At 42.3% G+C, this 53752-nt stretch carries 76 protein-coding genes (1 of these 76 only partly in view); 62 read left to right on the forward strand and 14 right to left on the reverse strand.

The window, feature by feature from the left end; translation table 11 throughout:
* Window positions 1–46 precede the first annotated feature (46 nt).
* Window positions 47–760, reverse strand: coding sequence for a tRNA1(Val) (adenine(37)-N6)-methyltransferase (locus tag L5B71_RS08450; protein ID WP_265757952.1), 714 nt, complete (start codon window positions 758–760; stop codon window positions 47–49).
* 80 nt (window positions 761–840) lie between these two features.
* Between L5B71_RS08450 and srmB the strand changes: the two genes are divergently transcribed.
* A complete protein-coding gene (gene srmB / locus L5B71_RS08455; protein ID WP_265757953.1) occupies window positions 841–2175 on the forward strand; it encodes an ATP-dependent RNA helicase SrmB in 1335 nt (444 codons plus the stop codon).
* Between the two features lie 42 nt (window positions 2176–2217).
* Here the strand turns inward: srmB and L5B71_RS08460 are convergent, their stop codons facing one another.
* Window positions 2218–2904, reverse strand: a complete 687-nt coding sequence (locus L5B71_RS08460) for a YtjB family periplasmic protein (protein WP_265757954.1) — start codon at window positions 2902–2904, stop codon at window positions 2218–2220.
* A gap of 113 nt (window positions 2905–3017) precedes the next feature.
* Here L5B71_RS08460 and serB point away from each other — a divergent pair, with 113 nt between their 5' ends.
* A complete protein-coding gene (gene serB, locus L5B71_RS08465) occupies window positions 3018–3977 on the forward strand; it encodes a phosphoserine phosphatase (RefSeq protein WP_265757956.1) in 960 nt (319 codons plus the stop codon).
* A gap of 2 nt (window positions 3978–3979) precedes the next feature.
* A complete protein-coding gene (locus L5B71_RS08470; protein WP_265757957.1) occupies window positions 3980–4471 on the forward strand; it encodes a YajQ family cyclic di-GMP-binding protein in 492 nt (163 codons plus the stop codon).
* A gap of 48 nt (window positions 4472–4519) precedes the next feature.
* On the opposite strand, the gene lptD is transcribed toward L5B71_RS08470, so the two are convergent.
* The gene (gene lptD, locus L5B71_RS08475) at window positions 4520–6862 is read right to left on the reverse strand and encodes an LPS assembly protein LptD (protein ID WP_265757958.1); all 2343 of its coding nucleotides are present in this window, start codon (window positions 6860–6862) and stop codon (window positions 4520–4522) included.
* A 69-nt stretch (window positions 6863–6931) separates the two neighbouring features.
* The gene (locus L5B71_RS08480) at window positions 6932–7489 is read right to left on the reverse strand and encodes a DNA-3-methyladenine glycosylase I (protein ID WP_265757959.1); all 558 of its coding nucleotides are present in this window, start codon (window positions 7487–7489) and stop codon (window positions 6932–6934) included.
* A gap of 175 nt (window positions 7490–7664) precedes the next feature.
* On the opposite strand from L5B71_RS08480, the gene tal reads away from it, so the two are divergent.
* Window positions 7665–8618: a transaldolase gene (gene tal, locus L5B71_RS08485; protein ID WP_265757960.1), complete on the forward strand. Its 954-nt coding sequence runs from the start codon at window positions 7665–7667 to the stop codon at window positions 8616–8618.
* 427 nt (window positions 8619–9045) lie between these two features.
* Complete coding sequence (gene luxS, locus L5B71_RS08490) at window positions 9046–9552, forward strand: S-ribosylhomocysteine lyase (protein ID WP_265757961.1); 507 nt, start codon at window positions 9046–9048, stop codon at window positions 9550–9552.
* A 68-nt stretch (window positions 9553–9620) separates the two neighbouring features.
* Here the strand turns inward: luxS and cpdB are convergent, their stop codons facing one another.
* A complete protein-coding gene (gene cpdB, locus L5B71_RS08495; protein WP_265757962.1) occupies window positions 9621–11594 on the reverse strand; it encodes a 2',3'-cyclic-nucleotide 2'-phosphodiesterase in 1974 nt (657 codons plus the stop codon).
* 135 nt (window positions 11595–11729) lie between these two features.
* Complete coding sequence (locus tag L5B71_RS08500) at window positions 11730–12335, reverse strand: YagU family protein (RefSeq protein WP_265757963.1); 606 nt, start codon at window positions 12333–12335, stop codon at window positions 11730–11732.
* A gap of 237 nt (window positions 12336–12572) precedes the next feature.
* Between L5B71_RS08500 and L5B71_RS08505 the strand changes: the two genes are divergently transcribed.
* From L5B71_RS08505 to L5B71_RS08525, 5 genes are all read left to right on the forward strand, one after another.
* Window positions 12573–12821, forward strand: coding sequence for an FAD assembly factor SdhE (locus tag L5B71_RS08505; protein ID WP_265757964.1), 249 nt, complete (start codon window positions 12573–12575; stop codon window positions 12819–12821).
* 101 nt (window positions 12822–12922) lie between these two features.
* Entirely contained in the window at window positions 12923–13498 is a 576-nt protein-coding gene (gene rpoE / locus L5B71_RS08510; protein WP_115248848.1) for an RNA polymerase sigma factor RpoE, read from the forward strand.
* A 47-nt stretch (window positions 13499–13545) separates the two neighbouring features.
* Window positions 13546–14121 (forward strand): sigma-E factor negative regulatory protein, encoded by a 576-nt coding sequence (locus L5B71_RS08515; protein ID WP_265757965.1) that lies wholly within the window; start codon window positions 13546–13548, stop codon window positions 14119–14121.
* Window positions 14122–14194: 73 nt separating this feature from the next.
* Complete coding sequence (rseB, locus tag L5B71_RS08520; RefSeq protein ID WP_265757966.1) at window positions 14195–15154, forward strand: sigma-E factor regulatory protein RseB; 960 nt, start codon at window positions 14195–14197, stop codon at window positions 15152–15154.
* On the forward strand, window positions 15155–15589 hold the full coding sequence (locus tag L5B71_RS08525) for a SoxR reducing system RseC family protein (RefSeq protein ID WP_265757967.1): 435 nt from the start codon (window positions 15155–15157) through the stop codon (window positions 15587–15589).
* A gap of 79 nt (window positions 15590–15668) precedes the next feature.
* On the opposite strand, the gene trmL is transcribed toward L5B71_RS08525, so the two are convergent.
* Window positions 15669–16151 carry a tRNA (uridine(34)/cytosine(34)/5-carboxymethylaminomethyluridine(34)-2'-O)-methyltransferase TrmL gene (gene trmL / locus L5B71_RS08530; protein WP_265757968.1) on the reverse strand — a complete coding sequence of 161 codons (483 nt, stop codon included), beginning with the start codon at window positions 16149–16151 and terminating at the stop codon, window positions 15669–15671.
* A gap of 443 nt (window positions 16152–16594) precedes the next feature.
* A complete protein-coding gene (locus L5B71_RS08535) occupies window positions 16595–17083 on the reverse strand; it encodes a DNA-binding protein (protein WP_265757969.1) in 489 nt (162 codons plus the stop codon).
* 242 nt (window positions 17084–17325) lie between these two features.
* Between L5B71_RS08535 and L5B71_RS08540 the strand changes: the two genes are divergently transcribed.
* The 27 genes from L5B71_RS08540 to L5B71_RS08670 all read left to right on the forward strand — a co-directional run bounded on the left by L5B71_RS08540 (window position 17326) and on the right by L5B71_RS08670 (window position 31615).
* Entirely contained in the window at window positions 17326–17559 is a 234-nt protein-coding gene (locus tag L5B71_RS08540) for a helix-turn-helix domain-containing protein (RefSeq protein WP_130238942.1), read from the forward strand.
* Entirely contained in the window at window positions 17544–19511 is a 1968-nt protein-coding gene (locus L5B71_RS08545) for a transposase domain-containing protein (protein WP_265757970.1), read from the forward strand. The genes L5B71_RS08540 and L5B71_RS08545 overlap by 16 nt, the downstream gene beginning before the upstream one ends.
* Window positions 19512–19547: 36 nt before the next feature.
* A complete protein-coding gene (locus tag L5B71_RS08550) occupies window positions 19548–19853 on the forward strand; it encodes a hypothetical protein (protein WP_013746386.1) in 306 nt (101 codons plus the stop codon).
* A gap of 324 nt (window positions 19854–20177) precedes the next feature.
* Entirely contained in the window at window positions 20178–21098 is a 921-nt protein-coding gene (locus L5B71_RS08555) for an AAA family ATPase (protein ID WP_265757971.1), read from the forward strand.
* Window positions 21095–21400, forward strand: a complete 306-nt coding sequence (locus tag L5B71_RS08560) for a hypothetical protein (RefSeq protein WP_265757972.1) — start codon at window positions 21095–21097, stop codon at window positions 21398–21400. The genes L5B71_RS08555 and L5B71_RS08560 overlap by 4 nt, the downstream gene beginning before the upstream one ends.
* Window positions 21390–21623 (forward strand): hypothetical protein, encoded by a 234-nt coding sequence (locus L5B71_RS08565; protein ID WP_265757973.1) that lies wholly within the window; start codon window positions 21390–21392, stop codon window positions 21621–21623. Before L5B71_RS08560 ends, L5B71_RS08565 begins: the two co-directional genes overlap by 11 nt.
* A 17-nt stretch (window positions 21624–21640) precedes the next feature.
* Window positions 21641–21868, forward strand: a complete 228-nt coding sequence (locus L5B71_RS08570) for a hypothetical protein (RefSeq protein WP_265757974.1) — start codon at window positions 21641–21643, stop codon at window positions 21866–21868.
* A gap of 10 nt (window positions 21869–21878) precedes the next feature.
* Window positions 21879–22502, forward strand: a complete 624-nt coding sequence (locus L5B71_RS08575; RefSeq protein WP_265757975.1) for a DUF3164 family protein — start codon at window positions 21879–21881, stop codon at window positions 22500–22502.
* Between the two features lie 158 nt (window positions 22503–22660).
* A complete protein-coding gene (locus tag L5B71_RS08580; protein WP_265757976.1) occupies window positions 22661–22840 on the forward strand; it encodes a hypothetical protein in 180 nt (59 codons plus the stop codon).
* Window positions 22830–22997 (forward strand): hypothetical protein, encoded by a 168-nt coding sequence (locus L5B71_RS08585; RefSeq protein WP_265757977.1) that lies wholly within the window; start codon window positions 22830–22832, stop codon window positions 22995–22997. Before L5B71_RS08580 ends, L5B71_RS08585 begins: the two co-directional genes overlap by 11 nt.
* A complete protein-coding gene (locus tag L5B71_RS08590) occupies window positions 22994–23164 on the forward strand; it encodes a hypothetical protein (RefSeq protein ID WP_265757978.1) in 171 nt (56 codons plus the stop codon). Before L5B71_RS08585 ends, L5B71_RS08590 begins: the two co-directional genes overlap by 4 nt.
* Before the next feature lie 2 nt (window positions 23165–23166).
* Window positions 23167–23442, forward strand: coding sequence for a hypothetical protein (locus L5B71_RS08595; protein ID WP_265757979.1), 276 nt, complete (start codon window positions 23167–23169; stop codon window positions 23440–23442).
* Window positions 23414–23593, forward strand: coding sequence for a hypothetical protein (locus tag L5B71_RS08600; RefSeq protein WP_265757980.1), 180 nt, complete (start codon window positions 23414–23416; stop codon window positions 23591–23593). The genes L5B71_RS08595 and L5B71_RS08600 overlap by 29 nt, the downstream gene beginning before the upstream one ends.
* Window positions 23590–23886 carry a hypothetical protein gene (locus L5B71_RS08605; protein WP_265757981.1) on the forward strand — a complete coding sequence of 99 codons (297 nt, stop codon included), beginning with the start codon at window positions 23590–23592 and terminating at the stop codon, window positions 23884–23886. Before L5B71_RS08600 ends, L5B71_RS08605 begins: the two co-directional genes overlap by 4 nt.
* A 68-nt stretch (window positions 23887–23954) precedes the next feature.
* Window positions 23955–24428, forward strand: coding sequence for a gp16 family protein (locus L5B71_RS08610; protein WP_265757982.1), 474 nt, complete (start codon window positions 23955–23957; stop codon window positions 24426–24428).
* The gene (locus tag L5B71_RS08615; RefSeq protein ID WP_265757983.1) at window positions 24421–24783 is read left to right on the forward strand and encodes a Mor transcription activator family protein; all 363 of its coding nucleotides are present in this window, start codon (window positions 24421–24423) and stop codon (window positions 24781–24783) included. Before L5B71_RS08610 ends, L5B71_RS08615 begins: the two co-directional genes overlap by 8 nt.
* A gap of 84 nt (window positions 24784–24867) precedes the next feature.
* Complete coding sequence (locus tag L5B71_RS08620; RefSeq protein WP_265757984.1) at window positions 24868–25413, forward strand: N-acetylmuramoyl-L-alanine amidase; 546 nt, start codon at window positions 24868–24870, stop codon at window positions 25411–25413.
* Between the two features lie 3 nt (window positions 25414–25416).
* Window positions 25417–25638: a hypothetical protein gene (locus tag L5B71_RS08625; protein ID WP_265757985.1), complete on the forward strand. Its 222-nt coding sequence runs from the start codon at window positions 25417–25419 to the stop codon at window positions 25636–25638.
* The gene (locus L5B71_RS08630) at window positions 25635–25859 is read left to right on the forward strand and encodes a DUF2644 domain-containing protein (protein WP_265757986.1); all 225 of its coding nucleotides are present in this window, start codon (window positions 25635–25637) and stop codon (window positions 25857–25859) included. The genes L5B71_RS08625 and L5B71_RS08630 overlap by 4 nt, the downstream gene beginning before the upstream one ends.
* The gene (locus L5B71_RS08635; RefSeq protein ID WP_265757987.1) at window positions 25856–26116 is read left to right on the forward strand and encodes a DUF2681 domain-containing protein; all 261 of its coding nucleotides are present in this window, start codon (window positions 25856–25858) and stop codon (window positions 26114–26116) included. Before L5B71_RS08630 ends, L5B71_RS08635 begins: the two co-directional genes overlap by 4 nt.
* Window positions 26109–26237 carry a hypothetical protein gene (locus L5B71_RS08640; protein ID WP_265757988.1) on the forward strand — a complete coding sequence of 43 codons (129 nt, stop codon included), beginning with the start codon at window positions 26109–26111 and terminating at the stop codon, window positions 26235–26237. The genes L5B71_RS08635 and L5B71_RS08640 overlap by 8 nt, the downstream gene beginning before the upstream one ends.
* A complete protein-coding gene (locus L5B71_RS08645) occupies window positions 26234–26563 on the forward strand; it encodes a DUF2730 family protein (RefSeq protein ID WP_265757989.1) in 330 nt (109 codons plus the stop codon). Before L5B71_RS08640 ends, L5B71_RS08645 begins: the two co-directional genes overlap by 4 nt.
* Before the next feature lie 2 nt (window positions 26564–26565).
* A complete protein-coding gene (locus L5B71_RS08650; RefSeq protein ID WP_130238541.1) occupies window positions 26566–26856 on the forward strand; it encodes a VpaChn25_0724 family phage protein in 291 nt (96 codons plus the stop codon).
* A gap of 19 nt (window positions 26857–26875) precedes the next feature.
* Window positions 26876–27445, forward strand: a complete 570-nt coding sequence (locus tag L5B71_RS08655) for a DUF3486 family protein (RefSeq protein ID WP_265757991.1) — start codon at window positions 26876–26878, stop codon at window positions 27443–27445.
* A complete protein-coding gene (locus tag L5B71_RS08660; RefSeq protein WP_265757992.1) occupies window positions 27432–28745 on the forward strand; it encodes a terminase large subunit domain-containing protein in 1314 nt (437 codons plus the stop codon). Before L5B71_RS08655 ends, L5B71_RS08660 begins: the two co-directional genes overlap by 14 nt.
* A gap of 119 nt (window positions 28746–28864) precedes the next feature.
* Window positions 28865–30334 (forward strand): DUF935 domain-containing protein, encoded by a 1470-nt coding sequence (locus tag L5B71_RS08665; RefSeq protein WP_265757993.1) that lies wholly within the window; start codon window positions 28865–28867, stop codon window positions 30332–30334.
* Window positions 30335–31615 carry a phage minor head protein gene (locus L5B71_RS08670; RefSeq protein ID WP_265757994.1) on the forward strand — a complete coding sequence of 427 codons (1281 nt, stop codon included), beginning with the start codon at window positions 30335–30337 and terminating at the stop codon, window positions 31613–31615.
* 258 nt (window positions 31616–31873) lie between these two features.
* On the opposite strand, the gene L5B71_RS08675 is transcribed toward L5B71_RS08670, so the two are convergent.
* Window positions 31874–32077 (reverse strand): hypothetical protein, encoded by a 204-nt coding sequence (locus L5B71_RS08675; protein WP_222593674.1) that lies wholly within the window; start codon window positions 32075–32077, stop codon window positions 31874–31876.
* A gap of 71 nt (window positions 32078–32148) precedes the next feature.
* Between L5B71_RS08675 and L5B71_RS08680 the strand changes: the two genes are divergently transcribed.
* The 10 genes from L5B71_RS08680 (at window position 32149) to L5B71_RS08725 (ending at window position 38669) form a co-directional block, all read left to right on the forward strand.
* Window positions 32149–32640, forward strand: a complete 492-nt coding sequence (locus L5B71_RS08680) for a phage virion morphogenesis protein (protein WP_265757995.1) — start codon at window positions 32149–32151, stop codon at window positions 32638–32640.
* Window positions 32641–32876: 236 nt separating this feature from the next.
* On the forward strand, window positions 32877–33983 hold the full coding sequence (locus L5B71_RS08685) for a peptidase (protein ID WP_265757996.1): 1107 nt from the start codon (window positions 32877–32879) through the stop codon (window positions 33981–33983).
* A 21-nt stretch (window positions 33984–34004) separates the two neighbouring features.
* On the forward strand, window positions 34005–34928 hold the full coding sequence (locus L5B71_RS08690; RefSeq protein WP_265757997.1) for a major capsid protein: 924 nt from the start codon (window positions 34005–34007) through the stop codon (window positions 34926–34928).
* Window positions 34929–34994: 66 nt separating this feature from the next.
* Complete coding sequence (locus L5B71_RS08695) at window positions 34995–35321, forward strand: DUF7210 family protein (RefSeq protein WP_265757998.1); 327 nt, start codon at window positions 34995–34997, stop codon at window positions 35319–35321.
* An 8-nt stretch (window positions 35322–35329) separates the two neighbouring features.
* Window positions 35330–35761, forward strand: coding sequence for a gp436 family protein (locus L5B71_RS08700; protein ID WP_130238545.1), 432 nt, complete (start codon window positions 35330–35332; stop codon window positions 35759–35761).
* Window positions 35697–36233 carry a Gp37 family protein gene (locus L5B71_RS08705; protein ID WP_442780745.1) on the forward strand — a complete coding sequence of 179 codons (537 nt, stop codon included), beginning with the start codon at window positions 35697–35699 and terminating at the stop codon, window positions 36231–36233. The genes L5B71_RS08700 and L5B71_RS08705 overlap by 65 nt, the downstream gene beginning before the upstream one ends.
* A 12-nt stretch (window positions 36234–36245) precedes the next feature.
* On the forward strand, window positions 36246–37631 hold the full coding sequence (locus L5B71_RS08710) for a phage tail sheath family protein (protein WP_265757999.1): 1386 nt from the start codon (window positions 36246–36248) through the stop codon (window positions 37629–37631).
* Between the two features lie 13 nt (window positions 37632–37644).
* Window positions 37645–38163, forward strand: coding sequence for a phage major tail tube protein (locus tag L5B71_RS08715; protein WP_265758000.1), 519 nt, complete (start codon window positions 37645–37647; stop codon window positions 38161–38163).
* Window positions 38164–38251: 88 nt separating this feature from the next.
* Window positions 38252–38521 (forward strand): phage tail assembly protein, encoded by a 270-nt coding sequence (locus L5B71_RS08720; RefSeq protein WP_265758001.1) that lies wholly within the window; start codon window positions 38252–38254, stop codon window positions 38519–38521.
* Complete coding sequence (locus tag L5B71_RS08725; protein ID WP_265758003.1) at window positions 38478–38669, forward strand: GpE family phage tail protein; 192 nt, start codon at window positions 38478–38480, stop codon at window positions 38667–38669. Before L5B71_RS08720 ends, L5B71_RS08725 begins: the two co-directional genes overlap by 44 nt.
* On the opposite strand, the gene L5B71_RS08730 is transcribed toward L5B71_RS08725, so the two are convergent.
* Complete coding sequence (locus L5B71_RS08730; RefSeq protein ID WP_265758004.1) at window positions 38654–38932, reverse strand: hypothetical protein; 279 nt, start codon at window positions 38930–38932, stop codon at window positions 38654–38656. The genes L5B71_RS08725 and L5B71_RS08730 overlap by 16 nt on opposite strands.
* 46 nt (window positions 38933–38978) lie before the next feature.
* Between L5B71_RS08730 and L5B71_RS08735 the strand changes: the two genes are divergently transcribed.
* The 14 genes from L5B71_RS08735 to L5B71_RS08800 all read left to right on the forward strand — a co-directional run bounded on the left by L5B71_RS08735 (window position 38979) and on the right by L5B71_RS08800 (window position 51824).
* Window positions 38979–41834 carry a phage tail tape measure protein gene (locus L5B71_RS08735; RefSeq protein ID WP_265758005.1) on the forward strand — a complete coding sequence of 952 codons (2856 nt, stop codon included), beginning with the start codon at window positions 38979–38981 and terminating at the stop codon, window positions 41832–41834.
* Window positions 41835–41842: 8 nt separating this feature from the next.
* Window positions 41843–42769 (forward strand): phage tail protein, encoded by a 927-nt coding sequence (locus L5B71_RS08740; RefSeq protein WP_265758006.1) that lies wholly within the window; start codon window positions 41843–41845, stop codon window positions 42767–42769.
* The gene (locus L5B71_RS08745; RefSeq protein WP_265758007.1) at window positions 42750–42980 is read left to right on the forward strand and encodes a tail protein X; all 231 of its coding nucleotides are present in this window, start codon (window positions 42750–42752) and stop codon (window positions 42978–42980) included. Before L5B71_RS08740 ends, L5B71_RS08745 begins: the two co-directional genes overlap by 20 nt.
* Complete coding sequence (locus L5B71_RS08750; RefSeq protein ID WP_265758008.1) at window positions 42973–44037, forward strand: phage late control D family protein; 1065 nt, start codon at window positions 42973–42975, stop codon at window positions 44035–44037. Before L5B71_RS08745 ends, L5B71_RS08750 begins: the two co-directional genes overlap by 8 nt.
* On the forward strand, window positions 44024–44635 hold the full coding sequence (locus L5B71_RS08755) for a phage baseplate assembly protein V (protein WP_265758009.1): 612 nt from the start codon (window positions 44024–44026) through the stop codon (window positions 44633–44635). The genes L5B71_RS08750 and L5B71_RS08755 overlap by 14 nt, the downstream gene beginning before the upstream one ends.
* 55 nt (window positions 44636–44690) lie before the next feature.
* On the forward strand, window positions 44691–45050 hold the full coding sequence (locus tag L5B71_RS08760) for a GPW/gp25 family protein (RefSeq protein ID WP_265758010.1): 360 nt from the start codon (window positions 44691–44693) through the stop codon (window positions 45048–45050).
* Window positions 45047–46159: a baseplate assembly protein gene (locus L5B71_RS08765; RefSeq protein WP_265758011.1), complete on the forward strand. Its 1113-nt coding sequence runs from the start codon at window positions 45047–45049 to the stop codon at window positions 46157–46159. Before L5B71_RS08760 ends, L5B71_RS08765 begins: the two co-directional genes overlap by 4 nt.
* Window positions 46152–46721, forward strand: a complete 570-nt coding sequence (locus L5B71_RS08770; protein WP_265758012.1) for a phage tail protein — start codon at window positions 46152–46154, stop codon at window positions 46719–46721. Before L5B71_RS08765 ends, L5B71_RS08770 begins: the two co-directional genes overlap by 8 nt.
* A 36-nt stretch (window positions 46722–46757) precedes the next feature.
* Complete coding sequence (locus L5B71_RS08775; protein ID WP_265758013.1) at window positions 46758–48968, forward strand: pyocin knob domain-containing protein; 2211 nt, start codon at window positions 46758–46760, stop codon at window positions 48966–48968.
* 10 nt (window positions 48969–48978) lie between these two features.
* On the forward strand, window positions 48979–49584 hold the full coding sequence (locus L5B71_RS08780) for a DUF4376 domain-containing protein (RefSeq protein WP_265758014.1): 606 nt from the start codon (window positions 48979–48981) through the stop codon (window positions 49582–49584).
* Window positions 49574–50068 carry an enoyl-CoA hydratase gene (locus tag L5B71_RS08785; protein ID WP_265758015.1) on the forward strand — a complete coding sequence of 165 codons (495 nt, stop codon included), beginning with the start codon at window positions 49574–49576 and terminating at the stop codon, window positions 50066–50068. The genes L5B71_RS08780 and L5B71_RS08785 overlap by 11 nt, the downstream gene beginning before the upstream one ends.
* A gap of 1 nt (window position 50069) precedes the next feature.
* Window positions 50070–50630, forward strand: a complete 561-nt coding sequence (locus L5B71_RS08790; RefSeq protein WP_265758016.1) for a Gp49 family protein — start codon at window positions 50070–50072, stop codon at window positions 50628–50630.
* Between the two features lie 168 nt (window positions 50631–50798).
* Window positions 50799–50909, forward strand: a complete 111-nt coding sequence (locus L5B71_RS10620; RefSeq protein ID WP_265758349.1) for a Com family DNA-binding transcriptional regulator — start codon at window positions 50799–50801, stop codon at window positions 50907–50909.
* A gap of 60 nt (window positions 50910–50969) precedes the next feature.
* Window positions 50970–51824 carry a hypothetical protein gene (locus tag L5B71_RS08800; protein WP_265758017.1) on the forward strand — a complete coding sequence of 285 codons (855 nt, stop codon included), beginning with the start codon at window positions 50970–50972 and terminating at the stop codon, window positions 51822–51824.
* Between the two features lie 19 nt (window positions 51825–51843).
* Here L5B71_RS08800 and L5B71_RS08805 read toward each other — a convergent pair whose 3' ends face one another.
* Window positions 51844–52032 carry a DUF6900 domain-containing protein gene (locus L5B71_RS08805; RefSeq protein ID WP_130230444.1) on the reverse strand — a complete coding sequence of 63 codons (189 nt, stop codon included), beginning with the start codon at window positions 52030–52032 and terminating at the stop codon, window positions 51844–51846.
* Window positions 52033–52271: 239 nt separating this feature from the next.
* Complete coding sequence (locus tag L5B71_RS08810) at window positions 52272–52544, reverse strand: helix-turn-helix domain-containing protein (protein ID WP_265758018.1); 273 nt, start codon at window positions 52542–52544, stop codon at window positions 52272–52274.
* A 76-nt stretch (window positions 52545–52620) separates the two neighbouring features.
* Here L5B71_RS08810 and L5B71_RS08815 point away from each other — a divergent pair, with 76 nt between their 5' ends.
* Window positions 52621–53013 (forward strand): hypothetical protein, encoded by a 393-nt coding sequence (locus L5B71_RS08815; RefSeq protein ID WP_265758019.1) that lies wholly within the window; start codon window positions 52621–52623, stop codon window positions 53011–53013.
* A gap of 79 nt (window positions 53014–53092) precedes the next feature.
* On the opposite strand, the gene L5B71_RS08820 is transcribed toward L5B71_RS08815, so the two are convergent.
* Together L5B71_RS08820 and L5B71_RS08825 are read right to left on the reverse strand one after the other, a co-directional pair.
* On the reverse strand, window positions 53093–53188 hold the full coding sequence (locus L5B71_RS08820; protein ID WP_265758020.1) for a methionine/alanine import family NSS transporter small subunit: 96 nt from the start codon (window positions 53186–53188) through the stop codon (window positions 53093–53095).
* Window positions 53181–53752 carry the 3' portion of a sodium-dependent transporter gene (locus L5B71_RS08825; RefSeq protein WP_265758021.1) on the reverse strand. Its footprint extends 958 nt past the window's final position, so the window shows 572 of its 1530 coding nt (coding positions 959–1530); the start codon falls outside the window, past its right edge; its stop codon occupies window positions 53181–53183. The genes L5B71_RS08820 and L5B71_RS08825 overlap by 8 nt, the downstream gene beginning before the upstream one ends.

The following is a 53752-nucleotide window of genomic DNA, read 5'->3' on the forward strand; positions in this document are numbered from 1 at the left end:
GTTTCTAAAAGGCAAGGTATTCAATTAAAAATGCGTATTTACTATATCAAAACTTCAAATAAAACCCTTTCGTCAGTGCCACAAAGTCAGGGTGGTATTGATTGTTTTCGTCATAAATAATCAGTTGTGAATGCTGCATTGGCGCGGGCTGTTTGCGGAAAGTGAGCAGCAGGCGTTGTGCGGGCTTGCCGATTTTTGTGATCACATCACATTGTTCTGTGCAATAAAGTGCGGTGCTTTTTTGCAAGATTTTTCCAGCTTCATAGGGTAGGATAAATTGAATTTTCCCCTGTTCATTTAAGCATTGTGCTGCCACATTGAGCCAGTCGTTATGGCTTTGTTCAAGGGTGTAGCGGGCAAGATCACGTTGTGCGTTTTTGCAAGCCTGTGCAGGTTCAAAATAGGGCGGATTAGCCACAATTAAATCAAAAAAGTGCGGTGGATTTTGTGCGAATTTTGCAATATCCATTTGATATAGCGAGATTTTCTCAGCCCAAGGGGAAGCTTGAATATTTTCCTGTGCTTGTTCTGCCGCAGCATTATCAAGCTCTACCGCACTAATATGACAATCTTGCTCCGTACGTTGTGCCAACATTAACGCAATTAACCCCGTGCCTGTGCCGAGATCTAAAAGTTTTTTTGCCCCTTGAATATCTGCCCAAGCGCCAAGCAAAATGCCGTCAGTTCCCACTTTCATCGCACAGCGATGATGATTAACCTGAAACTGCTTAAAGCGAAAGCCTTGATTTTTCTTTGCCATAAACTTCCCAAAAATTGACCGCACTTTACACCTAAAGTACGGTATAATCTGCACTTATTTTCCTAATAGTAACAATAAATATGAACTTAGCACAATTTGAAGAATTGGATCTCGCACCAGAATTATTAAAAGCCTTAGCGAAAAAAGGCTATCAACGCCCCACTGCCATTCAGTTGGAAAGTATTCCAGCGGCAATGGCGGAGCGAGATGTGCTAGGCTCAGCGCCGACTGGTACGGGAAAAACCGCCGCTTTCTTATTGCCTGCCTTGCAACATTTGCTGGATAATCCACGCCGTAAACCCGGCACGCCAAGGGTGTTGGTTCTCACCCCAACCCGTGAGTTAGCGATGCAAGTGGCAGAGCAAGCGGAGCAATTAGCGCAATTTACCAACCTTGATATCACCACTATCACAGGCGGTGTGGCGTATCAAAATCACGGTGAAGTGTTTAACAGCAACCAAGATTTGGTGGTCGCCACGCCAGGGCGTTTGTTGCAATATATTCAAGAAGAAAATTTTGATTGTCGCGCAGTAGAAATTCTGATTTTTGATGAAGCGGATCGAATGCTGCAAATGGGCTTTGGACAAGATGCGGAAAAAATTGCTGCTGAAACCCGCTGGCGTAAACAAACCTTGCTGTTTTCTGCTACGTTGGAAGGGGAGCTGCTAATGGATTTTGCTGGGCGATTACTCAATGATCCCGTGCAAATTGATGCTGAACCAAGTCGCCGTGAGCGTAAAAAAATCCAACAATGGTACTATCACGCAGACAGCGATGAGCATAAAGTGAAATTGCTCGCCCGTTTTATTGAGCAGGAAAAGGTGAGCAAAGGTATTATTTTCGTTCGCCGTCGTGAAACCGTGCGAGAGCTTTCCGACACCTTGCGCAAACGTGGTATTCGTAGCACCTATTTAGAAGGGGAAATGGCGCAAACGCAACGCAATAATGCCATTGATAAACTCAAAAATGGCGTAGTAACCGTGCTGGTTGCCACCGATGTAGCCGCACGTGGGATTGATATTGATGACATCAGCCACGTGATGAATATGGATTTGCCTTACAGCGCAGACACGTATTTACACCGCATCGGACGCACCGCCCGCGCAGGCAAAAAAGGGGTGGCCGTGTCTTTCGTAGAAGCCCACGATTATAAACTGCTCGGCAAAATTAAACGTTACACCGAAGAGTTGCTTAAACCACGCATTATCGAAGGTTTAGAACCGCGCACCAAAGCTCCGAAAGATGGTGAAGTGAAAAGCGTCAGTAAAAAACAAAAAGCGCGTATTAAGCAGAAACGAGTAGAAAAGAAAAAATCAGAACAGCAGAAAAAAACTAAACTCCGCCATAAAGACACTAAAAATATTGGTAAACGCCGTAAACCTAAATTACAAGGAAATGAGCACGAGGGAAAATAATCATTTAAAAGTATTTTGACAGCTATTTTCTGGATATGAAGATTATTTTTTCAGACGTTTGCGTTTTCTGTGATAAGTAAAATGTGGTGTATTTTGTTTTTCTTTATGATGGCGAACGGCAATAGGATTCCCTTCTGATAATTGATGCTGTTTAATGCGGCGGCGCCCTAATAAATAATGAATGGAGCTAGCAAATAGTCCCCCAGCTAGAAAAACAATAATCAGTTCACCATAAAGGCGGTTAAAAATTTGATTAATTTTACCTTGTGTTGTTTGACCATATTTATGGTTAAATGTGACACGGAGAAAACCTTCAACGCCATTCATAGAATAAATTGGTTCGACAATTTGTTGGTTTGGACGCTCTTCTAGCTTTGTTTCGGTTAATCCTAATTGTTGACGTAGCTGGGTAGAATTCGAACTTTGCGCTAATAATTCACCTCGTGACGAGTAAATAGAAGCATCAATAATAAAATTTTCTTTAACAAAATTATCTAAATTTTCGGTTAATGATTCTGATGTAGTTTGGTTGATCAAAAGCCCAAATAAATTTGCTTGTTGGCGAACTAATAAATGAGAAAGATGAGTAACTTGGTTCACACTTGCTAACTGTGAACCTAACTTAAATTGCTGTACGCCAAATAAGATCACACCAATAGTGGTGAGACCAAATAGAATGATCATACTGAACATGACGATTTTTAGCACTTTTTGTTTGATAAGTTGCACGTTATTTTTCCTAAAATTTGAGAAAGTAGGCTAGAATAAGACATTATTTTAGTCTATTTATAGTTTGACGGCATAATAAATCATCCAAAGACCGATAATTTACAGGATTTTCTATGCAAACACAAAATCTCAGCCAGTTACAACAATATTATCCTAACCAGCCTTGCTCACTGCAAAAGGGGCTGACTGTTTCTGCAGGACAGGATTATTTTATGCTTTATGGCGAAAGCTTAGATCTTGCCAAATTACAGCAATTTCAGCAAAAGTGCGGTGAAAATTTTACGATTTTTTCCTATTGGATTGAGGCGCATAACCTTGCAGTACTGTTGCAAGGTTATTGGCAAGCACAATGGCAAGAATATGCTCATCAGTTAGAAGTGGATATTGCCTTGCTCAATTTTTCCGCTCGTTTGCAGAAAAAAGGCTTATTAGTGATGGATATGGATTCTACCGCCATTCAAATTGAGTGTATTGATGAAATTGCGAAATTGGCTGGTACGGGTGAGCTGGTATCTGAAATTACAGAACGTGCAATGCGCGGTGAATTAGATTTTGAGCAAAGCCTGCGCCGTCGTGTGGCAACGCTAAAAGGTGCGAAAGAACGCATTTTGCAACAAGTGCGAGAAAAATTGCCGCTGACTTCAGGTTTAGTGGAAACCATTCAAGGGTTGCAAAAATACGGCTGGCGAACCGCCATTGCGTCAGGTGGTTTTACTTATTTTGCGGATTATTTAAAAGCAGAATTAGGCCTTGATTCCGCGGTTTCCAACCAATTTGAGATTGTGGACGGTATTTTAACTGGTGAAGTGCAAGGGGCTGTGGTGGACGGACAATATAAAGCGGAGACTTTGCTTCAATTGAGCGAACAATATCATATTCCAATGGAAAACACCGTTGCTATTGGCGATGGGGCAAATGATTTACCAATGATGAAAGTTGCCAATCTTGGTGTGGCATTCCACGCCAAGCCGAAAGTGCAACAACAGGCACAAATTGTGGTAAACTTTGCGGACTTAACCGCCCTACTATGTATTTTAGGTGCGAATGACCGAATAATGAAAAACGAGGAGTAATTATGCCTTCATTTGATATTGTTTTTGAATTAGACGCACACGAAGTGCGTAATGCGGTAGAAAATGCCAACCGTGATTTAGCCAACCGTTGGGATTTTCGCAACGTGCCTTCTTCTATCGAATTAAACGAAAAAAATGAAACCATTAAAGTGGCGAGTGAGTCCGATTTCCAAGTGGAGCAGCTGGTGGATATTTTGCGTAATGCTTGCATTAAGCGTGGCATTGATTCTGCGTCATTAGATATTCCTACGGAATATGAACACAGCGGTAAAACGTTCAGCAAAGAAATTAAACTGAAACAAGGTATCGAAACGGATATGGCGAAAAAACTCACCAAGTTGATCAAAGAATCCAAGCTCAAAGTACAAACCCAAATTCAAGGAGATCAAGTGCGTGTAACGGGGAAATCGCGTGATGACTTGCAAGCAGTGATCCAACTGGTGAAAAATGCCGAGCTGGGCCAACCGTTCCAATTTAATAATTTTAGAGATTAAGAACGATTCTAAAAAAAAGGTCGCCCTTTTGCTCGGCGACCCTTTTTATTAGTAAATACTGAAAGCTTGAATATAAGGCAATTTTCCTCTAGCGAGCATTTTTTCGATCCCACTTTGGTGATTTGTTCCTAATCCTTTTAACTCAAAGTTTATCCCAATGGCGTGATCATAAATCACTTCATTGCTTTTTTGCCCTTCTTTGCTAGTTACATAACGACGTGCACCAACGCTTACGGACCAGCAGCAAGTGTTATATTTCACACCGAGATATTGCTCAACGGGTTTTTTCAAAGCCAGATCTTGGTAGTAATGCCCAACCACAGCCCATCTGTCGGCAATTTCCCACGCTGCCACTAAACCAAGCTGTTTAATATCTTGATTATACGCATTTGCGCCCGTGAGATTTTGGTCGATATATTCTTGGCTTGCATAACGATAACTTAGCTGAATCAGATTATTGCCACTTGGGTTATATTCCAATACGGTATTTGCAAGGGAGGTTTGGTGCAAGCTGGTATCATATTGATAGCTACCACGCCAATTCCATTTTGGACTAATACGCCAGTTGCTTTCTAATGACCAAGATGAGGTGGAACGATCACTGCTATTGCTTGGATTATTATCAATACGCGAATCGTTGAGATAATAAATTTGCCCTAAAGACAGGTTAAAACGTTCGTTGCCTTCTTGATCGTAAAAACGCGTTGTTCCCCCTAAGGTGAACTGATTTGCTGATGCGATACGGTCTAAGCCACTATAACGGCGATCACGGAATAAGGAAAAATAATCTTGTTGCAATAAGGCAGAATCATAACCAAAACCAAGATATTGACTATTTAATTTTGAGCCGATATTACTTTGATCCTTATAAGGACGATAAAGATATTGAATATGAGGTTCAATAGTTTGCGTATAGCCGTCAAACAAGGTTTCTTTGCTGGCAAGCAAGGTTTGCAAATCCACTTTCACTTGTGGCAACACGCGGGTTACAGAGCGTTCAATCTCTTCTGCATTTTGCCCTTTCCCTTTGGTTTGATTATAGTGCGTTGCGTAAAGTTTGGTTTCAATATTCAAACTGCCATAACGATTCGCAAGGGGAATATTAAGGCTTGGCTCAATGTGATAACGCCACGCTTTTGGCATTAAGGCGCTGTCATTCTCAAAACGAGAAATTTGTGAGAATAAACGGAAATCCATTAAACCGTTAGCAAGTCCATCACGATAATAATTAAAATCTAGCTGTGGAAAAACGCGGTAAGGCCCAATATCCACATCATCAAATACTTGGAATTGCTTCGCCGATAGGGAGAAATTGTAGTTTGGTTGATAGTAGGCTATGCGGAAATTTTGATCGGCATAACCGTCCGTGCTGCGTCCGTAAGCGGAATCAAAATCTGAGAAATAACGCTTATCGCTGACTCGGGTGTAATCCACGTTTAAACGCCAATTTTGTAAGAAACTGGAACTGTGTCGCCAGTGGAATAAATGGCGTGAGCGATTATCTTCTTGGTACTCATCATAGCGATCACTGCCTACATATTCGCCCGCAATTAACCCTTCGCCAAGCTGTGTGAGATAGCGTGCTTCACCATTAAATTGCCAGCCACGTTTTGACATATATTTTGGTGTTACCGTCATATCAAAATTGGGTGCAATGTTCCAATAAATAGGCTGTGCATACCAATAACCATCACGGCTAGACGTTCCTGCACTTGGAATGAGCAAGCCTGAACGACGGCGGTCGCCAATTGGCAGTTGTAAATAAGGTGTATAGAAAATTGGCACACCGTGAACTTTAAAGCGCGCGTGCCACATTTCAGCATATTCTTCTTGGATATGCTGACGCATTTCAGAGGCTTCAATCGTCCAGCTATTGTCATCAGGCAAACAAGAAGTAAAGGTGGCGTTTTTCAATAAGCGATAATCATTGCGTAGCTCAACGTGCTGTGCTTTACCACGCCCTTGACGGCCAACAAATTGGTAATCAGTGCCTTCTACATCCGCATCTTTAGTATTCAGGTTAATCTTGGCGGAATCACCTAATAGATTGATTAGATTATCTTTATAATCAAAGCCATTTTTCGCATAGGCAAAGCGTTGCAGATGTTGCCCCTCACCCGTTTGAATCACTTCCGCCACTTGCGTTTTTAAATGGCGATTGCCTTGTTGAATATCCACGTCCCCTTCGTAACGTGCATTAACAGGCTGATTTAACTCTGCGCGATCGGCTTCAATATAAACTGGCAATTCGTTTGGATCGCCTTGCACCACTTCCCCTTGAAACTGTGGTACGCCAGCTAAACATTGCTGCTGCAAACTTGCCCAACTTGGCGCGCTATAAAGTGCGGTCAAAATTGAGAAAGAAAGCATTGTGTAGTAATTTTTTTTCATTAATAACCCATTTTGTTTTTAGGTGTAGAAATTAACCCGATTATAAAGAAAAACCGCTCAAAAAGCATTTTATTTATGCTTACAAAAACAGGTGTTGAGATGATCATTCACCAAGCCCATTGATTGCATAAAGGCATAACAGGTGGTTTCGCCCACAAAGACAAAGCCACGCTTTTTCAACGCTTTCGACAAATTTTTTGAGGTTTCGGTTTTTGCGGGTACGGCAGATAAATCCGGCACATCATTGATTTGTGGCTGATGATTAACGAATGCCCAAATAAAATCGCTGAAATTTTCACCGCACTTTTCCATCGCTAAATAGGCTTTGGCGTTTTTCGCAATGGCTTCTAATTTGGCGCGATGACGAATTAATCCCGCATTTTGCATACATTCATCAAGATCTTGTTCTGTCATCTGAGCAATTTTTTCAGGATCGAAATGAAAAAAGGCTTGCCGATAATGTTCGCGTTTTTTCAACACTGTGATCCAAGAAAGCCCTGCTTGTTGCCCCTCTAAACAAATTTTCTCAAATAATTTTAAGCTGTTATATTCTGGCTTGCCCCATTCATTATCGTGGTAATCTTGATAAATTGCCGAACCTTCTGCCCAACTACAACGTGTTTTCATTTTGTTTTCCTTATATTGTGATCCTGATCACAGATTTTATTTCCCTAAGGTTTTCTACCGCGCCAAATTTAATTTAGAATCTACCTATCAATACCAAAGCTAAAATAGCTATATGTGCATTGGTAAGATGTGATATTGTATGCGAACTTAACTAACAATCAAATGAGAGGTAACTATGACAACACAATTAGAAGCATTACGCGAAATGACCGTGGTTGTGGCAGATACAGGGGATATTGAAGCCATTAAAACCTACCAACCACAAGACGCCACCACCAACCCATCACTCATTTTAAGCGCCTCTGCTTTGCCTCAATATGCACCATTAATTGATGAAGCCATTGCTTATGCCAAAAGCAAAAGTGCCGACAAGGCACAGCAACTGATTGATGCAGAAGATAAATTAGCGGTAAACATCGGCTTAGAGATTCTTAAAATTGTGCCGGGACGCATTTCTACCGAAGTGGACGCACGTCTTTCTTACGATACGCAAGCGACTGTTGAAAAAGCGCGTAAATTAATTGTACTTTATAATGAAGCAGGTGTGTCTAATGATCGTATTTTAATTAAAATCGCCTCCACTTGGCAGGGGATTCGTGCAGCAGAAATCCTTGAAAAAGAAGGCATTAACTGTAATTTAACCCTTTTATTCTCAGAAGCCCAAGCGCGTGCTTGTGCGGAAGCGGGCGTGTATTTAATTTCTCCATTCGTGGGACGTATTCTTGACTGGTACAAAGCTAACAGCGATAAAAAAGAATACGCACCAGCAGAAGATCCGGGCGTCATTTCAGTGACTAAAATTTACAACTATTACAAACAGCACGGCTATCAAACCGTAGTAATGGGGGCAAGTTTCCGTAACGTAGGCGAAATTACTGAGCTTGCAGGTTGCGACCGCTTAACTATCGCGCCAGCGTTGTTAAAAGAATTGCAAGAGAATAACACCGCACTTGTGCGCAAACTAGATTACACTGGCGAAGTGAAAGCCAAACCACAACCGCTTACTGAAAGCGAGTTCTACTGGCAGCACAACAGCGATCCAATGGCAGTAGAAAAACTGGCTGAAGGCATCCGCAAATTCGCCATCGACCAAGAAAAATTAGAAGCGATGCTATTGGCGAAGTTTTAATTTGCTTTTTGCGATTCCTCCACTACCGTTTCGTGGAGGATTTATGAAAATAAATTTGTTATTTTTATTAAATTTAAAGAAAAAAACCACCCATTAAGGGTGGTAAATAACCTAAGGAACCAATTTTTTTAACAACGATAAATTGTATTTATCTGTTAAAAGGATACTAACATAACTTTACAAAAATTTACAAATGAAATTTTGAAAAATAGCTAAATTTTTTTATTTTTTCTGCCTGCAGAGAATTTTTGTTCAAAATACACACAAAAAAAGCCACCTAATTCGGTGGCAACATAATTTAAGGAATCAATTTATTAAAACAACTGCAAGTTGCTATACGATAAGACTAAATAAATTGATAAAGGTTCAAAAAAACTAGAATATTTTTTACATTAATTTACATAAGTAAAGTGTTAAAGGAAAGATTATGCCATTACTTGACAGTTTTAAAGTTGATCATACTAAAATGAATGCCCCTGCGGTACGCGTTGCCAAGATAATGTCTACACCAAAAGGTGATGATATTACTATTTTTGATCTACGTTTTTGTATTCCAAATAAAGAAATTTTACCGCCAAAGGGAATTCATACTTTGGAGCATCTTTTTGCTGGTTTTATGCGTGAGCATCTCAATAGCGACCAAGTAGAAATTATTGATATTTCGCCAATGGGATGTCGCACAGGGTTTTATATGTCTTTAATCGGTAAGCCGAATGAGCAACAAGTGGCACAAGCTTGGCTTGCTTCAATGAAAGATATCTTACAAGTACAAGATCAAAAACAAATTCCAGAATTAAATGAATATCAATGCGGTACTTACACTGAGCATTCTCTTCTTGAAGCCCATCAAATTGCACAGCGTATCCTTGAGTGTGGTGTTGGCGTAAATAAAAATGAAGATTTGCTATTAGATGAACGGTTATTCGCGCAATAAACATTGATCGTAGTAGATAATAATACAGGCGATGGAATAATTGCCTGTATTATTATCAAAAGTGCGGTCTATTTTTTGTTTAAATTTATTTGGTAAACCGCAAAGCCTAGTTCATCTTGCCCAACGTAATCCATTGGATATTGCGCTTTTTCCTTAATGAAGGCCTTTGCCTTATCGCTTGGAGACGTTTCCACTTGTACTTTCAATGGCTGAGTGGTGGCAATTGGGGCAAGTTTCCAGTTATTATCCGCAGAAGGGATTACTTCGCCTTTTTCTTTGGTGGTTTGGCTGATATAGTTCGCCAAAATTTGACGGTTTTCATCAGGGGAAGCAAAGACGATATGTGCATCACCCGTGCCAGGGAATTTGCCTGAATAAGCACGATAATTATTGGTCGCAATTAAGAATTGATCGCTATCTTGCACTGGCTTGCCTTGATAAGTGAGATTAACAATGCGTGATGCCTTGTCATTAATGAGCTTGCAGTCACCGTCATAACGGGCCGGCTGGGTAACATCAATTTCATAATTCACCCCGTCAATCACATCAAAATTGTAAGTACGGAAACCGTTCCAATTTAACAAGGATTGTGGTTTGTCGCTACTTGGATCGATTTGATTAAACATTCCTGCACTGCACTCAAGCCATTGTTTCAGTTCAGCACCACTTACTTTAACAATCACCAAGGTATTTGGGTAGAGATAGAGATCTGCCGCATTGCGGAAGGTGAGATCGCCTTTATCTACTTCCACATAAGCGCTTGGATCGTTTTTACGTCCACCGACTTTAAATGGCGCTGCCGCACTCAACACAGGAATACCCGCTAGATCAGGCAGATTTTTTACCACGTTTTCGGCGTAGGCTTGTTGCGCTTGGTTTACGATTTGTACCGTTGGATCATCTTGGAACAAGGCAAGGAAGCTATACATATTGTCAGAGGCTTTACCAATCGGTTGTGCTACAAAGGCGCGAGTGGCTTCGTGAATTGGGGTAAGTAATGCCGCAACTTCAGGGTGATTGCCCACAAGCGCTTTTTTCTTATCTGCATCATAAATCGGACGCAATGCTGCGCGGCCGTCAGTAACAAACCATTTACCGTTATGTTGATTTAAGGTCAGATCCACCACGCTGATATTATTTGCCCAATAACCCGCCATACTTTCTGGCACGCCATTCATTGTGCCTTTTTCAATATCCGCCCCTTTGCTGCTAGCAAATTCTTTGTTTGGAAATAAGCGGTGTGAATGGCCGAAAATCACGGCATCAATGCCTTTTACATCGGCTAAATGGAAAGCGGCATTTTCTTCACCTTCTTTGTAAGGTTCATCGGAAGGGCCGGTGTGTGCCAGTGCAACAATAATGTCAGCACCTTGAGCTTTCACGATTGGCACATATTTTTCTGCGGTTTTTTTAATATCGTAGGTTTTCACTTTGCCTTCTAAATTGGCTTTATCCCACACCATTACTTGTGGTGGCACAAAGCCAATATAACCAATTTTGATTTGATGCGTGTTGCCCGCATTATCTGTTACGCTTTTTTCTTGAATAAAATAAGGTTGGAAATAAGGCTGGTCATCGCTGGCTTTCACCACATTGGCGTTGATAATAGGAAAGTGGGCTTGCTTAATGGCGCGATCTAAATAATCTAAACCATAGTTGAACTCGTGATTGCCGATTGTTCCCACATCATAGTGCATTGCATTTAGGGCTAAAATGGACGGATTTGGCTTGCCCTCTTTATCTCCTTTAGCGGCTTGATAATCGGCAATCGGATTGCCTTGAATTAAATCGCCATTATCCACTAACACCGAGTTTTTCACTTCTTGACGAGCGCTTGCAATCAGGCTTGCAGCACGGGTAAAGCCGAATTTATCCGTAGGCGCATCTTTGTAATAGTCAAAATCGGTCAAAAAACCGTGAATATCCGTAGTGGCAATAATGCGCAACGCCACCTTGGTATTTTGCTCCGCCGCATTGAGTGATAAGCTGTTTACACTGAATAAACTTAATGCGCCAAGACGCAGGAATTTTCTTCTATCCATATTTTCTCCTTTCTATTTGTTGTAAGCTAAGCCTTTGGTATTGTACGCAAATTTTTGATTTCGCTCTACATTTTTGTAGAAAGTGCGGTGAGAAAAAAGAAAAAATAAAGCCCGAATATTTCGGGCTTCATTTGATTAACGATAAGGTTGATCTAATGGAACTTCAGGGTCTGGTTGACGTGTAATTCGATTACGTAAATCACGGCGAATAACCTCAATTGTCCAGAACCAGAAAATGTGGCCGACTAACTCAGAAATATGTTCGTATAATGGCCATTCTGCAACTGGTGGCGTTAAACCTAAGGCTGGGAATGTAATATAATGTACACAAATATCGGCAATCAAACCAGCACCAATACCTTGCCAGAATTTAATTTTAGGAAAGCGTTCAGCAACGATACAGTAGCCAATTGCAAATACTAAAGAAAATGTGATGTGTGTTACACCAATCCAGTTAAAACCATGATCTGCAAAAGTAAATACCGCTTCAGTTGGGTCGATACCGAAGTAATCGCGCAAGAAAACATGCGGAGGATTTAAAAATGCACGAGAACATACTTCTAATGCTTGTGAAGGGTCTTGGCAAGCTGCAACGAATAAGTCGAATGGACTACGTGGCGGAAACGGATGTTCTGCTCCCCATTTTACAAATGCAGAAATTAAACCTGCGATAACACCAACGAAAGCCGCAACGCCATAGCGACGGCGAGCTGGATTAGTTTGACTAAAAATACCTGACATACAGTATACTCCTTAAATGTTAATATATTGTTTTCATTCTATTTTAATATTTATTAAAATTTATAAAATAAATAGAATGAGCGCTTGAATTTTAAGCTTAATCTTAGAATAGTCAAGCGATTTATCACCATAACGAGTTAATTCTTAAGAGGTAATGAGATCTCATAAAAAATCACCACACTTCCCCCTTAATTTTAGCTATAATTTACCCATTATTCAGTTCAGATAAAGATGATAATGACAATTCATAATAAATTTCATTTGGAATGGGCGTGCCGACGTGGGATGTTGGAGTTAGATAAGCTGATTATGCCTTTTTTTCAGCAATATTTTGACCAACTCAGCGAACCACAAAAAGATACCTTTGTTCGACTGTTAGAGGCTACTGACCTAGAGTTATTTTCTTGGTTTTTTAACCGAAAACCCGCACCAGATCTTGAATTACAGCAAATGGTTTCCTATATACAAGAAAAATTATCAAGCTAATTTGATAAAAAGATTGAACTTTTACGATTTTCACCCCTCTAAGAGAACACGAGCTTGCTGTCTTGTGTATCAAGGCTTGTTAGAGGTGTATAAGAGGTTATATGACTGAACAGCTAACAGATCAGGCTTTGGTAGAAAGGGTACAGCAGGGAGATAAGAAGGCATTCAATTTGTTGGTATCGCGTTATCAAAATAAGGTGGCAGGGCTATTAACCCGTTATGTGTCGCCGAATGATATTCCCGATGTTGTACAAGAATCGTTCATTAAAGCGTATCGCTCCATTGAATCATTCCGCGGTGACAGTGCTTTCTATACTTGGCTATATCGTATCGCCGTGAACACGGCAAAGAATTATTTAACCGCACAGGGGCGTCGTCCGCCGAATGAAGATATTCTGGCAGATGAAGCAGAATCCTATGATGTGGGAACGAATTTACGGGACGTAGATACGCCCGAAAATCAGATGTTATCTGGTGAATTGAAGAAGATCATTTTTGATACCATTCATAGTATGCAAGAAGACTTAAAAACAGCTATCACCTTGCGTGAGTTAGAGGGACTAAGTTATGAAGAAATTGCTGATATTATGAATTGTCCAGTAGGAACGGTACGTTCGCGTATTTTCCGCGCAAGGGAGATTATCGAAAATAAAATTCAACCCCTTCTTCAAGGCTAGTACAACATTAGTAACATTAAATAAAAGAGAAAACCCTGGAGTTTACAATGCAAAAAGAGCAACTTTCCGCTTACATTGATGGCGAACAAATCAGCGAGGCAATGACAGAGAAACTTTGCCAAGACGCTGATTTACAAAAATCCTGGGCAAATTTTCATACTATTCGTGCAGTAATGCGTCAGGAAAGTAAAGTGTTATTAGGGGCGGATTTCACTGCAAAAATAGCGGACTTAATTGAGCAAGAAGAAATTATGGTGGCTGAACCTATGGTTTCTCAACCGATGCCAGAAGAAACAGCACAATCGCCATTTATGCAAAAATTGAAAGCTTGGTTGATGCCAATGACCCAATTTGCCGTGGCGGCCGGCGTGTGCTTAGTCGCGGTGATGGGGGTACAAAGTTTTATGGCTCACAGCGGAAAAGAAAGCCAAGATGCACCTGTATTGCAAACCTTGCCATTTAATAACTCGGTGCAAGAAGTAAGCTATAATGCGCCCTCTCAATCGGTGATAACGCCTGAGCAAATTGAACAAAAAAATAAACGTGTTGATTCAATGTTACAAAGCTACGAATTGCAAAAACGCATTTATGCGGATAGATTAAATTTGCAAAATCAGAAATAAGAATGAATGAAGTTTAGGTTATTCACCACCATTTTTGGTGGTGAATTTGTTTGTATCCTATGTGTGAATAACAATGTTAAAAACGATCAAAAAAATCACCGCACTTTCCTTAGTGCTACTTTCTGCAACCCCTTTATGGGCTGCTGAGCCTGATGCGGTACAGCCTCGCCAATTGCTAGAAGAAATGCAACAGGCCGGCTCTCATCTGAACTATGAAATTGCTTTCGTGCAGACTACGCCTAATATGGCTTCGCTACGTTATAGCCATATTCATCATAACGGCAAAACTTACGCGCAACTGCTCACGCTTGATGGAATGCCACAGCAAATTGTGCAACGTGATAATGTGGTAAGCTATTTTCAACCGAATTATTCTCCATTCTCGATTAATGCTAATCATATTGTGGATAGCTTGCCTGCCATTATGTGGAGCAATCTTGATGTACTGAAACAAAATTATGATTTTATCTATATAGGGCGTAACCGCGTGGCAGATCGTGTGGTAAGAACCATTCGTATATTGCCGAAAGATGATTTTCGCTATCAATATGTTGTGTTTATTGATGAACAAAGCCATCTATTACTACGCAGTGATGTGCTAGATCGAGAAAATAACCTATTAGAACAATTCCGTGTGGTGAACTTATATCAAATCCAACAATTTGATGATTTGTTCAATATTATTAATCATATGGGCTTTCCTGCATTGATTAACGATAAAACAACTTTCCAACCGAGCAAAGAAGCCTTTAATTGGCAGCCAGGCTGGTTACCAAACGGGTTTAAGCTGATTAATCGCAGTGTGGAAATGAATGGTGAAGAACGCATTGAAGCACAGCTTTACAGCGATGGATTATTTTCCTTTACGCTTTATCGGTCGGCGTCTATTTTACCAAATGAAGAAAAAAATGGTTGGTGGAATGGTACTAAAACTTTTTATAGCGAAACCTTTGGGGATAACGAATTTACTTTTGTTGGGCAATTGCCAATTTCCACAGCAAAAAGTATCGTGCGAGATATTAAGGTGAAGTAAATGCTAAAAGAACGTGCGGTGGTAATTTCTTACCAAGCTGGTATTGCAAAAGTGAAATGCCAATCGCAAACTGCATGTGGGAGCTGTGCAGCAAAGTCCACCTGTGGTTCCGCTGCATTGGCTGAACTTAATGGTACAGATAGAGCACATTTTTTTGATGTGGAAACTATCACGCCAGTGAAAGCTGGACAAATTATTGAAATTGGTTTAATGGAACGCTCGCTGATTTTTTCTAGTTTGCTAGCGTATTTTTTTCCTTTACTCACTTTATTACTTTCCACGCTGATCGCCGATCAGTTTTTCCAAGCCGAACTTTGGCAAGGCATTTTTATCGTTTTTTGCACCGCACTTGCTTTTGCTATTGTCCACCTTGTATCAAAATCTTGGCACAAAAAAGCCAGCTACCGTCCTATTTTTTTGCGTGTGCTCCAATAATTATTTCTCTTTTTTCCAGAAAATAAAACCGCTGTTAATTTGAAGGCGGCTTTATCTTTAGGATAAGAAAGGATCTCGTTTAGGCATTTGGATCAAAATTTACCGCACCTACATAGCCTAATTGTTGCCACGCTTCATAAACAGCTACAGCAACGGAATTAGATAAATTCATACTACGACTATTTTCTGTCATTGGAATACGGATTTTCTGTTCCATCGGCATTTCATCTAAAATCGCCATTGGTATCCCGCGGGTTTCAGGCCCAAACATAAGATAATCTCCTTCCTGGTAAGCTACTTGGCTGTGAGCTAAACGGCCTTTAGTTGTCATTGCAAATAAACGTTTAGGCTGCTCGCTAGCAAGAAAATTGGCAAAGGTTTTATGCTTTTTGATGTCAGCAAATTCGTGATAATCCAATCCAGAGCGGCGTAATCGTTTGTCATCCCAAGCAAAACCAAGCGGCTCAATTAAATGCAAGCGAAATCCCGTGTTAGCACAAAGGCGAATAATATTTCCTGTATTTTGCGGGATTTCTGGTTCATACAAAACAATATCTAACATAATTTTCCTTACTTAGCTGCCTATGTGAGAATTTTACTCTTGAATTTGGCAAGATCAAACTTGATCAGAAATTTTTCTTTTTTTATCGCTGTAACCAACCACACAAAGTGAGAAATTAGGACTTATGTTGAATTAAACGGAATTAAGTGGTCGGAAGTCTTATAGAATAAGGGGTTGAGAGAGTTCAGCCCCTTTTTTATTGAAAGAAATTTAAAGATGAGAAAATGAGAAAAATTAGCTGATTAGAGCCAGTTTAACCGCTTAAAGTGAGAAACACAGATCCAAATTTAAAAGCGTTTAAATGACGTTTAAATTTATATGATTAGCCTTTAACCATTTAGAGTTATATCACCTTGAAAAAACCAATAAACCTTTTTATTATCAATTCATTAGGTGCTTAAAAATCAAAAATAAGCACCTTAGATGCCTTTTTGTCTGAAACCTTAGGCTACGGCACAAACCTCAGCCGTGGTTTGGCTCTCTTTTTGTTCCTTTTCAGTCTGGATAGCCCATGCTTCAGCCGTTGCTAACAAGCCAACTCGTCTATCTTCATTACACCGCCTAAACGCACACACAAGCTGCCATTCGTCATTCGTTAAGCCTTCTGGTGGCTTAGGCGAAATAAAGCCTTGTGCCTTAGTTTCTAAGGCTTGTAGCTTGTTTTCTAGCTGATCTATGCGTTTTTGTAAATCATCTTGGCTTCGTTCCATTGGCTTATCTGGTGCTTTTGTTAGTGGCTCAGAAAATCCCAAAGCCTGCTGCACTGCCAATGGCATATCGCCAATATAATATTCAAATACTTTACCTTTTACACCCCTAATGCGACGTCTTTGCCAATTTTCCAACTTTGCTTTTTTAGTAATTCCTTGCACAGTGTTTGGCAACCCTGCCACACCCAAAAGTTCATTTAATTTAAACCATTCTTGGATCATATCTAACCCTTTAGTTTTAATCTTCTGGATTAAAGCTAATTTAAAATTAATTTTCAATTCAACCCATTGATATTAAAGAAACTTTTAAACAATTAGAGAAAATTAATAAAAATTGGCTTTAATCTGGTGTTGACTTTAGTTTTAAACTTGATTTAAACTTAGATTAAATCAAAGAGTAACTCATAGAGTTTACACCCAAGTTTAAACTAAATTGAGTTTAAAGGAAATGCAAGGAGTGTTTTATGCAAGAAGACTGGAGCAGAAAACGAATTGTGTATGAGCTACACGAGCGAAATATCACATTAACATCACTTTCTGTTAAAGCAGGGTTATCTCCATCTACGCTAAAAAATGCGTTAAGAATGAGCTACCCAAAAGGTGAACGCATTATCGCTGAAGCCATTGGCGTACCACCTCAAGAAATTTGGGCAAAACGCTACGCGGAACGGGAGAACCGCTTATGTGGGTCGAATTAAAAAATATTGTAGGGATTGGTGGACTACCTACATCTATTCAAGGGTTAACCAAAAAAGCTAAAGCTGAAAATTGGGAAAGACGCCGCAAAGAAGATGTTCAGGGTAAAGTTTTTGAATACGCCTTCACCTCCCTCCCCCAAGAAGTGCAAGCGGAGCTGTTACTTAAAAACGCAAAAGAAACGGCAAGTGAATTGTCTGCGCCTACGCGCGGGGTGGCATATAAAAACTATCTGCCTGAGGTGATTTGGTCAGGGTTTGATAAAGCGACTGAGAAAAACCGCGAAGAAGCGAAAGCAAAATTGGCATTAGTGGTTGCCGTTGCCGATTTAAAAGAAAACGGAATGCCTATTATGGACGCAATTGCCACCGTCGCCGAGAAAGCTAACGAAGCGGTAGGCTCAATCAAACGCTGGTATTACAAAGTGCGGTCATTTGAACGTTCGGATTGGTTGCCGTTATTGCTTGATAAAAAACCTACTGCCAAAGGACGTGAAGCCGAGTTTACACCTGAAGCTTGGGAAGCTTTCAAGGCGGACTATTTCAGAAACGAGCGTCCACAGTTTGGCAGTTGCTATGAGCGGTTAAAACGTGCGGCACAAAAAAATGGGTGGGAAATTCCATCGCCAAGTAGCATAAAACGCAAAATTGAACGTGAAATACCAAAAGTACAGCAAGTATTTTTGCGTGAGGGAGAACACGCATTAAGCCGTTATTACCCATCAATGCAGCGTTCAGTCGCGGATTTAGACGCAATGGAATGGATCAACGGCGATGGCTATCAACATAACGTCTTTGTTGAGTGGCATAACGGCGAAATTGTCCGTCCGAAAACGTGGATTTGGCAAGACATTCGCACACGTAAAATCTTAGCCTATCGCACGGATTTGAGTGAGAACAGCGACACCATACGCCTAAGCCTGATGGACTTGGTTTACAAATATGGTATCCCAAGACATCTCACCATTGATAACACCCGAGCGGCAGCGAATAAGTGGATGACAGGCGGGGTAAAAAACCGCTACCGCTTTAAAGTAAAAGAAGATGACGTGCAAGGCATTATCCCGTTACTTGGCATTGAATTGCACTGGACATCAATCCAATTCGGCAAAGGGCATGGGCAAGCTAAACCTGTAGAACGTGCCTTTTCTCACGGTGGTTTAGGTGAGCTAGTGGATAAACACCCTACCCTTGCAGGCTTTTATGCGGGAGACAACATCTACAACAAGCCAGACAACTACAACGGGGGTAAAGCAGGGGTGAGTTACGAAACCTTTATTCTCGCCCTTGAAGACGGTATCCGAATGTTTAACGAGCGTGAAGCAAGGGAAACAGAAATTTGCCAAGGAGTGTACAGCTTTAGCCAAGTGTTTGAGCGTGATTATGCCAACGCCACCGTACGCAAAGCCAGTACCGAACAACTGCGCTTACTGATGTTAATGAGTGAAGCGGTAACCTTACGCAAAGATGGGACGTTTGAATTGGAAGCAGGCGGCAAAGTGAATAACCGTAGAAACCGTTATCTTGCCATCGGATTAATTGGCTCACAACACAAAAAAGTGGTAGTGAAATTTGATCCATCTGATTTGCACAACAAAGTGTGGGTATATAGCCTTGAAGGGATGTTTTTAGATGAAGCCATCTGCACTGAAAAAGTCGCCTTTGGTGATAAAGCTGTAGGGCGTGAATATGACAAAGCACGCAAACAATGGGTGAAATCGCAAAAAACCGCTGCGAAAGCACAACAAACCATGTCAGCCAAAGAAACCGCACGTTATCAGCCTGATGTGGAATTTGAGGAAGACTTTGATGTACTGCCAAAAGTGATTGAGTTGGTACAACAGCAAGGCTCAACCCTACGCAAGGTGGAAACTTTAGCAGAAGATGAAACCAACGAATTTGAACAGGGCTGGCAGAAAGGGCTGGCAATGTTAAAACAAGAGAAAGGGCTTTAAAACAGGTTTAAAGCCGATTTAAGTGAGGAAAAAATAATGTTATCTGAAAGATTAGCAAAAGCCATTCAAACCAATTTAAACCATTCTTGTGATGAATTTGAACCACATCTTCTTATCGGTTTGAAAATGATTGAAAAAATGCGGGGTCGTCAAACTCATCCATCCAATCAGGAAGTTGAAAATCAATGGCGCACTGAATGTTTGTCAACTCTAGCAAGAAAGTGGGAATTGGCTGAAGAACTTGTTCGTCTCGAATCAAGTTATCCGTCAATGAAAGGCATTCTTCAAGAATATCTAATCGCATTACAAAACGCCATTGTAGATAAAGTAAAAGGGAAATAATTAACTCTATCCTAAATCCAAAATGTTTTGATAATTGCTTAAGGTAATCGGTTTGCTCTTGTTCAGATTTTATACCAATGAAAGTTTTCCGATAGTGATGCCAATCTATTTCTAATTGATGAATAGAGGTTGAGCAATTTAAAAATAAGAAACGATATAAACGTTTCATCATTTCGGGATTTAGTCCAGCAAGGATAACTGATGACTGTTTTGCGGTGTTGTTGATCAGAGTTTCAAACTCATCCTGCGGAATACTCAGAAATGAAGAGAAATTATTACAGTAAGACATAAATTTATTTTTATAAAGAAAACAGGAGCACCATTATGACATTAATCCAACAAATTAAACACATTTTAGAAGACAAACAACTCACTCAACGCGAATTGGCTCAACAAGCAGGCATAAATGCAGGGGCATTAAGCGCCTACCTTAAAGGCAATTATGCAGGTGATAACGAAAGCATTGAAAAAGCCTTGCGTGGTTGGTTAGACACACAGGATAAAAAAGTGAAAGTGTTTGTAGAAGCACCGCAATTTATCGAAATTCCCACCGCACGCAAAGTGTTTGGCGTATTAGATATGGCGCGCATTTTGCCAACAATGGTCACCGTATTTGGTGCAAGTGGCGTAGGGAAAACCAAAGCAGCCCAAGCCTACAAAGCACAAAATAAAAACGTATGGATGATTACCGCAAGCCCATCAAGAGCCACGCTAAGCACGATTTTGTATGAATTAGCCTTAGAACTTGGCATTAATGATGCGCCACGCCGTAAAGACCGCTTAAGCCGCCAAATCACTAAAAAGCTCACAGGCACACGGGGATTGGTGATCATTGATGAAAGCGATCACTTGCCTTATGACGCATTAGAAGAAATTCGCATTATCCAAGAAGAAACCGAAGTGGGATTTGCCTTAATTGGTAACGACAAGGTTTACACCCGCATCCAAGGTGGCGTAAACCCACAACACGATTATGCCCGCCTTTGGTCGCGTGTGGGCAATCATTGTGGGGTAAAAGCCAGCACCAAAGGCGACATCAAAGCCATTGCAGAAGCGTGGGGCTTAGATGTGGACGATAAAGATTTGATGACCGTGCTATATGAAATCGGTAGCAAAGCAGGTGGCTTGCGTGCCTTAACCCAATATTTACGCCTTGCAGGAATGACAGCCAAGGGGCAAGGTACAGTAATCACCCTTGATTTAATTTTAACCGCCCAAGCCCAAATGACAGGAGGCACAAGATGAAACGCACCATATTAACCCACCCAAACCCTGTTTTACGCGGCAATAACGAGATGGTGTTGAGCTACCTAAGCCAAGTGCAAAAGTGCATTAGAAAGCTGGAAGAAATGGGCTTGCTCGTTATCAACGTGCACTTTGAAAATATCAAACCGAAAGTGCGCGTGCAACCCAACCACAACACCAAAGAGTTGGAAAAAACGGCTCAAGCGATGCGTTATATCCGCGGCAATGATGGGCAACGCTATGACGAATGGCAAATGATGGTGCAAGGTATCAAGGTGGTTTGGAGGAGTTATGCCAACTAGAAAGCGTGGGGAGCGTGGAAAAGGCGGACGGCACGCCATTTATGCGCTCTATCGTGGCGAAACCAATCTCGCCGATGGCACGGCGGAAGAGCTTGCCAAGCGCTTAGGTAAAAGTAGTGGTTATATCTACACCCTTGCCGACCGCCGTGCCAGAGAAAGAGCCGAAACCAACCCGAATAGTTTAATCGCCATCAAAATTGGCTATACCACTGATGAACCATAACAACGAAGGAGAGAAAAATGAAAAAAATCGCCGTAATTTGCACCGCACTTTTATTGGCGGGGTGTATTGAACAAGCCCCCGCTAAGAACATACAGCGGATAAAAACATATCAGTTGAATGCATACAACGAGATTGCCGAGGTATGTATTGATGGCGTGGTGTATCTACTCTATCAACCGTATAAAGGCGGTGGCATCACACCAAAAATCAATGCCAATTATGACGTTTATATCTGTAACCCATAGGAGAAAACAAATGAGCATTATTTATTTAGAAGACGGAAAAGCGTACTGGGAAGATGCAAGAGGTGGATTAACACCTGAATCGCTCGTTAAGGAAATTGACATAGAACGAGATAGACTTGTGCGAGAGTGGGTAAAAAAAGCCAAAGCCTTAAACACAGAAATCAGGAGATTTAAAGGGGGAATTTTTGGCGATATTCAAGCATTCATTGAGTTATCCGCTGAAAAATATGATGCGAAAGTGGGGGGCAACAAAGGCAACGTTACCCTATTTAGCTATGACGGTAAATACAAAATTCAACGAGCCATTAACGACCACTTACAATTTGATGAGCGTATTCAGGCAGCGAAAGCCCTGATTGATGAATGCTTAAACGAATGGTCGGAAGGCTCACGCCCCGAGCTAAAAACCTTGATTGAACGTGCTTTTAACGTGGATAAAGAAGGCAACCTTAACACAGGGCGCATTTTAGGCTTACGCCGTGTTGATATTACCGACCCACGTTGGTTAAACGCTATGCAGGCGATTAGCGAAAGCGTGCAAGTGGTGAGTAGCAAAGCCTATGTGCGCATTTATGAGCGAGTGGGTGATACTGACCAGTATCAGCCGATTAGTTTAGATGTGGCGGGGGTGTAAAAATGGAGTGGTCAATGGTCGTCTATTTTATAGGATATTTCGCCTTGATTGGCTGGATAATGTGGCTATTTATGAAAAATTAAAACCCTTTTCAACGCTCTTTAAACCTACTTTAAAGGGCGTTTATAAAGTGTTTTAACAATCAAAAAATAGGAGCAATGACGATGAATTATTACGCTGAAATAGATGCGCATTTGAGTTTAGACATGGAAGCTGAAACCAAAGACGACGCAATATGTTATATCCAAGAACTATTGAATGAAATAAGTGACTGGAGCGGTATTGATATTAAATACCGAATTAATTTTGTGAATGAGGAATGCGACGATGAAGAATAAATACCTTGTCAGAGTATACGGAATGGTTGAAATCAGCATGGAAGCTGAAAGTATTGAGCAGGCAATGGCACAATGTGATTTGAATACCTTAGATTTGAATAAATTACCGCACCAAATCACAGAAATTGATGATGTGGTCGAAGTGGAGGAAGTATGAGCAATAACCAAAAAGAAGAATTAAAAATCAAACTGAATGAAATGATCATCCAGTTACAACAGGCTGTGAAATATGTGCGTAATGATGATTTTGCAGGTGCTAGTGTATTTGTTGGCAATGTACAAAATCAAATTACCCAGACAAGATGGCAGTTAGTTAGGGGGTAAAGGTGCTGAAAGAAAGCGATTTAATCGAAGACCACGAATATATCGGCAAAAATGCCAAGCGTGTTTGGGGGATTTTACCTAGACGAAAAATTTTCAAGGTAAATCATACTGAAGGCTATGTACTTTATTGCCAATATAAAGGCATTAAAAGTGGTGGTGTAATGGCAACAATGAAAACTATCTCCATTAAGTCATTTTTAAGATGGGCGGTTGCGGATATTACGGATACTAAAAAATTGGAGAAAGCAAATGAAACACAACATCGATCTAAAAAATGAGTTTGATATTGCCGTGCTTGCTTTTGTCAAAGCGGTTTATATCCAATCTAAATATGATAAGGATAAAGTGCGGGTTTTATTTGCTGATGAGGTGATTGAGGCAGTTATGCTCACAATTGATATAACAGAGAGAAATAAGGGGGAAAAATGAAAAAATTAGATCAACGAAAAATAATCCAAATTGCTGTGGGTGAATTTACTACCGCTCTATGTAATGATGGGACATTATGGCAATTTAATGCATCGAACCAAAGTTGGACGAGCTATCCAGAAATCCCTCAAGGTATAACGGATAGCGAATATTACCAAGAAGCCTTAGATAGCGAGATAGACAGCCTATCTTCGAAAGAGCGTCAGATGGGACTTAACAAAGATGAACGAGAGTACCTAATGGAAGCTCTCAAAAATTTACGAGAACTTAGGGGGCGGATGAGAATTTTATAGGAATAAGTAAAACCCATTTACCGCCCTTTGGCTCAGAGGGCGGAATAATGTGTTTTAAAGGAGAGATTATGTACACCAAGCCTAAATATATCCAGCTTATCCATATCGCTAAGCAAAAGCTCGGTATAGATGAGCTTAGCTATCGCACAATGCTAGAACGGCTCACGGGCAAAAGTTCAACAAAGCAAATGACTATTCCTGAACTTACTAAAGTATTAAGTGAATTAGAAGACAAAGGCTTTCGCAATACCGCAAGTAAAGCCTTTCGTGCTGTCAACAAAGAAAAAAGCAAGAAACCCACTATCGTGGATAAAATCCGCGTGGTGTGGCGTGCTATGCACCAAAACGGCATTATTCGTGATGGCTCGGATGACGCGCTTAATCAATTCGCCCGCAACATTATTAATGGTGAACTAGCCAAAAAAGGTAATAATTTCTTGATTTTAAATGTGATGGCGCTAAATCAGGATGTAAAATTAGCCACAATCGTGCTTGAGCGCTTAAAACAATGGCAAAAACGGGTGGAGAGAAAGAATGGATAACGATAAATTAGAGATTTTTGAACGCAAAGCCCCTGAGGTGTTGGCAGATTTAGCGGCACATATTGAACAAGAATTAATAAATCGTTATAAAATGCCCGAAGAACAAGCCAAACAAGCAGGGGTTGATGTTGCAATGCGTATTTCGCGTGCTTGGGCGGGGGAAATTATTTATATTCCCCGTGCTTTGCTATTGGCGTTATCTGAACGAGATTTGAAGATATGGCGTGAATTTAACGGCGTTAATCATCGTGCGCTAGCGCGTAAGTATGGCGTATCCATGCAATGGGTGTACCAGATCGTTAAACGGATGCAGAAAGAAGAAATCGACCGTAGGCAGTTTGATATGTTTAAGTAAAAAATCTTTAAACCACTTTAAAATAGTTCTTTAAACAAAATCTTTAAACTCCTTTTAAAAGCATTTAGAAGGAGTTTATGTTATATGCCCTTTCCCATTACCAAAATCGTAATCCACTGTTCTGCCACGCAGAACGGTAAACCTTTACACAAGAAAACCCAATCAGCTGCGCAAGTCATTGATAGCTGGCATAAGCAACGGGGGTTCAAGCGTAACCCCATCAACACCAAGCATTTCAACCCGCATTTGCCACATATCGGCTACCACTTTGTGATTGATACGGACGGAACGGTGGAAACAGGCCGCCAAGAGGGCGAAAACGGGGCGCACGTCAAATGGCATAACGCACACAGCCTTGGCATTTGCCTTGTTGGTGGCATTAGCATCACCGGTAAAAACTACGGACGCTATACCGCTAAACAATGGCAAGCGTTGCACAAATTATTACGCGAATTAGAAGCCAAATACCCAGAGGCGCGTATTTGTGGACATCGTGATTTATCGCCTGATTTAAACGGTGACGGGACAATTACCCCAAACGAATGGGTAAAAGACTGTCCGTGTTTTGATGTGTGGACGTGGTTGGACAATGAAGAAGTGATTAATTCTGAACATTTATTTAAGGAGTAAGTTATGGTTTTAGCTGCATTTATCCTTGTTGCAACATCGTTTGCAACGTTGGGGTTAATTTTGAATTACTGTGATCTTTGGTATGTCCCTGCATTTTTTGCGATTGCCAGCTTTACTTTTTTAGTTAGCGTTACTTATATCGCTCAAGATTGCGAAGATTTAGGCAAATTTAAATCAATGAACAATATTTATCAATGTCAGCTCATAAAAACGGAGAAAAAATGAAACTCAGTGAATTGATTACTAACGATAACGGCAGGCTTAGCACCACCGCCTTTATCCAATTTTTCGGTGCAATGCTAATGGCAGGCATTTTGGCGTATAGCGTCTATTTAGATCGCGCTAACGTGGGTGAGCTTTTCACCACCTTTGCACTCTTTTGTGGCGGTGGTGTGGCGACGAAAGGCTTTGCTAATGCAATCCGCAAACGAGGAGAGGGGGAATGATAACGTTACCGTTGATTTTAGTTGCGCTTGGGGCTTTTATACTATTTGTTGTTTATGTTATGTGGCGTCTGAAAAAAGCCAAGCGAGATTTAGACAAAATGTTTGCCACCGTAGATCGCCTTGAGCAAGAAAAAGCCGTGGCACAAGCCCAAGTAAAACAGTTTGAAGTGAGAAAAAACAATGAAAAAAACCACCGCACTGCTGATCGCAATGACCTTATTAACCGCTTGCAGCAACAAGGCGATCTCCGTGATTAATCCGAGTTGCTCGGGCTTTGGCTTAATCCAAGCCAGTCGGCAAGATACCACCGAAACGCTGCGCCAGATTGCAGTACATAACGCCACTTATCGGGAGATTTGCCAAGAGGATAAAAAATGATGATGGAGTTATTGGAGTTTATCCAAACACATTGGGGGCTAGTTGCAACGGTGATTGGCTCGGTTTGGGCTGGAATGAAGTTATCTATGGATAGCAAATACCCCAAACGCAGTGAAATTGATGCAATCAAAAAGAATATTGATGAGGTGGAGCAACGGCTTACAAAGGTCGAAGATACCCTTGAGCATATGCCGACTAAAGAAGATTTATCTGCTTTGAAGATTTTGATGACGGAAATCAAAGGGGAAACAAACACCACGAATGCCCGCCTTTCAACCTTAAGTCATCAGGTCGCATTATTAATCGAAGAACGTGTAAAAGGATAACTATGCGAGACATTTTTATTAAAGACCAGCGCCTTGTCATTTTACGCTCTCTTGTGGACGCAGGTTATGATGCAAACGAGTCTATTTTGGACGATTGCCTTGCCCTTTATGGGCATAACATTAGCCGAGATTTAGTGCGTAACCATTTGAACTGGCTAGAAGAACAAGGGCTTGTGCAAATTGAACGGCTTAAAAGTGGTTTTATGATTGCAACCATCACCCAGCGTGGGCTTGATGTGGCTAACGGTGAAGCGGTTGTTGATGGCGTGAAAAAGCCTGCCCCGAAATTTTAAACCACAAAAGGACATTTAAATGAGCGAGAAACTCAAACGTGGGCGTGCCAGCAAAGTGGATTTATTACCGCCAAATATTAAAACCCAGCTCGCAATGATGTTGCGCGACAAGCAATTTTCGCAAGCAGAAATTTTAGAAGAAATCAACGATTTGATCCGTGATTGTGGCCTGCCTGAAACAGCCTTGTTAAGCAAAACAGGGCTAAATCGTTATGCTAGCCGAATGGAGAAAATGGGGGCAAAAATTCGCCAAAGCCGTGAGATTGCTGAAATTTGGACAAAACAATTTGGTGAGGCACCACAGTCGGATATTGGCAAAATGCTGATGGAGATTGTGAAAAATATTGCCTTTGAAACCTCGCTTGGAATGAGTGAGGACGGTAGTGCTGATCCGAAGTCTATTGCACTACTCTCTGCGGCAGTACAACGTTTAGAACAGGCAGAAAGTTTGAGTTTTAAACGTGAGCAAGCTATCCGTCAAGAAACCATTAAGCGAGCGGCGGAAGCGGTAGAAGAAGCTGCGAAAGAAACTGGGGCAAGTATGGAAGATGTGACAAAAATGGTGAAAGCAGTCTATGGCATCGAATAACACCGTGCTCTTTGACTATCAGAAAAAATGGTTGAATGATAAAAGCCGTTTTAAAGTAGCGATGTTTGCACGACAAACAGGGAAAACCTTTACGACCACCCTTGAAATTGTGCTGGATTGTTTAGAGGCAGAAGCAAAAGGTGAGCATACTCGTTGGGTGATTTTATCCCGTGGAGAACGCCAAGCGAAGGAGGCGATGAATGAAGGCGTTAAACGCCACCTTGAAGCAATGGGTATGGTTTGCGAAATCTTAGAAGTGCCTTTCAAAGAAGATACCACGATCAATGCTCTTGAAGTAATTTTTCCCAACGGGTCAAAAATTACCGCACTCCCCGCTAATCCTGATACTGCTCGCGGTTTTTCTGCCAATGTGTTTTTAGATGAATTTGCCTTTCATCAAGACAGCCGTGAGATTTGGAAAGCCCTCTTTCCCGTGATTTCTGCAGGCTGGAAATTGCGCGTGGTAAGTACACCTAATGGCAAGGGCAATAAATTTTATGAACTAATGACTGACCTTGAAAATACCGAATGGTCACGTCATCAAACGGACATTTATCAAGCGGTGGCTGATGGGCTACCACGCAATATTGAACAATTACGCAAAGGCTTAAATGATGCCGATGCGTGGGCGCAAGAATTTGAACTTAAATGGCTTGATGAAGCTAGTAGTTGGCTCTCTTATGACTTAATTGACAGCGTGGAGCATCCGCAAGCAGGTAAACCCGAAAATTACACGGGCAATCCGTGCTTTGTAGGAATGGATATTGCGGTGCGAGGCGATTTAACCGTGATTTGGGTGTTAGAACTGGTGGGCGATGTGTATTGGACACGCGAAATCATCACTTTAAAACGCACCAAATTACGCCATCAGCTGGACGAGTTAAACCGTGTAATGAGCCAATACAATGTGGTTGCCTGTAATCTCGACCAAACAGGCATGGGTGAAAAAATGGTGGAAGACGCCCAATATCAACACGGCAAGCAACGGGTTCAAGGGGTGCTATTTAATGTGGCAACCAAACTCAATATGGCAACCCTTGGCAAAAATGCCTTTGAAGATAAGCAAATTCGTATCCCTCAAGGCGATAGTGATTTGCGTGCCGATTTGCATAAGCTCAAAAAAATCACAGGCTCAACAGGACAGCCGCGTTTTGTGGCTGAAAGTGACAGTCAAGGCCACGCCGACCGCACGTGGGCGTGTTTTTTAGCCTTGCTGGCGGCTAAAGATGCCGTATTAACGCCAGTTAAAGCCCATAGCAGAAGACCAAGAGCTAGCCAAAAATTAACGCAAGGATATTAATGATGAAATATATTTTTATGACAGCGTGTGCCATTTGTGCCGCCTATTTGAAACTCCACAATATCGAAGGTTGGTGGTGGTTTTTAGTTATCGCCGTATTAGCATGTTGAGGATAAACAATGACCCCAAAAAAACAAGATTTAGTGCGTGAAATTGCAACGCGTGCCAGTGCTGTGGATTACTGGGCATTTATGCACTATTTGCCTAACCCTGACCCTGTATTGAAAAAAATGGGCAAAGATATTGCAGCCTATCGCGAAATTTTATCCGATAGCCACGTGGGTGGTTGTGTTCGCCGACGTAAAGCCGCAATTAAAGGGCTGGAGTGGCGACTTACGCCTACGGGTAATCAAAAAACAGATGAGACTTTGACCGCACTGTTTGAACGCTTACCCCTTAACCACATCATTAACCAGATTTTAGATGCCACTCTTTTTGGCTATCAAGCCTTAGAAGTGATGTGGGTGAAAGAAAATGGCTTGCTGTTACCAGCCGAGATTGTGGGGAAACCACAAGAATGGTTTGTGTTTAGTGAGGAAAATGAACTGCTATTGCGTGATAAAGAGGAGCGCGATGGCAAGCCTGTACCTGAAATGAAGTTTTTGCTCGCTACCCAGCAGGCGGATTATATGAACCCTTACGGACGTGCCGATTTAGCTATGTGCTTTTGGGCGGCGACCTTTAAGAAAGGTGGGTTAAAATTTTGGCTTGAGTTTGTGGAAAAATATGGTGCACCTTGGCTGGTGGGCAAACACCCAAGACAAACCCAACCGCACGAAATCGAAGACTTGCTAGATAGCATGGAAAAAATGCTTGGTACTGCGGTTGCGGCTATCCCAAATGACAGCACGATTGAGCTGTTAGAAAGTGGTAGCAAAGGTGGCTCATCACAGGTGTTTGATGATTTTTTACGTTACTGCAAATCGGAAATTGCTATTGCCCTGTTAGGACAAAATCAAACCACCGAAGCAGAAGCCAATCGTGCCAGCGCAACGGCAGGGCTTGAGGTTGCCAAAGCCATTCGTGATGAAGATGCGGCCATTGTAGAAAGCTGTTTTAATCAGCTTTTAAGTTGGATTTGCAAACTCAATTTTCATGTGGACACCTTGCCAACCTTTGAACTCTTTGAGCAAGAAAGTATTGATAAATTGCAAGCCGAGCGTGACCAGTTGTTGGCGAGTATGGGTGTGCAATTTAGCGAGCAATATCTCGCTCGCACTTATGGCTTTGAGCAGGGAGATATTACCCTAAAACAACAACCGTTACCGCAGCAAAGTGAGGTGCCAAAATCTGCAGAATTTAATGAACCAGCTCCCGCAATGCCACGCAATCTCGCTGATGGCATTGTGGAACAGCTGGAAATTGAAGCAGAAAGCCACGTGGATAATTGGTTGCAAGCAGTGCAAGATAAACTTAGCCAAGCTGAAAGCCTTGAGGATTTTCGCACCCAATTAGATAGCCTTATCCCAGAATTAGATTTTAGCGAGTACGCCCAAGTAATGGCGTGGGCATCGACTAGTGCAGAGCTTGCTGGACGCTTTAGCGTTGCCCAAGAAAACCGGCAAAAAATTAACAAAAAGGAACGCTAAATGGCAGTACAAAACGGTTTTACGTTTAACGAGCAGGTACGGTATTTTGAGAAAAAACTCAATTTGCCCACTGACAGCTATTTAGATGTGCTAGGTGAAGAACACGACTATTTTTTTATGGTCGCAGGGGCAAACCGTAATGAGATTGTGGCGATGTTTCGCCAAGCGGTGGATGATGCCATTGCACAAGGGGAAACCCTAGAAGACTTTCGTAAGCGATTTGATGAGATTGTGGCAAAAACAGGCTGGCAGTATAAAGGTGGGCGTAACTGGCGCACACGGATTATTTATGACACCAATGTGTATGGGGCGTATAACCGTGGACGGCTAAAGCAACATTTAGATTTAGCCGATGTGATGCCCTACTGGGAATACCATCACCACGACAACGCTCACCCACGTCAGGCGCATATTGATTTAGATGGCACCATTCGCCCAGCCAATGATCCGTTTTGGCGTTATTACTACCCTGTTAAAGCCTACGGTTGCCATTGCACCGTAGAGGCGCACGATGAAGATGATTTAAGGGAAATGGGCAAGCAAGTCTCGCCCCCTGTAAACATTGAATTTGAAGAGAAATTGGTTGGCGTGCGAAGTGGTAACCCAAGAACCATCAATCTGCCTAAAGGCTATGATACAGGGTTTGCCCCGCATAATTTTGACAATCTCACTGCAAGCCGAAATCAATCGGTAGATGCGGTGCTAATGCAAAAATTAAGTCAGTCTGAGCCACGCCTTGCTAGCCGTTTGATTAATGATGTGATCAGTCAACGCCCGCAAGCGGTAGCAATGTTAAACACCGCAATGGCGGAGATGGTTGACACCGTCGCCAAAGAGAAACTGGCGCGCGGTCAAATGAAATATGTGGGTGTGCTGTCTGATGATGTTTTGACTAAGTTAGATGTGCTAGACAAAGCCCCACAAAGTGCGGTGATTGCGGTGCGTGATCAAGATATATTACACGCCTTACGAGATAACAAACAAGCGAAAGGTATTCACTTGCCTGTTGAGTTTTGGAAACAGCTGCCTGAAAAGCTACGCAATCCTAAAGCGATTTTGCTCGAAAGCCAACAAAAGCAACCGACCTTAGTGTTTGTATATGACACTGACCAAGGTAAGGTGGCGGTAAAAATGGATTATGACATTCAACATCGCGATCAACTGACGCAGAAAAAACAGCGGGTAAAAGTGAATATGGTGAGAACAGCAAGTGTGATTGCTGATAAACGTCAATGGGAAAGTTTAAAAGGGTTTGAAGTTTTATGGGGAAACTTGGATTAATAGCCACAGTTTGCCTGATTCGAACAGGATAATACGGTAGTTGCCTAGCGTAACCTTTCCAGTAGGAAACCCCTGTGGCTAGTTAAACTATACCTCTAACTTATTTTTTAATCAATAGGAGAATAAAAATGACTGAAATCGAAGAAAGAAAAAAAGCCTTAGAATTGCTGCCACATTTCCAAGGCTTAACGCTTAATGAGGTGAATGCCGTGTTACATTGGGTAAGTGCCTACATTCACGATTACCAAAAATTTGAGATTAGTAGTGCTCTTCAATCTCATCAAGCATCTCTAAAATATGATCACGTTGCTGAATAATCTCGATCATTGCTTCGCGGTAACAGTTACTTGTTGTGCTAATGCCTTTCGCTTTTTTCTCTGCTTTAATGGCTTTAGCCAATGTAGCAACCTGTGCAACAAAGATATTTTTAAGTAGATGACTCTCATAGGTATCATTTTTCATAATAAATTTCCTTTCGTTAGCGTGGCAACATTACCACGCTTTCTTTTTAATCCAATTTGTGAGGTAACACAATGATTAAAATTACCCTTGATGATACGCTACCAAAGCAGCAGTTGGAACGTATCGCACGCACCTTAAAAGCCCCGCGTAAACTCTATGGTGTGCTGGGCGAAACCTTAAAGAAAATTCACACCGAACGCTTTAAACAAGAAGTCTCCCCTAATGGGAAAAAGTGGCAAGCCCTTTCGCCTATCACTCGTCAAATTAAAGGCAATAATAAAATCTTAAAGCAAGATGGCTACTTATCGCAAAAGACAGCCTACAATTATGATGATCATCACGTGGAATTTGGTAGCGATGCCAAATATGCCCGCCTGCATCAGTTTGGTGGCAAGATTGTGCCAAAACAAGCAAAACGGCTACGCTTTGGCAAAAGCAAGATTTTTGCTAAAAAGGCGGATATCCCTGCCCGTCCTTGGTTGGGTCTCAATAAACAAGATGAACAAAAATTATTGAGAAAAGCCACCGCACTTTTACAGCGTCAAATTGAGCAAGGTTTATAATTTTAAAATAACGCCTAAAACGCCCTCTGTGGCGTTTTTATTTTTGACTAGGGTAATTTATCGTCTTAAAAAATTTAAACGCCATTAAACGCATTTAAACGCCCTTTAAACGATTTGCAAAATAGAGATTAAATGCTATTTGAATATCGCCCCTAAAAAATCTTTAAAGGACTTTAAAATCTTTTCCCCGTTCCTTTCGTTAATCTATCGGTGTTTCAGCAAACAAGGACACCGATATGACCCTTATTGATATTTTTCGTGCAGGCTCTCGCCCTGACGCTAATGGTAATGTGGTGAACATCACCACAGAGTCATTACAGCAGGCGATCGATGCCTATAACCCGCAATTCCACGAGTCACCCGTGGTGATCGGACACCCTAAAGATAATCACCCCGCTTATGCGTGGGTGAAAGGTTTACAGCTTAACGGCGATACCTTACAAGCAGAGCTTACCCAGATTGATCCTGATTTTGCCGAAATGGTACAGAACGGACGATTTAAAAAGGTATCGGCATCTTTTTACTTGCCTGATAGCCCGAACAACCCCGTTGCTGGCAAGTTGTATTTACGCCACGTGGGCTTTCTTGGCGCCGTACCACCTGCGGTAAAAGGTTTGCGCAACCCTGAATTTAATGAGGAAGAACAAGGCATTGTTGAGTTTAGCGATTGGGCGCAATCAAGCCTTTGGCGGCGACTACGGGATTGGGTGATTGGCAAGTATGGACAGGAGGAAGCAGATAAAGCCCTGCCTGATTATTTAGTGAGTTCGGTGCAAGAGGAAAGTATCCGTGGGGAATATCGCCATACTGATGCCCTTGTTCCTGACTTTAACGAAAACAACGCACAACCAGAAGGAGAACCCGCAATGAGTGCAGAAGAAAAAGCCGAGCTTGACCGCTTACGTCAAGAAAATGAGCAACTAAAAGCGACACAAGCCAAGGCAGAAGCGGAAAAAGCCGAAGCAGAACTTAACTCAGCCAAAGCCGAGAATGCCAGCTTTGCCGAAGCCTTAGTATCAGAAGGCAAACTTGCCCCGAAAAACAAAGACAAGGTGGTATCAATACTCAATGCCATGACGGTGCAGGCCAAGGGGGGCGTGGTTGAATTTGAAGAGGGTGAAAGCCTTGTTCAGCAATTTAAAACCTATCTTAAAGAACAGCCGAAAGTGGTCGAGTTCGAGGAAGTGGCAACCAAAGACAAAGCCGCACCGCTGCAAGATGAAACGGTGGACTATGCCGAAGGCACAAGTCCAGCCAGCATTGATGCCGATAAACGCATTCGTGCTTATATGGGCGAGCACAATGTGGATTACACCACCGCATTTAATGCGTTATTTAACTAATTAACCAACAAGGAGCAATTTATGGCACTGGATTTATCAAAATTACGCGTACAAGACCCTGTACTCACCAATTTGGCGTATGGCTATCACAACAATGAACTGATTGGCGACAGCTTAATGCCGATCGTTGAAATCGACAAAGAGGCGGCCAAAATCCCAACCTTTGGGCGTTTAGCGTTTCGTATTCCGACCACTACACGTAATTTACGAGGGGCATCAAACCGCCTAGAACCCGAAGATTTAGGCGCGATTGATGTGGCGTTGGAAGAGCACGATGCGGAATATGCCATTGATTACCGCGAAAGCAATGAAGCCAGTTTCCCATTACGTCAATACGCCCTAGGCGTTATCCAAGATGTGATTGCGTTAGACCGCGAAAAACAAATCGCCACCCTTGCGCAAAATGATGCCAGCTATGACGCGACTAACAAAGTGGCGTTAAGTGGCACAAGCCAATTTAGCCACAAAGACTCTGACCCGTTTGCCGTCTTTGACGCAGCAAAACGAGCGATTAAACGTACGATTGGACATAAAGCCAATGTGTGCGTGATTGCAGGCGATGTGTGGGAGGTGCTGAAATCGCATCCGAAAGTGATTGAAAAAATTAAGTATGTGCAAAAAGGTGTGATTACCCCTGAAATTTTTGCGGGCTTAATTGACATTGATACCGTCAAAATTGGTGAAGCCGTATTTGAGGAAAGTGGGCAGTTAAAAGACATCTGGACAAAAACCGTGGTGTTGGCTTATGTGCCTAAAACCGCCGATAAGAAAGGCACGGTGTATCAGCCAAGTTTTGGCTATACGGTTCGCCGTCGCAAGGGCTTGTTTGTGGATACCTACCAAGAAAGCGGTGGCAAGTTAGAAGTGGTGCGTTGTACTGATATTTATAAACCGCATTTAGTGGGCAAACCAGCGGGTTATTTAGTCAAAGACTGTATCGCTTAACCCTTTAAACCGCATTTAAACGCTCTTTAAGTGCGGTTGAAAAATATCAATTTTTTGGAGAAGACAATGAACGAAAAATTACTTTATGCCGTGATTGGCGCAGTGGCTGTGTTGCATAACGGTAAACGTTATGAAGTCGGCGAAACCCTTGAACTGACGCCAGAAGAAGCACAAAACATCGCCTTATATGTTGAGCCAACAGAAAGTGCGAAAGAAAAACTAGCTGAACAACAACGCAAAGCGGAAGAAGCATTACAACGTGCCGAGGAAAAAGAGGCTAAACGTAAAGCTGAAGAAGATGCTAAACGTAAAGCAGAAGAGGCCCAGCGTAAGAAGGAAGAGAAACAACGCAAGTCCAATACAGAAAAAAATACCGATAACGCAAACACCTAGGAGTAGTGATGTACATTCAACCCCTCGACCTTTTAGAGCTGGTGAGTGAGCGGATCTTAATTGAGCTTTCCAATGACAGTAGCCGTGCAACAGAAATCAACACTGCGGTGTTAGAAAAGGCCTGCTTGCACGCCTGTGAAATGGTCGATGGGCATTTGCGTTCACGCTACCGCTTGCCACTGGAACAGGTGCCAACCTTGGTGCGCAATCTTTGTCTTCAGCTGGCGCGCTATTGGCTTTATTCCCGTCGTCCCGATGGCAAGTTTCCCGACCTAGTGAAAGAAGGTTACACACAAGCCTTGAAAGAGCTAGAGCGCATTCAATCGGGTAAGCTGCATTTAGGGCTAACCGAACTTGGGGCAGATGGGGATGACAATGTGCCGTCAGTGCCGCGTTTTGTGGCGCGTGCGCCCGAAAAAGTGGATTTGTCGGGGTATTAATATGTCTGCCACCTTGCCAATTTTAACGAGCGTCCAAGAACGCCTACTCGAACAGCTTGACCGTTTTACGGTCGAGCTCTTCCCTGACGATTTGAAAAATTATTACGTCAGGGATGAATACGGCACGATTTTAGTGCAATACGCAGGCTCGAAGTTTGAGCCACAAGGTAGCACTGACCTTGTCCATCAAAGGCGTTATGTGCATATCGCCTTAACCGTGATTGCACGTAGCCAGCACGATGATAGTGGCGCGCTTGATGTGCTAGATAAGGTGCGCCTTGCGATTGTGGGCTTTCGTCCAACAAATTGCGAGCCTTGCACGCTGATTAGCGAAGAGTTTGCAGGCGAAGATGAAGGGCTTTGGCAGTATCAGCTCATCGTACAAACCAGCACATGGCAAGTCGAGCGACGCGAACCACAAGATTTAACCAAATTTACCACCGCACTATTACGATATGCGGGAAAACCTTAGAGGAGAAAGAAAATGGCTTTTCACCACGGAACTGAAACCAAACGCGAAACAGGTGGCTCTGTCCCTGTACAAACGGTTGATGGGGCAATTATTGGCATTGTGGGTACTGCGCTAATGGGGGCAGTCAACGAATTAACGCTTTGTCAAACTAAAAAAGACTTTGCGCAATTTGGCACAATCACAGGCAAAGGGTTTACCCTACCTGATGCTTTTGATATTTTGAGTCGCTATGCTAGCGGGCAGGTGTATGTCGTTAACGTACTTGACCCTACAAAGCATAAAACCGAAATCCAAGATGAGGTACTCACTGCCGACCCAAATACCTTAATTGCTAATACAGAAAAACCTGCGCTATTGACGCTAACGGTCAAAGCAGATGGCACGCCATTAACCCTTGGTGATGATTACACCGTAGATATGCAAACAGGCGAAATCCGCTTAAAAGCAAGCCAGTCTACTTTAACTGCCACTTATAGCTATGCTGACCCAACCAAAGTCACAGAGGCAGAGATTAAAGGCGGTGTGGAAAGTGCCACAGGCGCACGTAAAGGCTTTGAGTTATTGCGTGATGGCTTTAATAAATTTGGGGCAGATGCCAAGATATTGATTTGTCCTGAGTTTGACAAAACCGCTACTTGTGCCGCTGCATTACAGGTATTAGCAGAACAACTTAAAGCGGTGGCGTATGTACAATTACCACAAGGCACCACCCTATCCAAAGCCCTTGAAGGGCGGGGTCCACTTGGCAATATCAACGCTAAAGCGAGCTCTGAACGTGTACGCCATTTTTACCCTTATGCCACAGGAATGAGCGGTGGGCTAGAAAGCCTTGCCACGCACGCAGCGGGCCTACGAATGAAAGTGGACGTGGAGCACGGCTATTGGTTTAGTACATCTAACCGTGAATTGTTGGGCGTAATTGGTATGGAAGTACCATTAACGGCCCGCATTGATGATTTGCAAAGTGAAACTAATCGCTTAAATGCCGTGGGCATTACCACGATTTTTAATAGTTTTGGTACAGGGTTTAGGTTATGGGGTAACCGCTCAAGCTGTTTTCCAACCGTTACCCATATTATCAACTTTGAGACCGCCTTGCGCACAGGGGATTTAATTGACGAAAGCATTCGCCGCGCGGAGTTGCAATATATCGATCGCCCGATTGATGATGCGTTGATTGACAGCCTACTGGAAACCATCCGCACCTATTTAGGTACGCAAAAAAGCCTCGTGGGCTTTGAAGTGGGGCTAGATTATGACTACGACTTGGCTGATGCCTTTAGTCGAGGGCAAATCCCACTCACCTACGATTACACACCAAAACTGCCTGCTGAACGCATTAGCAACCGCTCGGTAATGACGCGTAAATATTTGGTGAATTTGGTTGGTCAAAAATAATTAAGGAGCAAAAATGAGTACAGCAATTAATCAAATCGTCAATGCCAATGTGTATTTCAACGGTAACTCTTTGCTGGGTAAAGCCAAAGAAATTAAGGTGGCAGACATTGAGTTTGAGCAAATTGAGCATAAAGGGCTTGGTTTAGTGGCAACCATTAAACTGCCAGCGGGTTTAAATGCCCTTGAGGGTGAGGTAACATGGGATAGTTTTTATCCCGAAGTGCGTGCGCAAAACACGAACCCATTTAAGCATCAGCAATTAATGATCCGCTCTAATTTGCAGGTATTTAATGCAATGGGATTGAAAGAAGAAGCTCCGCTAGTAACGGTGATGAATGTGCAGTTTAACAAAACCGCAGGCGGTAGCTTTAAGCCTAAAGAGGCGGTGGAACTGCAAGACAGTTTCCAAATCTACTCAATTAAGCAGACGTTAAATGGCAAAGAGCTGCTCTATGTAGATACCTTTGCCAACATCTACCGTGTAAATGGGCAAGATGTATTGCAAAAATACCGCACCAATATCGGGCAATAAAAATCTTTAAACCACTTTAAAACCAATTTAAAGCCCCTTTAAGTAAACTCCTTGGCGAAGTTAAACAAAACCAACCAAGGAGTTTTTTATGTCTAAACAAGTTGAACAACCAACTAACCGAATCAAATTATCTCACCCTATTAACTTAGGTTCAGGCGACTTATTGGAAGAAGTTACGTTGCGCCGTATTACCGCAGGCGATCACCGCAAAGCAGCAGCACGTTGCAAAAATGACCCTGTTGCTACGGAATACGCTGTGATGGCAATGGTTGCAGGATTGCAACAAGAAGATTTTGATGCGTTAGATTGGGAGGATGTGCAACTCATTCGCGGCTTTCTGTTCGATTCAGCAGGTTGATATTGATGAGCTTTATACGCTCTATGCGGATTTGGCTTGGTGGTATGGCTGGACGCAAGCAGATATTGATGCTCTCACAATGGATGAGCTTGATTGCTGGCTAACACAGGTTAATCGACAAATTAAAGCGGGCTATATGCGAGTATAGCCCCAGTTAATTAAAAACCCAATAAGCAGGGCTGGAATAGGCATTATTACTGCGACAGCGACTGAGTAAAGCAGAGCGATAAATATCCAAAAGAAGACGTAGAAAATCGCAATAAAACCGATTTCAGCAACCCCTGTGGCAGCTGCAAATTGTGTAGCAGGGAAAATATCTATCGCAGCCCAAGCCCCAGCCACAATAAATGAGCAAACCATAATGGCTTTCGCAATCGCCAATGTTCTCTCTGAGTGTATCTCTTGCTTCATGTTCCCTCCTAGTCTTATTAGCTAACTTTACCGTGAGAAAGAAAAAATGGCAACAAATGAATTAATGATCGGATTAGTTATTGGAGCAACTCTAAAAGGTGTTGGCGCGGCATTTACAACAGTAACTAAGCTATCCTCTCGCCTATCTAGCCAAATTGAAAAGGCTACAGCACAGCAAGACCGTTTCGGGCGTGAATTACAACGAATGAACTATCCTGCCAAAAGCCTTGATGTTATAGCAAAACGCTATAAGCAGTTAGATAGTGCAATTAAGCGAGCTGAAAAAAGTCAGCAACGCCTCAATGGTGCAATGGCATTTTCTGAACGATGGAGTAATGCCAAAAAACGTATGCAAGGTCAAATTTTAGAAACCTCTGCTCACGCCTATGCGGTAGGGCGCCCATTAATGACATCAATTCGGACTTATATGGATCAGGAAGACGCCGCTAATGACCTAAAAATTACGATGATGAAAGCCGATGGTTCGTTCGGCAAATTCAAGGAAATTGGAAAAATTGCCGATGATTTAGGACGTGATTTACCTGGAACAAAAAAGGATTTCTATAACCTTGCTCGCGCCTTAAAAATGCAAGGAGTAAGCGATGATATCCTTATAGGTGGAGGATTGCAAACAGCAGCAAAACTTAATGTGCTGTTAGGCATGGATCAATTTGAGGGTGGTGAGTTTCTGGCAAAATTGATGGAAGGACATGGGCTTTCGGAGGCTGAGTTGAAAGCCTCGGCAGATAATCTACAACGTGCAATGTTTGCGGGTGGGATGAATAAAGAACAAATGTATGGAGCTATGACTTACTATGCTTCTAATGTGCGTTCTATGAAGCTCACTGGAGAGGAAAATGCCAAGAAAATTTTTGCTATCCAAGGGTTGGCTGCACAGCAAGGGTTAGAAGGTACCTCTTTCGGGACGAACTTTTCCACAATGCTTGACCGTATGAATAAAGGTCCTAAATTGATTGCTGAAGCTAAAAAAGGTATGAAAGCCGAAGCGCGCGATATTTTGGAAGGTTCAGGTGTTGAATTTAATTTCTGGGACAAAAAGGGCAATTTTAAAGGTATTGATGGCATGATGACCGAGCTAGAAAAGCTTGACATTATCCGTCAAAAATACGGTGATGAGGGTGCTGGTCTTGTAGCCGATGCGCTTTTTGGCACAGAAGGCAAACGTGTTGCGCTTTTGCTTGCGCAAAAAGGTAAGCAGGGATTGGAAGAGTTTTTGCAAAAAATGCGTGAGCAAGCCAGCCTTGAAGAACGCATTGCACAAAAAACGCGTACCCTTAGTGCCGCAATGGAAGCCTTAGGCGGTGTGTGGGAAAGTGCTGTAGGAACGATAGGTTCAGCGTTTGCGGATGACTTAAAAGAGATGGCTAAAGCAGGTCAACATTTCATTGAAGATACATTAACACCTTGGATTAGCGAAAATAAAGGGTTAATTAGAACCCTAGTAGGTTTTGTCGGTGGGTTAATTGCGATGAAACTTGGCTTTTTAGGTGTTGGTTATGGGCTTAATTTGCTTTTTGGTCCTTTTATCAGGCTTTATGTTACCGCAACAAAAGTAAACGGGGTATTTAATGCGATACGTTTAGCACGCCTAACAGGAGATTTCTCTAAACTGAGCTTGAAATTACGCCTATTAAATCGTGCGTTTAGCTTTGTTGGCGGAGGTGGCTGGCGACTGGCTAAAGGCTTATCTGGTGGCATATTCGGGGCGACAAAACGCGTCGCGTCAGCGTTTATCTCTGCGAATAAGTGGGGATTTAAACTTGGTATGACGTTAGCAGGTAAGCTATTTGGTGGCTTACAACTTGTGGGTAAAGGCATTTTATTTATTGGGCGTGCCTTAGGTTTAAATCCTATTGGTATAGCAATTATGGCTATCGCGGGTGCGGCATTCTTAATTTATAAATACTGGGAGCCTATTAAAACCTTCTTTTCAGATATATGGGAAAAAGTGAAAGGCTTTTTTAATTCAGGGATCGGCAACATTACAGCCACGATCCTTGATTGGTCACCGATAGGTCTATTTTATAAAGCCTTTGCTGCAGTGCTAAGTTGGTTTGGTATCGATTTACCGAGTAGCTTTACCGAGTTTGGTAAGGGAATGATTAATAAACTCGGTGAAGGTATAAGTAAGGCCTTTGAGGGGGTTAAAAGTTTTATTGGTAGTACAGTAGATTGGATAAAAGGTAAGCTCGGATTTGCGACTGAGGCTGAACAAACCATATCCGCTAAGCAGGCGAATATTGCCCAATCTGCGATAGGCTCAAGTGAAATGGCAATTCAAGGGGCACAACTTGTCCTTAAAAATACTAAAAAGCGAGGTTTTTCTTCGGGTGGCTATACAGGTGATGGTGGTAAACACGAAGTTGCAGGTGTAGTCCATAAAGGTGAATATGTTTTAAACAAAGAAACCACCTCACGTCTTGGCGTGGCTAATATCCAACGCTTGAGCCAGCTTGCGATGACCGCGGGACAATCTGCTTTTGCGACAGTAAAACCACTAGAACCAGCAATGGAAAAGGCTTCACAGCCTAAAAGTACGATTGCAACAACTACCACAGCAATCGCCTCCCAACAAGTGAAAAAGCAACCAAGCTTAGCATCAAAAGCTAAAACAGGTACAAATAGGAAATCGCACAGAGCAGGCGTACAGCAAGCTCTCTCTCAACGTGCAAAACAAAAGGCTCAGGCAGAGCAGACGCAAAATAAATCACCTATTGTCGTGCATTTTAGCCCTGTGATTAATGTCAATGGTAATCAAGCGAAAACGGATATTTTGGCAGATATTACTCAAGCAATGCAACGTGGTAGCCGTGAACTTGAGCGTGTCGTTGAACGTATTTTTGACCAGATGATAGACCAACGCCAGCGTAGAGCCTATTAGGAGGAAAGATGTATTGTTTACTAGGTGATATCGCATTTGAACCCATTGACTTAACTGAGTTTTCTGAAACTCAACAAGCCAGTTTTGCGGAACACGCAGTAATGCGCGGTAAGCCACGGCTACAAGCCACAGGTGATGGGCTGACCACTTTGCAATTCGCTGCAAGGCTACATCATCAAATCGGTGGCGTGGAAAGCCGTTGGCGTGCATTAAGTGCGGCAAAATCGGCACAACGGGCACTTGCCCTTGTGTGGGGGCGTAATGGGGTAAAAGGCAATTATGTGATCACCGATTTAAGCTCTACTACCCTGTTTACCGATGAGCAAGGTAATGTATTGTGCCGCGAGATTGCCATTAGTCTTACTGAATATGTGGGGGAATTAGATGAGGGGTTATTGGGTGCGGCATTACAGCTAGGCGACAGTAGCATTTTAGGTTCAATTTTACCGCAAAATCTTACTAATACGCTGAGTGCGGTAAAAAATACCGTTAATCGTGGTGTCCAACTGTATCAAGCAGGTAAGCGTGCGGTTGATGAGATGAAAAATACCGTGGCCATAATGCGGCAACTTAAAAGCGATCCGCAGTCTGCCCTTGCTTATTTGCCCCACGCCTTATCAGGCTTAGATCAGTCTTTGGGCGCATTTGGCGATCTTATGGGAATGCGAACCGCTTTTGATGCAGTGCGTCCTTATTTGGGCGTAGTTGGTGAGTTTGTTGAGGCTGGACAAGCGATTTATGATGCTCTTGCCCTTAGCAAAACACATTTTGAGCAATCCAATGCAACAGGCTGGGAAAATTGGTTTGTTCCTGCCGATAATGCGTTTGCTGACGCCGTTGAACATATTGATAACCTTGCTACCACGACAGCGGAAATGACTGCGTGGGTGGTGTTGCGTAATGATGAGGAGCGCGATGATGCAAACCGTGATTAAGCATACAGCTAAACTGGGTGAGCGTTGGGATAGCTTGGCTTACTATTATTATGGTGATCCCTTGGCATATAGTCGCATTATTGATGCCAACCAACACTTAAGTTTTTATGAAGTATTACCCATGGGGGTAACGGTGTATATCCCTGTTTTACGGGTGCAACCTACTCAAAATGAGGCAATGCCGCCTTGGCTAAGGGGGAATAATGGCTAATGTGGCCCAGTATGATTTTTCGTTGTTTTATGAGAAAACTAATATTTCTGCAGAAATTGAACCGCACTTAATTGAACTGAGTTATACCGATTATCTCGAAGGGCAAAGCGATGAATTAAGCGTTACGTTTGAAGATATTCAGGGTAAATGGATACGTCAGTGGTTCCCCACACAAGGAGATAAATTGATTGCAGCCATTGGCTATAAAGGCTCACCTTTAGTGGATATAGGCGGTTTTGAAATCGACGAAGTGGAATATGAGGCACATCCCTCAACCATTACCTTGCGGGCATTAAGCAGTGGGATTAGTAAAAACTATCGCACCTTAAAACCCAAAGCCTATGAAAACACTACCCTTGCGCAAATCGTGGCACAGGTGGCGGAGCGGTTAAAACTTAAGGTGGTGGGGCAAATTAAGCCAATCCCCATCAAGCGCGTAACCCAATACCAAGAGCGCGATGTGGAGTTTTTGTCACGCCTAGCACGCGAATATCATCACAACTTTAAGATTGTGGGAAACCAGCTGGTGTTTACCCATAAAGATGAGCTAGGTCAAACTGCACCAGTCGCGGTGCTTGATGAGCGAGATGTAATAAGCCTGCGATTGCGTGATCGCATTAAAGACACCGCTAAAGCGGTGGAAATTACGGGCTATGACGCCAATGGCAAAAAGGTGATCAAGCAACGCAAAAATGCCAAGAAACGGCGCAAAAATATCAAGCAATCTGCCGAAGCCAGTGGGGACACCTTACGCATTGTTACCCGAGGCGAAAGCCAAGAGCAAATTGATGCCAGGGCTGATGCAGCACTGGCGGAACAAAATGATGACCAGCAAGCGGGTAATATCACGCTTTGGGGCAATCCGAAACTGGTCGCTGGCAATACGATTTTGTTGCGTAATTTAGGCGTGTTTAGTGGCAAGTATCTGATTAAAAGCGCAAGGCATAGTTTAAGCCGTTTTAGCGGCTATCAAACAGAAATTGAGGTACGAATGCTTGAATTTATCCCAGATGATTTGATCACCTTAGGTATGGAGGTAGCCCATGCAAACCCATAATTTTACCGCCACCTATCAAGAAGGTATTGTATCTGCGGTTGATGTGAATGCCCATAAAGTGCGGTGTAAAATACCTGCCCTTGATGACCTAGAAACAGCGTGGTTGCATTATCTTGTGCCTAATGCTGGGGGAAATCAATTTTATTGCTTGCCTGATATAGGAGAGCTTGTGGCATTGTTATTAGATGCTCGCGGTGAAGGTGGCTGCGTGCTAGGTGCAATCTATAACCAACAAGACCCTGTGCCGGTAGCGAATGGCGAAATGTTTATGCTCAAATTTAAAAATGGCACAACCATTTCGCACAATAGGGCGACAGGCGATGTGGTGATTGATGCAGTGGGAACGGTGTTAGTCAAATCCCCAAGCCTTATCACCCTTGATAGCCCTGAGACCAAAACCACAGGCAATTTGCTTGTGGAAGGCGCATTGACCTATATGCAAGGTATGACAGGTAATGGGGGCGATGGTGGGGCTACAGCGGTAATCAACGGTACGCTTAAAGCCCAAGGTGGTGATATTACTGCGGATAATATTAGCCTTAAAAACCACGTGCATACTGAGCAAGGTGATGGTAACGACACCAGCTCAGCCAAATAAAATCTTTAAAGGACTTTAAAATCAATTTCCCTTTCAGCCCTGTATTCTCAGGGCTATGAATACACAACTCACGACGCATTGGCAACTTGCCCCAGAATTAGATAACAACGTACCTCAACAAGGACTTGATGATATCCATCTGTGCATTGCCAATATACTCAACACAATCAAAGGCACAGATATTTTGCGCCCGCAATTTGGTAGTGATCATTTTAACTATTTAGATCAACCTGAAGATATTGCTATCCCAAATATCGTGCGTGAAATTAGCTACGCCTTAAATAAATGGGAACCACGCATTGAGGTTGAGCGCATTGAGATAACAGGCACTGCACCACAGTTTGAATGCCTGATTTACTGGCATTTGAAAACCGCAGTGTACCGAGAAATTTATCAAGCGGTGGTCAAGTTATGAGCTGGTTAAAAGATGACGTAAAAATTGTCCACGAAGACGTAAAACAAATTTTAAGTGATGCCATTGCCGATTACGAGCAACGCACGGGCAAAACCTTACAACCTGCCCATATTGAGCGCTCTATTATCCAAACCTATGCCTACCGTGAATTGCTGGTGCGTAAAGGTATCAATGAAGCCTTTTTACAAACTTTTCCACAATTTGCGGTGGGGCTGGCATTGGATTTATGTGGTGAGCCATTTGGCTGTTACCGTTTGCGTGATAAAGCGGCGCGCTGTGTGTTGCGATTTAGCGTAGAGGGTGAGCATAGCAGTATTTTAGTTCCAAAAGGGACTGAAGTGATGGTCACCCCTGAATTGAGCTTTATTACGCTAACTGATGATGTTATTACGCCACTGATTAGCTATGTTGAGATTGAAGCTCAAGCTAATCAGGTGGGCGTTATTGGTAATGGATGGGAAATTGGGCGTGTAAAGCAATTAAAACACCCATTAAATACCGATAAAACTATTACGGTTAGCAATATTGATGTCACCAGTGGCGGTATCGCAGAAGAAGATGATGAGGCTTACCGTGAGCGTATTTTGCAAGCCCCTGAAGCCTTTAATACCTGTGGCTCTATTGCTGCTTATCAATACCATACGCGCGCCGTATCGCAAGAGATTGTGGACGTGCAAGTGATTAATGGGGGCGGTGGCAAGGTAAATATTTACCCACTTGCTGTTACAGGCGTGCCTGATAGACGCTTAAAACAAGCCATTCAGGCTTATTTAAGCCCAGAGCATCGCCGTCCGCTGTGTGATGTGGTGAGCGTTAAAGACCCAATCATCCGCACTTATCAAATTGTTGCGGAACTTACGCTACTTGAGGGCTATCGTGAAGATATTGTTAAAACCAAAGCACGCGATGCCTTGTTGGATTATTTGGCAAGCCGCACTAAAAAACTCGGGATGGACGTCGTCCCCTCTGCATTAATGCAAGTGTTGCGCGTTGAAGGGGTCTATGATGTGGCAATCCAGCAACCCGCAAAAATGGTGCTAAACGCCACCGAATGGGCTAACTGCACCCAAGTTACAATAAATGTCAATGGAGTGCGACAAGATGGCTAAATTACAATACCCAAGCATTATTGATAGTTCCGAAAAATACACCGCACTTGCCGATCTTGGCAATAAGCTAGATTTAAGTGCAAAGCGTCAGATTATGACTAGTCTCGTGGAATTGCTTGATGATAAATGGATTGAGTTGCTAGCCGAGAAATGGAGTGTTACAGGTTATGACGGGCTTTTTGTGGCTGAAAATAATGCCTCTAAACGTCAACTGGTGCGCAATGCGGTAAAACTGCATCGTTATAAAGGCACACCTTGGGCAATTCGTGACGTGCTGCGTCAGTTAGGTTTTGGCGAAATTGAAATTGATGAGGGGCTAAAAGCGCGTAATTACGAGTCTCATCAAGGTGTGGCAGCCATACCCCAAGCCGAACGTTGGGCAGCTTATGCCATCCGCCTAAATCAACCTATCACCAACGAGCAATCCGCTGAAATTCGTAAGGTATTACTTAGCTTTGCCCCAGCACGTTGTGTGCTAGCAGTGCTGGACTATAAAGCAGCACCGATACGCTATAACAACAAAGCCACCTATAACGGCGCATATAACCACGGCTCGGCATAGTTTAAACATCATTTAAAACGTATTTAAGGACAATAAATGGCAAACTTAACAGAACAAGAAAAGTGGGAAACGGGTATTTATCAAATTGAAGAAAATGATCCTGTTCATGGTGGCGCAGATGGCGTTACCAATAAACCCATTAAACAACTCGCTAACCGTACCAAATACCTCAAAAAAGAGGTAGAAAGACGCTATGTTGAGCGGTCAGCAACCACCGCTCAAACAGGGACGGTGCAATTAAATAGCAGTGATAATAGCGACAGCGAAACCGAAGCGGCCACCCCTAAAGTAGTTAAAAAGCTCAAGGGGTTAATTGACGCACTCACTCGCAATCTAGGGAATTATATCCCCAACAGCAAAAAATCAAACTCCGTTACCTCTCCAAGTAGCGACACCGTAGCCACCAGTGCGGCCGCTAAAACGGCGTACGATAAAGGTGTTGAGGCCAAAAATAGAGCGGATAGTGCTTATACTCTCGCGCAAGCCAGACAATCGCCTGCCACAACCCTTGCTGGTTATGGCATTACGGATTTTGTCCAGCGGGCATTGACCGCAAGCGATAATCTCAACGATATTACCGTTAAGGGTATTTATAACAATCCAACTTATCGTAACACAACAGATAATAATTATCCTGAAGCGACGTCTGGTGTGTTGCTTGTGTTATCAAACACGGAGCAAGTCTATTTTGCCTCTAACGGCAAGATGTATAAGCGATTTAAGAGTAACAATAATTGGGCTAATGGCTGGGTGAGGCTGGACAATTTGGTTACCCCCATTGGCACAGACCAAAATCTTAATGAGATAACAATAGACGGCAATTATTATATCGTAGGTACGTCTAAAGCAACGCTTGATAAAAATTATCCTATCGCGGGAGCGGATGGGGCGTTAGAGGTGTTTGGCAACGGATATTTTCAGCGATTTACCACTTTTCACACCAAGCAAATTTTCGTGCGCCGCAAAATTGCTGGGAATTGGACGGCTTGGTTGCAAAGTATAACCGAGCTTGGCGGGACATTTGCAGGTAATGTTACTGCGCCAAATCTAACCTCAACAGGTACACTACAAAGCAACTATCGCTTAGTGATTGACCGTAATGACCCCAATTATATCCCTTACATCAATATGCTTAATCGTGCTGTTGAGCTTAATAGTGATGTACCCAATAAGGATTTTAGTTGCATCAATTTTAACGCGTCAAAAAACGGTGCGGATGTCACTAAAGTCAGAATAGTTGCCGGTATTAAGCAGGACAAATCCACCGTACTTAATTTGGTGACAACCAATAGCAGAGACCAATACAGTAGCAACCTAACGCTCTTTGGGCAAACAGGCAATGTAGCAGTGGGGCAAACCACCGACAATGGCACAGAAAAACTGCAAGTTGCAGGGACTATTGGTGCGCTGGGCTATATCAATATTACTGGTAGTAACTGGGAGCGTGTTCGAGCTACTCTGCCAGATGGCGGTTATTGGCGATGGGAAGTTAATCCCGCATCGGCAACCGACCCACGCTTTAACTTTGTTTATCGCTTTTCGAATGGTGATAGTCGTTACGTGTCATTTCCCTCCGCTAACAAAAATGAGACGGTGGCTTATCAGAGCTGGGTTAATAATCTTAATGCCCAAAAAGTCAATAAAGCGGGCGATACGATGACGGGCAAGCTTGTTATTGAGGACACAGCCAATGGCAGTCACGGACAAGCGGGCATTGCTTTAGTTAATAAGGGCGGAGGTCAAGGTACAGCGGTACATTTTGATGGGCATTTCCACGCAGGGAGAATAAATAAAGGTGGAATGCATATCACCGATGCAGGCAATGGCAGCGCTGAAGTGGCATTTATGACCACGCCCGCAGGTAATGCAAATCAAGACCGCCGTCATACTGCGATGATTATTAACAGCAATGGGGCGTTATGGGCGAAGCAATATGGTTGGTTGCATGATTGTTTTTTACAACGGAGTGATTTACAACGCCAACATTATCCAAACCATTATCAAGGAGCAGAAGTATATCGATTTAAGCACCTAAATTTAAAAATTACGTTGGTTAATTTTGGGGCGGCGAGCACAGGCGAATATTATCTGCCCGAGTCTTATGACGGTCTTGCCATCGCAATGGCTGTAGATAATGCAGGAGGTAGATCGACAGGTGTTGTCCATAAAGGAGGAAATAAAATTTATTTCTGGGGAGACCGCTTGTCTCGTGCAGTAATCGTTATTGGTTCGGATACAGTTAGATAAGGATGTATATATGTTGTACTACAATGTAAAACAAAAAACATTTTGTGATTTTGAGGTTTGGCAAACTCAGGAGCTAAACGGAGATTGGTTGGCTGTTACAGACGATGACACCAAAAATGCTATCTCTGCGAGCATAACTGGGGGGGGGAAAGTATGGGCGGAAAACGGAAAACTGTATTGGACAGGTAAAGCTCCTAGCCCTTTGCATAGCTGGCAAGAGGATAAATGGGTGCTTGATGAGTCAAAACAAGCCAAGCTACGAGCAAGTCAACAAGCCGAAGTCTGGGGAAAAATCAAGCAAAAGCGCTATCAAAATTGCCGTGGGGGTGTGTATGTTAAGAGCGTGGATAAGTGGTTTCATAGCGACGATGCGAGTCGTCAGCAATACACATTTATGCGCACGCTCCCAGATTTTCCGCCAACGGCTTGGAAGACAATGGATAACAGTTTTGTGGAGATGACAAAAGCGTTACTTAATGAGTTGTCGCTAGCAATGTTTACCCACGAGCAAGCAGACTTTGCCAACGCCGAACGCCACCGTTTGGCAATGTTGGCGGTGGATAATCCGCTTGATTATGATTATTCAACAGGTTGGAGTGCAATATATGGAGCATAACGTCTATTTAGCCCTATATAAGGGCAATCGCAGTGGTAAAGGATTTAGCGTGCTAAAAGCCAAATTAGGTGATTGGCTCACTCGCAAACTCACTAAAGGCAAATACTCGCATTGCGAGCTAGTTGTTGCACGTAGAGAGTGGCTTAATGGTCATCATTATGACCACGAGATTATCTATGATTGTTATAGCGCCTCTATCCGAGATGGTGGCGTGCGTTGTAAACAGATTGACTTAGATAGTGGCAAATGGGATTTAATCCCGCTTAATGGTGTAACCGAGCAACAAATTAAACGCTATTTTGAGCAGACCAAAGGCAAGCATTATGACTGGCTTGGTGCATTAGGTGTGGTGTTATTTACGCCACAATCTCGCGACAAATTTTTCTGTTCGGAATGGTGTGCTAATGCAATTAATGGCGGTGATGAGGGTTGGCGTTTTAGTCCAAATCACTTAGCTGCAATTTTCAATCAGGGAGCAAAATGAAATGGATAAAATCACAATCAAAGGAGAGCATTTGCAGAGTTACGCAGTAGTGATGGATGCTAAAGCTACGAGTCGATTTATGTTACAAAGCGATAACCAACAAGGGCAAAATAAAATGACCAAACTTACAAAAGACTATTTAGACAGCTTGGTAGCAAATACCCAGTATGTACATCAAGATTTACTGACTATTTGCACAATCACCCTTAAAAACGGCTTTAAACTGGTTGGCACCAGTGCGTGTGCAGATGAGCAACACTATGACGCTAAGATTGGTGAGCAAGTTGCCTATCAAAATGCCTTTGCCAAACTTTGGGAGCTTGAGGGATATTTGCTTAAACAGCGCTTACACGAGCAATCACAAGGCTTTGTAACATTGCGCAACGGCAATCAGGCTCAAATTGTTTACACAAGCCCTTTTGGTAAGTTGTTAGTGGTTGAGCAAACAGGCTCGGAGTTACCAGAGGTGCATTGGCATAATGCTGATGGTAGTTACCATAAAGACGAGCAAAATCAGGTTATCCCGCACGAGTTAGATATTATTTGGGAGGCGAAAATGTAAAACCACAAAAAAGGAAGAAAGCGGCGATGTCGCGGTATCCTACCCCCGCGACACCAGCCTAAGCAGATTACGCCTGCATAGACCCAAGACCGCTCTGTCTGACCAGACGGGCGGATTTTAACAAAACCGCACAAAATGAGAAAGTCTATGCAAAATAAAATGCAAGAAATGCGTTGCAAGCGCTGCAAAAAGCTACTAGCACGCACAAAAGATAATCAATTTTTAGAAATTAAATGCGTGCGTTGCAAAACGCTCAACACATTTAAGCAATCCCACTAACTTCAATTCAGAGTGTCCGAGTGCCTTGAGCACCAGAACGCCATAATTTAAGGATAAATTATGGCAAATCAAACAAATTCCCTTCATTACAAACAAGCACCACTCCCTTTTGTTGGGCAAAAACGGATGTTTTTAAACGCCTTTAAACAGGTTTTAAATGACAATATTCCTAATGATGGTGCGGGCTGGACGATTATAGATACCTTCGGCGGGAGCGGGCTGTTAAGCCACGTAGCTAAGCGTATAAAACCCAAAGCGAGGGTGATTTACAATGATTTTGATGGATATGCAGACAGGCTAAAGCACATAAACGACACTAATCGTTTACGCGCAGAATTGCTTCAAATTGTTGGTGATATTATACCTAAAAACAAGCGATTAGACAACAGCAAAAAGCAAGAAATTATCAATAAAATCAATAATTTTAATGGATTTAAAGACCTCAATACTATCGCTAGTTGGTTGCTCTTTAGCGGGCAACAAGTTGGATCTTTTGAGGAGCTATTTAGTAAGACATTTTGGCACGGGATAAAGCTCACTGATTACCCTACCGCGGAAGATTATCTTGATGGGCTTGAGATAATCAGCGAGCCATTTCAGACGCTGTTGCCTAAGTTTGCCGATAATCCCAAAGCCTTGTTTGTGCTAGACCCACCTTACCTTTGTACACGGCAGAATAGCTATAAAATGGCAAATTATTTTGATTTGGTGGATTTTTTACAGCTGATTGACCTCACTCGACCACCTTATATCTTTTTTAGTTCCACTAAGTCTGAGTTTGTGCGGTTTATTGGGTATCTTGTACAGGCTAAAAAGGATAACTGGCAGACCTTTGACAAGGCTGAGCGAGTAACAATTAAAGCAGCGTTAAATTATCAGGTGCAATATGAGGATAACCTCGTTTATAAATTCTAAAACAAAGGGGCTAACGCCCCTATTTTTGTTTTCCTGCGTTATAGCCAGCCTCATAGGCTGCCTTCATCATCGCTTTCATACACCATACTGGCATATCGTAGAAATCAAGGTGATCGCTCATTCTTGTTTCTAGTGTATCAATACGCCCCACCTCTTTAGCAATGGTTTCTAATACTTTATTAATGGCTTTTTCAGTTGGTTTTTTCATTGTTTATTCTCCTGTTTTTGTGCTGGGGACATCATTGCTCTGTATGGGGAAAGAGTAAAGTTGAAATAAGCGGTAGTGAGTCTGAGTGGTTAGGAATAAAACTGGAGAAGTATGGAGGTCTATTTCAGAAAATTTAAAGGTGGTTTAAATGGCGTTTAAATGGCATAAAAAATCCACATAACGTGGGAAAAATTTTTCTCAAGTTATGTGGACGCGTTTCTCATTTTTCGCGGACGGCTTCAATCGCTCTTTTCATTAATTTGGAAAAACTGTTGTTGAATTTTTTGTAATACTTTGCTCGGTTGAAGCTCTAATGCTTGGCAATATTCAATAAACTCTATGATATCAAGGCGCCGATCACCCGTTTCTATTTTTCCAATTAATGAATAAATTACCCCTAAACGTTCAGCTAGAGCACGTTGAGATAAGCCTAGCGCCTGACGTTGAGCGATAAATAATTGACGAAGAAATAGTTGTTCTTCAGCGTGGATAGATGTACGTAATTTTTTCATTGCACCTATTTTAGGTTCAAGGTAGAATGAACCTGTTTTAGGTGCAAACATTCAACTAATATGAAAGGAGCGAAAAATGTCTTTTATCAGCAAAACTTTTGGTGGCTTAAATAAGGCGTACTATTTCCGCCATTTTTTCTTTGGCTTAATTCTTTTTATGCTATTTGAAGCAATAATCTTTAATGCGGGAAAAGGGGCGATTGATAGCCGATTTATCTCAATGACAATAATGAATTGCGTTTCTCTCTTTTTATATCCTTATTCACGTTTTGTGTATGAAAGTGTGGTAGGTTATATCTTGGGTGGTAATGAGTTTTTTGTAAATGCGATGTTGTTATTCGGCACTAAAATTATTACGATGTCTCTATGCTTTTTATTTAGCTGGGCGATTGCCCCGATTGGTTTGACTTATCTATATTTTTATCATTCAAAACAAGAAAAGCTTACTCAGCAGGAAGATCAAGAATAATGTTGATAAAAAACAGCCACTGAATAAGTGGCTGTTTTACTTTATAGATTATAAAGTGCGGTGCATTTTCCGCGAATTTTTATTTATCTTTTGGCAGATTTTTGATTGAAAAAAGTAATCCGCCCCAAATAATCACCAACGCGATTGTCATCATAATGATTGCGCTACTATTCATTTGATTGCCCCTCTTTTGCTTGTTCTCCAGCGTTCAATAACTCTTCATGTTTCCATTTTAAGCGAGAGAGTAAGAAACTAATTACTACGAGACTTATTGCCATTCCCCAACCGAAAGTATTAACAAACCAAGTTGGATAACCTTCATAACCTTCAGTAAATACTTTTGCCCCTTCACTCAATAGCATAAAGGCTAAAATTCCTGTAGTTAGAACGATACATAAACGCCATAAAAATCCTACTTTGAAAGAAGACGTCTCGTTCAAGTGGTTGCCAAGAATACCTAATTTTTCATTTGCTACGATTGCAACTAATGAGACAAAAGCCACGGCGACAATACCAAAATAGTTAACGAATTTGTCAAGTACATCAAGCATTGGCAGACCAGTTGTTGTTCCAAATAGTAATATTGAAATCAGCATCATAGGTATTCCAACAAAAAATGTCGCTTTTACTCGGCGCATTCTTAATTTATCTTGTACAGCAGAAATAATTACCTCAAGAATTGAAATAAACGAAGTTAATGCAGCAAAAGTTAAAGATGAAAAGAATAACACACCGAGTA

The organism is Avibacterium sp. 21-586 (assembly GCF_026226775.1).
Lineage (GTDB): Bacteria > Pseudomonadota > Gammaproteobacteria > Enterobacterales > Pasteurellaceae > Avibacterium.

Coding starts and splice junctions, on each gene's coding strand:
- L5B71_RS08450 (WP_265757952.1), bottom strand. CDS start 760: ATGGCAAAGAAAAATCAAGGCTTTCGCTTTAAGCAGTTTCAGGTTAAT.
- srmB (WP_265757953.1), top strand. CDS start 841: ATGAACTTAGCACAATTTGAAGAATTGGATCTCGCACCAGAATTATTA.
- serB (WP_265757956.1), top strand. CDS start 3,018: ATGCAAACACAAAATCTCAGCCAGTTACAACAATATTATCCTAACCAG.
- L5B71_RS08470 (WP_265757957.1), top strand. CDS start 3,980: ATGCCTTCATTTGATATTGTTTTTGAATTAGACGCACACGAAGTGCGT.
- lptD (WP_265757958.1), bottom strand. CDS start 6,862: ATGAAAAAAAATTACTACACAATGCTTTCTTTCTCAATTTTGACCGCA.
- L5B71_RS08480 (WP_265757959.1), bottom strand. CDS start 7,489: ATGAAAACACGTTGTAGTTGGGCAGAAGGTTCGGCAATTTATCAAGAT.
- tal (WP_265757960.1), top strand. CDS start 7,665: ATGACAACACAATTAGAAGCATTACGCGAAATGACCGTGGTTGTGGCA.
- luxS (WP_265757961.1), top strand. CDS start 9,046: ATGCCATTACTTGACAGTTTTAAAGTTGATCATACTAAAATGAATGCC.
- cpdB (WP_265757962.1), bottom strand. CDS start 11,594: ATGGATAGAAGAAAATTCCTGCGTCTTGGCGCATTAAGTTTATTCAGT.
- L5B71_RS08500 (WP_265757963.1), bottom strand. CDS start 12,335: ATGTCAGGTATTTTTAGTCAAACTAATCCAGCTCGCCGTCGCTATGGC.
- L5B71_RS08505 (WP_265757964.1), top strand. CDS start 12,573: ATGACAATTCATAATAAATTTCATTTGGAATGGGCGTGCCGACGTGGG.
- rpoE (WP_115248848.1), top strand. CDS start 12,923: ATGACTGAACAGCTAACAGATCAGGCTTTGGTAGAAAGGGTACAGCAG.
- L5B71_RS08515 (WP_265757965.1), top strand. CDS start 13,546: ATGCAAAAAGAGCAACTTTCCGCTTACATTGATGGCGAACAAATCAGC.
- rseB (WP_265757966.1), top strand. CDS start 14,195: ATGTTAAAAACGATCAAAAAAATCACCGCACTTTCCTTAGTGCTACTT.
- L5B71_RS08525 (WP_265757967.1), top strand. CDS start 15,155: ATGCTAAAAGAACGTGCGGTGGTAATTTCTTACCAAGCTGGTATTGCA.
- trmL (WP_265757968.1), bottom strand. CDS start 16,151: ATGTTAGATATTGTTTTGTATGAACCAGAAATCCCGCAAAATACAGGA.
- L5B71_RS08535 (WP_265757969.1), bottom strand. CDS start 17,083: ATGATCCAAGAATGGTTTAAATTAAATGAACTTTTGGGTGTGGCAGGG.
- L5B71_RS08540 (WP_130238942.1), top strand. CDS start 17,326: ATGCAAGAAGACTGGAGCAGAAAACGAATTGTGTATGAGCTACACGAG.
- L5B71_RS08545 (WP_265757970.1), top strand. CDS start 17,544: ATGTGGGTCGAATTAAAAAATATTGTAGGGATTGGTGGACTACCTACA.
- L5B71_RS08550 (WP_013746386.1), top strand. CDS start 19,548: ATGTTATCTGAAAGATTAGCAAAAGCCATTCAAACCAATTTAAACCAT.
- L5B71_RS08555 (WP_265757971.1), top strand. CDS start 20,178: ATGACATTAATCCAACAAATTAAACACATTTTAGAAGACAAACAACTC.
- L5B71_RS08560 (WP_265757972.1), top strand. CDS start 21,095: ATGAAACGCACCATATTAACCCACCCAAACCCTGTTTTACGCGGCAAT.
- L5B71_RS08565 (WP_265757973.1), top strand. CDS start 21,390: ATGCCAACTAGAAAGCGTGGGGAGCGTGGAAAAGGCGGACGGCACGCC.
- L5B71_RS08570 (WP_265757974.1), top strand. CDS start 21,641: ATGAAAAAAATCGCCGTAATTTGCACCGCACTTTTATTGGCGGGGTGT.
- L5B71_RS08575 (WP_265757975.1), top strand. CDS start 21,879: ATGAGCATTATTTATTTAGAAGACGGAAAAGCGTACTGGGAAGATGCA.
- L5B71_RS08580 (WP_265757976.1), top strand. CDS start 22,661: ATGACGATGAATTATTACGCTGAAATAGATGCGCATTTGAGTTTAGAC.
- L5B71_RS08585 (WP_265757977.1), top strand. CDS start 22,830: ATGAAGAATAAATACCTTGTCAGAGTATACGGAATGGTTGAAATCAGC.
- L5B71_RS08590 (WP_265757978.1), top strand. CDS start 22,994: ATGAGCAATAACCAAAAAGAAGAATTAAAAATCAAACTGAATGAAATG.
- L5B71_RS08600 (WP_265757980.1), top strand. CDS start 23,414: ATGAAACACAACATCGATCTAAAAAATGAGTTTGATATTGCCGTGCTT.
- L5B71_RS08605 (WP_265757981.1), top strand. CDS start 23,590: ATGAAAAAATTAGATCAACGAAAAATAATCCAAATTGCTGTGGGTGAA.
- L5B71_RS08610 (WP_265757982.1), top strand. CDS start 23,955: ATGTACACCAAGCCTAAATATATCCAGCTTATCCATATCGCTAAGCAA.
- L5B71_RS08615 (WP_265757983.1), top strand. CDS start 24,421: ATGGATAACGATAAATTAGAGATTTTTGAACGCAAAGCCCCTGAGGTG.
- L5B71_RS08620 (WP_265757984.1), top strand. CDS start 24,868: ATGCCCTTTCCCATTACCAAAATCGTAATCCACTGTTCTGCCACGCAG.
- L5B71_RS08625 (WP_265757985.1), top strand. CDS start 25,417: ATGGTTTTAGCTGCATTTATCCTTGTTGCAACATCGTTTGCAACGTTG.
- L5B71_RS08630 (WP_265757986.1), top strand. CDS start 25,635: ATGAAACTCAGTGAATTGATTACTAACGATAACGGCAGGCTTAGCACC.
- L5B71_RS08635 (WP_265757987.1), top strand. CDS start 25,856: ATGATAACGTTACCGTTGATTTTAGTTGCGCTTGGGGCTTTTATACTA.
- L5B71_RS08645 (WP_265757989.1), top strand. CDS start 26,234: ATGATGATGGAGTTATTGGAGTTTATCCAAACACATTGGGGGCTAGTT.
- L5B71_RS08650 (WP_130238541.1), top strand. CDS start 26,566: ATGCGAGACATTTTTATTAAAGACCAGCGCCTTGTCATTTTACGCTCT.
- L5B71_RS08655 (WP_265757991.1), top strand. CDS start 26,876: ATGAGCGAGAAACTCAAACGTGGGCGTGCCAGCAAAGTGGATTTATTA.
- L5B71_RS08660 (WP_265757992.1), top strand. CDS start 27,432: ATGGCATCGAATAACACCGTGCTCTTTGACTATCAGAAAAAATGGTTG.
- L5B71_RS08665 (WP_265757993.1), top strand. CDS start 28,865: ATGACCCCAAAAAAACAAGATTTAGTGCGTGAAATTGCAACGCGTGCC.
- L5B71_RS08670 (WP_265757994.1), top strand. CDS start 30,335: ATGGCAGTACAAAACGGTTTTACGTTTAACGAGCAGGTACGGTATTTT.
- L5B71_RS08675 (WP_222593674.1), bottom strand. CDS start 32,077: ATGAAAAATGATACCTATGAGAGTCATCTACTTAAAAATATCTTTGTT.
- L5B71_RS08680 (WP_265757995.1), top strand. CDS start 32,149: ATGATTAAAATTACCCTTGATGATACGCTACCAAAGCAGCAGTTGGAA.
- L5B71_RS08685 (WP_265757996.1), top strand. CDS start 32,877: ATGACCCTTATTGATATTTTTCGTGCAGGCTCTCGCCCTGACGCTAAT.
- L5B71_RS08690 (WP_265757997.1), top strand. CDS start 34,005: ATGGCACTGGATTTATCAAAATTACGCGTACAAGACCCTGTACTCACC.
- L5B71_RS08695 (WP_265757998.1), top strand. CDS start 34,995: ATGAACGAAAAATTACTTTATGCCGTGATTGGCGCAGTGGCTGTGTTG.
- L5B71_RS08700 (WP_130238545.1), top strand. CDS start 35,330: ATGTACATTCAACCCCTCGACCTTTTAGAGCTGGTGAGTGAGCGGATC.
- L5B71_RS08705 (WP_442780745.1), top strand. CDS start 35,697: ATGTGCCGTCAGTGCCGCGTTTTGTGGCGCGTGCGCCCGAAAAAGTGG.
- L5B71_RS08710 (WP_265757999.1), top strand. CDS start 36,246: ATGGCTTTTCACCACGGAACTGAAACCAAACGCGAAACAGGTGGCTCT.
- L5B71_RS08715 (WP_265758000.1), top strand. CDS start 37,645: ATGAGTACAGCAATTAATCAAATCGTCAATGCCAATGTGTATTTCAAC.
- L5B71_RS08720 (WP_265758001.1), top strand. CDS start 38,252: ATGTCTAAACAAGTTGAACAACCAACTAACCGAATCAAATTATCTCAC.
- L5B71_RS08725 (WP_265758003.1), top strand. CDS start 38,478: ATGTGCAACTCATTCGCGGCTTTCTGTTCGATTCAGCAGGTTGATATT.
- L5B71_RS08730 (WP_265758004.1), bottom strand. CDS start 38,932: ATGAAGCAAGAGATACACTCAGAGAGAACATTGGCGATTGCGAAAGCC.
- L5B71_RS08735 (WP_265758005.1), top strand. CDS start 38,979: ATGGCAACAAATGAATTAATGATCGGATTAGTTATTGGAGCAACTCTA.
- L5B71_RS08740 (WP_265758006.1), top strand. CDS start 41,843: ATGTATTGTTTACTAGGTGATATCGCATTTGAACCCATTGACTTAACT.
- L5B71_RS08745 (WP_265758007.1), top strand. CDS start 42,750: ATGATGCAAACCGTGATTAAGCATACAGCTAAACTGGGTGAGCGTTGG.
- L5B71_RS08750 (WP_265758008.1), top strand. CDS start 42,973: ATGGCTAATGTGGCCCAGTATGATTTTTCGTTGTTTTATGAGAAAACT.
- L5B71_RS08755 (WP_265758009.1), top strand. CDS start 44,024: ATGCAAACCCATAATTTTACCGCCACCTATCAAGAAGGTATTGTATCT.
- L5B71_RS08760 (WP_265758010.1), top strand. CDS start 44,691: ATGAATACACAACTCACGACGCATTGGCAACTTGCCCCAGAATTAGAT.
- L5B71_RS08765 (WP_265758011.1), top strand. CDS start 45,047: ATGAGCTGGTTAAAAGATGACGTAAAAATTGTCCACGAAGACGTAAAA.
- L5B71_RS08770 (WP_265758012.1), top strand. CDS start 46,152: ATGGCTAAATTACAATACCCAAGCATTATTGATAGTTCCGAAAAATAC.
- L5B71_RS08775 (WP_265758013.1), top strand. CDS start 46,758: ATGGCAAACTTAACAGAACAAGAAAAGTGGGAAACGGGTATTTATCAA.
- L5B71_RS08780 (WP_265758014.1), top strand. CDS start 48,979: ATGTTGTACTACAATGTAAAACAAAAAACATTTTGTGATTTTGAGGTT.
- L5B71_RS08785 (WP_265758015.1), top strand. CDS start 49,574: ATGGAGCATAACGTCTATTTAGCCCTATATAAGGGCAATCGCAGTGGT.
- L5B71_RS08790 (WP_265758016.1), top strand. CDS start 50,070: ATGGATAAAATCACAATCAAAGGAGAGCATTTGCAGAGTTACGCAGTA.
- L5B71_RS10620 (WP_265758349.1), top strand. CDS start 50,799: ATGCGTTGCAAGCGCTGCAAAAAGCTACTAGCACGCACAAAAGATAAT.
- L5B71_RS08800 (WP_265758017.1), top strand. CDS start 50,970: ATGGCAAATCAAACAAATTCCCTTCATTACAAACAAGCACCACTCCCT.
- L5B71_RS08805 (WP_130230444.1), bottom strand. CDS start 52,032: ATGAAAAAACCAACTGAAAAAGCCATTAATAAAGTATTAGAAACCATT.
- L5B71_RS08810 (WP_265758018.1), bottom strand. CDS start 52,544: ATGAAAAAATTACGTACATCTATCCACGCTGAAGAACAACTATTTCTT.
- L5B71_RS08815 (WP_265758019.1), top strand. CDS start 52,621: ATGTCTTTTATCAGCAAAACTTTTGGTGGCTTAAATAAGGCGTACTAT.
- L5B71_RS08820 (WP_265758020.1), bottom strand. CDS start 53,188: ATGAATAGTAGCGCAATCATTATGATGACAATCGCGTTGGTGATTATT.